Source organism: Mycobacterium sp. NGS51, assembly GCF_059812525.1.
In genome coordinates this window covers 55456-99707 of the sequence record NZ_JCALCV010000021.1, presented here as the reverse complement: position 1 = coordinate 99707, position 44252 = coordinate 55456, and the positions used below count along the sequence as shown (strand labels likewise).

45 protein-coding genes, 1 pseudogene and 1 riboswitch (1 of these 47 running past the window's edge) are annotated in these 44252 nt (G+C 67.4%); of the genes and pseudogenes, 19 read left to right on the top strand and 27 right to left on the bottom strand.

Annotated elements, in window-relative coordinates:
• The 3 genes and pseudogenes from esxG to AC5Y5W_RS21795 all read right to left on the bottom strand — a co-directional run.
• A pseudogene (gene esxG / locus AC5Y5W_RS21805) lies at nt 1-161 on the bottom strand (type VII secretion system protein EsxG); the annotation flags it as partial.
• An 18-nt stretch (nt 162-179) separates the two neighbouring features.
• Nucleotides 180-1799, bottom strand: coding sequence for a PPE family protein (locus AC5Y5W_RS21800; protein ID WP_500012591.1), 1620 nt, complete (start codon nt 1797-1799; stop codon nt 180-182).
• Nucleotides 1796-2107, bottom strand: a complete 312-nt coding sequence (locus AC5Y5W_RS21795) for a PE family protein (RefSeq protein WP_499884700.1) — start codon at nt 2105-2107, stop codon at nt 1796-1798. Before AC5Y5W_RS21795 ends, AC5Y5W_RS21800 begins: the two co-directional genes overlap by 4 nt.
• A 99-nt stretch (nt 2108-2206) precedes the next feature.
• Between AC5Y5W_RS21795 and AC5Y5W_RS21790 the strand changes: the two genes are divergently transcribed.
• Both AC5Y5W_RS21790 and sigC read left to right on the top strand, forming a co-directional pair.
• Complete coding sequence (locus AC5Y5W_RS21790; protein ID WP_500012590.1) at nt 2207-2965, top strand: DUF2275 domain-containing protein; 759 nt, start codon at nt 2207-2209, stop codon at nt 2963-2965.
• A gap of 63 nt (nt 2966-3028) precedes the next feature.
• Nucleotides 3029-3583, top strand: a complete 555-nt coding sequence (gene sigC, locus AC5Y5W_RS21785) for an RNA polymerase sigma factor SigC (RefSeq protein WP_500012588.1) — start codon at nt 3029-3031, stop codon at nt 3581-3583.
• 17 nt (nt 3584-3600) lie between these two features.
• Here the strand turns inward: sigC and ahcY are convergent, their stop codons facing one another.
• The 6 genes from ahcY to AC5Y5W_RS21755 form a co-directional block, all read right to left on the bottom strand.
• Nucleotides 3601-5073 carry an adenosylhomocysteinase gene (gene ahcY, locus AC5Y5W_RS21780; RefSeq protein WP_500012586.1) on the bottom strand — a complete coding sequence of 491 codons (1473 nt, stop codon included), beginning with the start codon at nt 5071-5073 and terminating at the stop codon, nt 3601-3603.
• A 135-nt stretch (nt 5074-5208) separates the two neighbouring features.
• On the bottom strand, nt 5209-5832 hold the full coding sequence (gene alkX / locus AC5Y5W_RS21775) for a TetR family transcriptional regulator AlkX (RefSeq protein ID WP_500012584.1): 624 nt from the start codon (nt 5830-5832) through the stop codon (nt 5209-5211).
• Nucleotides 5829-6011 carry a rubredoxin gene (locus tag AC5Y5W_RS21770; RefSeq protein WP_499884695.1) on the bottom strand — a complete coding sequence of 61 codons (183 nt, stop codon included), beginning with the start codon at nt 6009-6011 and terminating at the stop codon, nt 5829-5831. Before AC5Y5W_RS21770 ends, alkX begins: the two co-directional genes overlap by 4 nt.
• Nucleotides 6008-6178 carry a rubredoxin gene (locus tag AC5Y5W_RS21765; protein ID WP_500012582.1) on the bottom strand — a complete coding sequence of 57 codons (171 nt, stop codon included), beginning with the start codon at nt 6176-6178 and terminating at the stop codon, nt 6008-6010. The genes AC5Y5W_RS21770 and AC5Y5W_RS21765 overlap by 4 nt, the downstream gene beginning before the upstream one ends.
• Complete coding sequence (locus AC5Y5W_RS21760; protein WP_500012580.1) at nt 6178-7389, bottom strand: alkane 1-monooxygenase; 1212 nt, start codon at nt 7387-7389, stop codon at nt 6178-6180. Before AC5Y5W_RS21760 ends, AC5Y5W_RS21765 begins: the two co-directional genes overlap by 1 nt.
• A gap of 101 nt (nt 7390-7490) precedes the next feature.
• Nucleotides 7491-8996 carry an amino acid permease gene (locus AC5Y5W_RS21755; protein ID WP_500012578.1) on the bottom strand — a complete coding sequence of 502 codons (1506 nt, stop codon included), beginning with the start codon at nt 8994-8996 and terminating at the stop codon, nt 7491-7493.
• Nucleotides 8997-9050: 54 nt separating this feature from the next.
• Here AC5Y5W_RS21755 and AC5Y5W_RS21750 point away from each other — a divergent pair, with 54 nt between their 5' ends.
• Nucleotides 9051-10454, top strand: coding sequence for an FAD-dependent oxidoreductase (locus AC5Y5W_RS21750; protein WP_500012576.1), 1404 nt, complete (start codon nt 9051-9053; stop codon nt 10452-10454).
• Here the strand turns inward: AC5Y5W_RS21750 and AC5Y5W_RS21745 are convergent.
• The 5 genes from AC5Y5W_RS21745 to AC5Y5W_RS21725 form a co-directional block, all read right to left on the bottom strand.
• Nucleotides 10415-11335, bottom strand: a complete 921-nt coding sequence (locus tag AC5Y5W_RS21745) for a cation diffusion facilitator family transporter (protein WP_500012574.1) — start codon at nt 11333-11335, stop codon at nt 10415-10417. The two genes, AC5Y5W_RS21750 and AC5Y5W_RS21745, sit on opposite strands and share 40 nt — an antisense overlap.
• Nucleotides 11332-12558, bottom strand: a complete 1227-nt coding sequence (gene manA / locus AC5Y5W_RS21740; RefSeq protein WP_500012572.1) for a mannose-6-phosphate isomerase, class I — start codon at nt 12556-12558, stop codon at nt 11332-11334. Before manA ends, AC5Y5W_RS21745 begins: the two co-directional genes overlap by 4 nt.
• A gap of 9 nt (nt 12559-12567) precedes the next feature.
• Entirely contained in the window at nt 12568-13671 is a 1104-nt protein-coding gene (locus AC5Y5W_RS21735) for a TobH protein (RefSeq protein WP_500012571.1), read from the bottom strand.
• On the bottom strand, nt 13668-15068 hold the full coding sequence (locus tag AC5Y5W_RS21730) for a phosphomannomutase/phosphoglucomutase (protein ID WP_500012570.1): 1401 nt from the start codon (nt 15066-15068) through the stop codon (nt 13668-13670). The genes AC5Y5W_RS21735 and AC5Y5W_RS21730 overlap by 4 nt, the downstream gene beginning before the upstream one ends.
• A 96-nt stretch (nt 15069-15164) precedes the next feature.
• Nucleotides 15165-15596, bottom strand: coding sequence for a DUF3499 domain-containing protein (locus AC5Y5W_RS21725; protein ID WP_499884686.1), 432 nt, complete (start codon nt 15594-15596; stop codon nt 15165-15167).
• Between the two features lie 152 nt (nt 15597-15748).
• Here AC5Y5W_RS21725 and AC5Y5W_RS21720 point away from each other — a divergent pair, with 152 nt between their 5' ends.
• Entirely contained in the window at nt 15749-16171 is a 423-nt protein-coding gene (locus tag AC5Y5W_RS21720; protein ID WP_499886231.1) for a metallopeptidase family protein, read from the top strand.
• A gap of 10 nt (nt 16172-16181) precedes the next feature.
• Here AC5Y5W_RS21720 and AC5Y5W_RS21715 read toward each other — a convergent pair whose 3' ends face one another.
• Entirely contained in the window at nt 16182-16514 is a 333-nt protein-coding gene (locus AC5Y5W_RS21715) for a WhiB family transcriptional regulator (RefSeq protein ID WP_500012609.1), read from the bottom strand.
• Nucleotides 16515-16892: 378 nt separating this feature from the next.
• Here AC5Y5W_RS21715 and cofD point away from each other — a divergent pair, with 378 nt between their 5' ends.
• The 3 genes from cofD to AC5Y5W_RS21700 are packed head-to-tail and all read left to right on the top strand — an operon-like array spanning nt 16893 to nt 19842.
• Nucleotides 16893-17882, top strand: a complete 990-nt coding sequence (cofD, locus tag AC5Y5W_RS21710) for a 2-phospho-L-lactate transferase (RefSeq protein ID WP_500012568.1) — start codon at nt 16893-16895, stop codon at nt 17880-17882.
• The gene (locus tag AC5Y5W_RS21705; RefSeq protein ID WP_500012567.1) at nt 17879-19252 is read left to right on the top strand and encodes a coenzyme F420-0:L-glutamate ligase; all 1374 of its coding nucleotides are present in this window, start codon (nt 17879-17881) and stop codon (nt 19250-19252) included. Before cofD ends, AC5Y5W_RS21705 begins: the two co-directional genes overlap by 4 nt.
• Complete coding sequence (locus tag AC5Y5W_RS21700) at nt 19249-19842, top strand: NUDIX hydrolase (protein ID WP_500012565.1); 594 nt, start codon at nt 19249-19251, stop codon at nt 19840-19842. Before AC5Y5W_RS21705 ends, AC5Y5W_RS21700 begins: the two co-directional genes overlap by 4 nt.
• Here the strand turns inward: AC5Y5W_RS21700 and AC5Y5W_RS21695 are convergent.
• From AC5Y5W_RS21695 to rfbD, 4 genes are all read right to left on the bottom strand, one after another.
• Nucleotides 19791-21302 carry an HNH endonuclease signature motif containing protein gene (locus AC5Y5W_RS21695; RefSeq protein ID WP_500012563.1) on the bottom strand — a complete coding sequence of 504 codons (1512 nt, stop codon included), beginning with the start codon at nt 21300-21302 and terminating at the stop codon, nt 19791-19793. The genes AC5Y5W_RS21700 and AC5Y5W_RS21695 overlap by 52 nt on opposite strands.
• 166 nt (nt 21303-21468) lie before the next feature.
• On the bottom strand, nt 21469-22542 hold the full coding sequence (gene manB / locus AC5Y5W_RS21690; protein ID WP_500012607.1) for a mannose-1-phosphate guanylyltransferase: 1074 nt from the start codon (nt 22540-22542) through the stop codon (nt 21469-21471).
• A gap of 2 nt (nt 22543-22544) precedes the next feature.
• Entirely contained in the window at nt 22545-23405 is an 861-nt protein-coding gene (locus tag AC5Y5W_RS21685) for a glycosyltransferase family 2 protein (RefSeq protein ID WP_500012606.1), read from the bottom strand.
• A gap of 35 nt (nt 23406-23440) precedes the next feature.
• Nucleotides 23441-24310 carry a dTDP-4-dehydrorhamnose reductase gene (gene rfbD / locus AC5Y5W_RS21680; RefSeq protein ID WP_500012561.1) on the bottom strand — a complete coding sequence of 290 codons (870 nt, stop codon included), beginning with the start codon at nt 24308-24310 and terminating at the stop codon, nt 23441-23443.
• A 77-nt stretch (nt 24311-24387) separates the two neighbouring features.
• On the opposite strand from rfbD, the gene AC5Y5W_RS21675 reads away from it, so the two are divergent.
• From AC5Y5W_RS21675 to AC5Y5W_RS21640, 8 genes are all read left to right on the top strand, one after another.
• Entirely contained in the window at nt 24388-25851 is a 1464-nt protein-coding gene (locus AC5Y5W_RS21675; RefSeq protein WP_500012559.1) for an LCP family protein, read from the top strand.
• Between the two features lie 34 nt (nt 25852-25885).
• A complete protein-coding gene (locus AC5Y5W_RS21670) occupies nt 25886-26563 on the top strand; it encodes a TIGR03089 family protein (RefSeq protein ID WP_500012604.1) in 678 nt (225 codons plus the stop codon).
• A gap of 82 nt (nt 26564-26645) precedes the next feature.
• Nucleotides 26646-26927, top strand: a complete 282-nt coding sequence (locus AC5Y5W_RS21665) for a DUF1490 family protein (RefSeq protein ID WP_499899636.1) — start codon at nt 26646-26648, stop codon at nt 26925-26927.
• A 9-nt stretch (nt 26928-26936) separates the two neighbouring features.
• Nucleotides 26937-29072, top strand: coding sequence for a manganese-exporting P-type ATPase CtpC (ctpC, locus tag AC5Y5W_RS21660; protein WP_500012557.1), 2136 nt, complete (start codon nt 26937-26939; stop codon nt 29070-29072).
• Between the two features lie 61 nt (nt 29073-29133).
• Nucleotides 29134-29301: riboswitch (cobalamin riboswitch) on the top strand.
• A gap of 32 nt (nt 29302-29333) precedes the next feature.
• Nucleotides 29334-30536: an ABC transporter substrate-binding protein gene (locus AC5Y5W_RS21655; protein WP_500012556.1), complete on the top strand. Its 1203-nt coding sequence runs from the start codon at nt 29334-29336 to the stop codon at nt 30534-30536.
• Nucleotides 30533-31570 carry a FecCD family ABC transporter permease gene (locus AC5Y5W_RS21650; RefSeq protein WP_500012554.1) on the top strand — a complete coding sequence of 346 codons (1038 nt, stop codon included), beginning with the start codon at nt 30533-30535 and terminating at the stop codon, nt 31568-31570. The genes AC5Y5W_RS21655 and AC5Y5W_RS21650 overlap by 4 nt, the downstream gene beginning before the upstream one ends.
• Complete coding sequence (locus tag AC5Y5W_RS21645) at nt 31567-33264, top strand: ATP-binding cassette domain-containing protein (protein ID WP_500012552.1); 1698 nt, start codon at nt 31567-31569, stop codon at nt 33262-33264. Before AC5Y5W_RS21650 ends, AC5Y5W_RS21645 begins: the two co-directional genes overlap by 4 nt.
• Nucleotides 33264-33815, top strand: a complete 552-nt coding sequence (locus tag AC5Y5W_RS21640) for a DUF7676 family protein (protein WP_500012551.1) — start codon at nt 33264-33266, stop codon at nt 33813-33815. Before AC5Y5W_RS21645 ends, AC5Y5W_RS21640 begins: the two co-directional genes overlap by 1 nt.
• 7 nt (nt 33816-33822) lie before the next feature.
• Here the strand turns inward: AC5Y5W_RS21640 and AC5Y5W_RS21635 are convergent, their stop codons facing one another.
• Nucleotides 33823-34374 carry a cation efflux transmembrane domain-containing protein gene (locus AC5Y5W_RS21635; protein WP_500012603.1) on the bottom strand — a complete coding sequence of 184 codons (552 nt, stop codon included), beginning with the start codon at nt 34372-34374 and terminating at the stop codon, nt 33823-33825.
• A gap of 147 nt (nt 34375-34521) precedes the next feature.
• On the opposite strand from AC5Y5W_RS21635, the gene AC5Y5W_RS21630 reads away from it, so the two are divergent.
• Nucleotides 34522-35430 carry a class I SAM-dependent methyltransferase gene (locus tag AC5Y5W_RS21630; protein WP_500012550.1) on the top strand — a complete coding sequence of 303 codons (909 nt, stop codon included), beginning with the start codon at nt 34522-34524 and terminating at the stop codon, nt 35428-35430.
• Nucleotides 35417-36595 (top strand): CoA transferase, encoded by a 1179-nt coding sequence (locus tag AC5Y5W_RS21625; protein ID WP_500012548.1) that lies wholly within the window; start codon nt 35417-35419, stop codon nt 36593-36595. Before AC5Y5W_RS21630 ends, AC5Y5W_RS21625 begins: the two co-directional genes overlap by 14 nt.
• Nucleotides 36596-36604: 9 nt before the next feature.
• On the opposite strand, the gene AC5Y5W_RS21620 is transcribed toward AC5Y5W_RS21625, so the two are convergent.
• Both AC5Y5W_RS21620 and AC5Y5W_RS21615 read right to left on the bottom strand, forming a co-directional pair.
• Complete coding sequence (locus tag AC5Y5W_RS21620; protein WP_500012601.1) at nt 36605-37783, bottom strand: PPE family protein; 1179 nt, start codon at nt 37781-37783, stop codon at nt 36605-36607.
• A 14-nt stretch (nt 37784-37797) separates the two neighbouring features.
• Nucleotides 37798-38097 carry a PE family protein gene (locus AC5Y5W_RS21615; RefSeq protein ID WP_500012546.1) on the bottom strand — a complete coding sequence of 100 codons (300 nt, stop codon included), beginning with the start codon at nt 38095-38097 and terminating at the stop codon, nt 37798-37800.
• A 301-nt stretch (nt 38098-38398) separates the two neighbouring features.
• On the opposite strand from AC5Y5W_RS21615, the gene AC5Y5W_RS21610 reads away from it, so the two are divergent.
• Nucleotides 38399-39601, top strand: coding sequence for a PPE family protein (locus AC5Y5W_RS21610; RefSeq protein ID WP_500012544.1), 1203 nt, complete (start codon nt 38399-38401; stop codon nt 39599-39601).
• A gap of 13 nt (nt 39602-39614) precedes the next feature.
• On the opposite strand, the gene AC5Y5W_RS21605 is transcribed toward AC5Y5W_RS21610, so the two are convergent.
• From AC5Y5W_RS21605 to AC5Y5W_RS21585, 5 genes are all read right to left on the bottom strand, one after another.
• Nucleotides 39615-40331, bottom strand: a complete 717-nt coding sequence (locus tag AC5Y5W_RS21605) for a hypothetical protein (protein ID WP_500012542.1) — start codon at nt 40329-40331, stop codon at nt 39615-39617.
• Between the two features lie 23 nt (nt 40332-40354).
• Nucleotides 40355-40663, bottom strand: coding sequence for a hypothetical protein (locus AC5Y5W_RS21600; RefSeq protein ID WP_065013529.1), 309 nt, complete (start codon nt 40661-40663; stop codon nt 40355-40357).
• An 81-nt stretch (nt 40664-40744) separates the two neighbouring features.
• A complete protein-coding gene (locus tag AC5Y5W_RS21595) occupies nt 40745-41914 on the bottom strand; it encodes an acyl-CoA dehydrogenase (protein ID WP_500012540.1) in 1170 nt (389 codons plus the stop codon).
• A gap of 71 nt (nt 41915-41985) precedes the next feature.
• The gene (gene purE, locus AC5Y5W_RS21590; RefSeq protein WP_500012538.1) at nt 41986-42501 is read right to left on the bottom strand and encodes a 5-(carboxyamino)imidazole ribonucleotide mutase; all 516 of its coding nucleotides are present in this window, start codon (nt 42499-42501) and stop codon (nt 41986-41988) included.
• On the bottom strand, nt 42494-43705 hold the full coding sequence (locus AC5Y5W_RS21585) for a 5-(carboxyamino)imidazole ribonucleotide synthase (protein WP_500012536.1): 1212 nt from the start codon (nt 43703-43705) through the stop codon (nt 42494-42496). Before AC5Y5W_RS21585 ends, purE begins: the two co-directional genes overlap by 8 nt.
• Before the next feature lie 86 nt (nt 43706-43791).
• Between AC5Y5W_RS21585 and AC5Y5W_RS21580 the strand changes: the two genes are divergently transcribed.
• A protein-coding gene (locus AC5Y5W_RS21580; RefSeq protein WP_499891216.1) for a GtrA family protein crosses the window boundary here: on the top strand, nt 43792-44252 show its 5' portion. Its footprint extends 202 nt past the window's final position; the window shows 461 of its 663 coding nt (coding positions 1-461); the start codon lies at nt 43792-43794; its stop codon lies beyond the right edge, outside the window.

The window sequence follows — 44252 nt, the reverse complement described above, 5'->3', positions numbered from 1 at the left end:
GAAGCCTGAAACGCCGCCGAAGACTCCCCGACATGAAACGCCTGCGCCGAGAGCGCCTCCTGCTCAGCCTGCCCAATCGTGGAGCGCATCAACCCCGCCTTCGCCGCAAACGCCGACTGCGACGCCACCAACTGCGGAATATGGGCATCCAACAAACTCATCCTGTTCCCTTTCCCTTTTTAACTACGGTCCGTAGCGCTGCCGGGCGTCCAACTGCCCGGCACCATCGGCATTGCCGGTCCACCGCCGAACTCGTCACCGGCCAGCGTGGTCAACCCCGCTGCCTCGGCCGTCGAGCCTTGCCGTCCCGTCCCGGCGAAACCCAGCGGTCCAGCACCCCGATCCGAGACGCTCACCGCGTCAATTGCGTCGTCGTCGTTCCCGGGCTCCAGATCCATGTACTCGTAACCGCGGCCCAGCTCTTTGACTTTCGCGCGCCGGCGGGCCCGCGCTTGCTCGCGGGTGGCCGGCGCCTTTGCTGCGGCCGCCGCGGGATTGTCCACCGGCGATTCCTGCTCCTGATCGCGTGAGCGACGGCTTGCGGCGCTGCTCCGGGCCGACAGTCCCGTGGCGCCCACCGCGTATGACACGTCGGTCATCGACGCGTTGGCTCCCAGGGTGTCGGTGGCGGTCGGACCGAAGCCGACTCCGGGACCGCCGCCGGCCGGTCCGCCGCCCATCGCGGAGGCCGTGCTGGGGGTTGCGGCGGTGGATGTGCTCGGGGCGTTCGTCACCGTTGTTGCGGTACCGCCCGCCGTCAGTGGCGCCGGCGCTGAGCCCAAGGGCGCCGGGATCGCCGCCGCGGCCGGCATGTCCGCAACCGGAGGAATCGAGACGCTGGCCGCGGCTGCGGCGATCCCGGCCGCTACTCCCGCCACGCCGCCGATTGCGACGGCCCCCACCATTGGAACAACAGCCATCAACAATGTCGGGGCCATCTGCACGAAAGGCCACACCAGCATCAACGAATGGAAGATGAACCAGCCCATAGCGGTTGCCAGCGCTGGTGACATTCCGGGGATCTGCATCAGGATTGAGGTGATCCCATTGACGAATGGAACCGCCGGAATCGGCCATCCATCGGGGTAGATCTCCTTGCCGAGGGGCCAAAGGATGTTCTGGGTGATGTCCGAGAGGCGGGCCGCCAGGCGGTCTTGCCACGACGAACTCGCATCCGCGGCGTTGAGATGGGCGCCGGCGTCAGCCGCCGGGGCCGCGGCGGCCGATTGGGTTGTCGCAGCCGCGGTGCTGGCCTCACCCCCCGGCACCATGATCGGTGGGGCAGGCACCGTCGCGGGCACCGCGGCCAGAGCCGATCCAGCAACCACCTGATAGGTGGTCATCGTCTCGGCGGCCAGCACCCACATGCGCAGGTAGTCGGCTTCGTTGAGTGCGATCGGGATGGTGTTGATCCCGAAGAAGTTGGTGGCCACCAACGTCGCGTGGATGGCGTGGTTTGCGGCGAGTTCCGGCAGCGTGGGCATGACGGCCAGCGCGGACACGTAGGCGCCGGCAGCGGTCTCGTGCAGAGCCGCCGCGACTGTGCTCTTCTCGGCGCTCTCAGATAGCCAGCTCAGATATGGCCCGTGCGCGGCCACATATCGCGCCGCGCTGGGGCCTTCCCACACCGCCTGCGCACCGGCTAACACCGCGCTGAGTTCGCCTGCCGCCGAACCGTACTCGGCGCTCAACGACGACCACGCCGCTGCGGCCGCCAGCAACGACCCGGGGCCCGGGCCGCTGCTGAGCATTGCCGAATGCACCTCCGGCGGCAAGGCCATCCAGATTGGCGCCGTCATAGGCCGCCGGCGATCAAATACGACGACGCCGCGGAGGCATCGCCGGTGGCGTAACTGGCAGCGGATTCACCAGTGCCGACCCCCGCCCGGCCGAGCTCGGCCACGCCTTGGGCGCCGACCACGGAATGCTCGGCGCCATGCGCGCTGAATCCGACCGCCGTCTGCAGCGAGACCGGATCAGCGGCGGGCGGCAGCACCGCCGAAATCAACGGCGATGCACCGGCCTCCGCGGCCGCAAGCCGCGCGGTCAATGCCTCGACGGCAGCGCTGGTCGCGCTGAGGCCCTCGGGAACAACTCGCAGGGACACAAGCACCCCTTCCGGAATCTCGCGTTGGGTACCTACAGTGGTCGGCACGCGGCGCAGTTTGGTTCCCGCCGAAGAAGCCTTTGTGCAAAAGACACAGAAATGAGCGACGATACAAAGATGCGGTGTGAGGTTGCGCGTGAAGCGCTATCGGCGCGGCTGGACGGCGAGCCGCCGCAGGTGCCGGCCCAGCGGGTCGATGCCCATCTGGGATCGTGTCCGGATTGCCGTGCCTGGTTGATCGGCGTGGCGGTACAGACCCGACAACTGGCCTCGCTCGAAGCGGGCCACGGACCGGACATGGTCGAGCAGATCATGGCGGCTGTCGGCGTGGCGCCCGTTGCGCTGCATCGGCGTTGGTGGCGAGGGCTGGCCTCGGACTACCGGCGGTGGGCGCTGATTTTGGCGGGGCTGATCCAGGTCGCGCTGGCGTCGGCGCAGATCGCCGGCATCGATTTCGGCATGGTGTCCACTCACATGCACGGCGCGGCAACCGGCGCGCACCTGCTGCACGAGTCCACTGCATGGTTACTGGCGCTCGGAGCCGCGATGATCGCCGCGGGCATCTGGACCACCGCCGCGGTAGGCGTTGCGGCGATCGCCGGCGCGTATGCGGTTGCATTGCTGGGTTATGTGGCCGTCGACAGCTACAGCGGGCAGGTGACGGCTTCTCGGGTCGCCAGCCACCTACCGCTGCTGATTGGTTTGCTGTTCGCGTTGCTGGTGGCGCGAAACCGCGCCGGATCAAGTCAGCCCAGCGCGCCCGGCGAGGAGGCGACGAGCGAACTCGTGTTGACCGCGGCGGTGACCAGTGCTCGACGGCGCGGACATCTGCGGCCGGTCAACCGTTCGGCGGCCTGAACGTGATGGTCTACGACGGCCCGTCGTAGACGGGTGGATCGGTCGAGTTTAAGGTGAGTGGTCATGACCGCGCGTAGCGACGACGAGGCCGTTACCGCACTCGCTTTGGCCGCCGCGCGCGGCGACGCCCGAGCCCTCGAGGCGTTCATCAAAGCCACCCAACAAGACGTGTGGCGTTTTGTCGCGTACCTCTCGGACGGCACCAGCGCCGACGACCTGGCCCAGGAAACCTTTCTGCGGGCGATCGGCGCCATTCAGCGCTTCTCCGGGCGTTCCAGCGCGCGAACCTGGCTGCTGGCCATTGCGCGACGCGTCGTCGCCGACCACATCCGTCATGCACAGTCCCGGCCTCGCACCGCTCACGGCGCCGATCCTGAGCAGCTACTCAACCGCGACCGCCCTACCCGGGGATTCGAGGACCTCGTCGAGGTGACCACGATGATTGCCGGTCTGTCCACCGAGCAGCGAGAGGCGCTGCTGCTCACGCAGTTCCTCGGCCTGTCCTATGCCGACGCCGCCGCGGTGTGCGGCTGCCCGGTGGGCACCATTCGATCCCGCGTCGCCCGCGCCCGTGACGCGCTGCTGGCCGGACTAGACCGCGACGAGGCGACCGGCTAGCGCGTCTAGACCTGCGCTTAGTAGCGGTAGTGGTCGGGCTTGTACGGGCCCTCGACGTCGACACCGATGTACTCGGCCTGCTCCTTGGTCAGCTTCGTGAGTTCACCGCCGAGCGCGGTGACGTGGATGCGGGCCACCTTCTCGTCGAGGTGCTTAGGCAGCCGGTAGACCTCGTTGTCGTACTCGTCGTTCTTGGTCCACAACTCGATCTGGGCGATCACCTGGTTGGAGAAGCTGTTGCTCATCACGAACGACGGGTGACCGGTGGCGTTGCCGAGGTTGAGCAGCCGGCCCTCGGACAGCACGATGATCGAGCGGCCGGTGTCGCCGAACGTCCACACGTCGACCTGCGGCTTGATGTTGTCGCGGGTGGCGCCGGATTTTTCTAGCGCGGCCATCTGGATCTCGTTGTCGAAGTGGCCGATGTTGCCCAGGATCGCCTGGTCCTTCATCGCCTTCATGTGCTCCAGAGTGATGATGTCCTTGTTGCCGGTGGTGGTGACGACGATGTCGGCCTCGCCGATGGCCTGCTCGACGGTCTTGACGTCGTAGCCCTCCATCAGCGCCTGCAGCGCGTTGATCGGGTCGATCTCGGTGACGGTGACCCGGGCCCCCTGGCCGGCCAGCGACTCCGCACAGCCCTTGCCGACGTCGCCGTAGCCGCAGACCAACGCCTTCTTTCCACCGATCAGCACGTCGGTGCCGCGGTTGATGCCGTCGATCAGCGAGTGCCGGCAGCCGTATTTGTTGTCGAACTTGGACTTGGTCACCGAGTCGTTGACGTTGATCGCCGGGAACTCCAGATCGCCGGCGGCGGCGAACTGGTAGAGCCGCAACACCCCGGTGGTGGTCTCCTCGGTGACGCCCTTGATCGACTCGGCGATCTTCGTCCACTTACCCTTGTCGGTCTCGAAACGCCTGCGCAGCAAGTCGAGGAAGATCCGGTACTCGGCCGAGTCGTCCTCCTCGGCGGGCGGCACCACACCGGCCTTCTCGAATTGCGCGCCGCGCAACACCAGCATGGTGGCGTCGCCGCCGTCGTCGAGGATCATGTTGGCCGGCTCGCCCGGCCAGGTCAGCATCTGCTCGGCGGCCCACCAGTATTCCTCCAGCGTCTCGCCTTTCCAGGCGAACACCGACACGCCCTTCGGCTCCTCGGGGGTGCCGTGCGGGCCGACGACCACGGCGGCCGCCGCATGGTCTTGAGTGGAGAAGATGTTGCAGGATGCCCAGCGCACCTCGGCGCCCAGCGACACCAGCGTTTCGATCAGCACCGCGGTCTGCACGGTCATGTGCAGCGAACCCGAGATCCGGGCACCCTTGAGCGGCGCCACCTCGGCGTACTCGCGGCGCAGTGACATCAGGCCCGGCATCTCGTGCTCGGCCAGCCGAATCTCCTTGCGGCCGAAGTCGGCCAACGACAGGTCAGCGACCTTGTATTCGATGCCGTTGCGCACGTCGGCGCTCAGCGCGTTTTCGGTGGTCGTCATGTAGGCCCAATCCTCGTCTGTTCAACTAGTTAGCTTGCATACATATTAGTCCGATGCGGCCGGCGCGCGAATGCCGGGTTCAGTCGGTCCCGACTAAACCCTATTGCTCCACTGGGCCGTGCGCCCACCTGCCCGCTAACCGAGCTCCCCGTAGCGTTCAGCGGCCGGAGTGAAGAGCCGGGCCAGATCGGCGGCCACGTCGTGATCGGCCTCCGGCGGCATGGACACATAGCTGATGGCCAGCCGCACGACGGCGCGTGCCAGGATGCCGGAATCTTCCTCGCTGGCTTTGACCCAGCTGTGCTGGAACGTGGCCGTCAACCGCTGCGAGCACCGGGTGATGATCGGGCCGCTGTCGATGGTGATGATCTGCAGCAGATCGGGCTTGGCAACGCCGGTGAGCAGCGAGATGACCAGCGGGTCGGCGGCTGACTCGGTGAAGAAGTTGCGGAAGCCCTCCAGGAACGCGGCGTAGACGTCGCCGACGTTGGAGCAGATCGCGTCGTCGACGGCATCGACCAACCGATCGGCCAGTCGTAGTGCGTAACCCTGCGCCAGGCCTTGGCGCGACCCGAACTCGTTGTAGATGGTCTGCCGGCTGATGCCCGCAGCGCCGGCCACGTCGGCAAGCGTGATGGCCGACCAGTCGCGGGTGCCCAGCAGTTCGCGCATCGCGTCGAGCACCGAATCGCGCAACAGGACCCGCGACGCCTCGGCGTACGGGACCCGTTGCTTCACATGCGTGAGGGTAGTTGTCACGAGCGCGCGATCTCCACCATGTCGAAGTCGGACTTGGCCGCACCGCAGTCCGGGCAACTCCAGTCGTCGGGGATGTCGTCCCAGCGGGTGCCGGGGGCGATGCCGTCTTCGGGCCAGCCCTTGGCCTCGTCGTATTCGAAGCCGCACTGGACGCAGACGAACAGCTTGTAGTCGCTCATTGGGTTACCTCCATCTCGAAATCGAGCTTTTCGCGTACTGCGCAGTCGGGGCAGCACCAGTCATCGGGAATTTGATCCCATCTTGTACCCGCCGGAAAGCCTTCCCGGGCAGCGCCTTTGGCTTCGTCGTACAGGTAGCCGCAGCCCGGGCACCGGTACGACGCCATCACGCCACCGCCCCATGCCGAGCCAGCATCTTCTCCCGCAGCCGCGGCTGCACGTTGACGCGGGTGATGTCGCCGCCGTAGTGCTCCAGCACCCGGTGGTCCATCAGCCGTCGCCACAGCGGCGGGACGTAGGTCAGCCCGATCAGTGATGCGTAGCCGCTGGGCAGATTCGGCGCCTCGGCCATGCTGCGCAGGGTCTGGTAGCGCCGGGTCGGGTTGGCGTGGTGATCACTGTGCCGCTGCAGGTGATACAGGAACAGGTTGGTCACGATGTGGTCGGAGTTCCAGCTGTGTTCGGGCGTGCAGCGCTCGTAGCGGCCATTCGGAAGTTGTTGTCGCAGCAGACCGTAATGCTCGAGGTAGTTGACCGACTCCAGCAACGAGAATCCGTAGATCGCCTGGATGATCATGAACGGAATCAGCGCCGGCCCGAAGATCGCGAGCATCACCGCCCAGAACACCACTGACATCAGCCAGGCGTTGAGCACGTCGTTGGACAGGTGCCAGGGACTTTTTTCGAGCCGACGCATCCGTTGTGCTTCCAGCCGCCAGGCCGAACGCAGGCTGCCGATGACGCTGCGGGGGAAGAACTCCCAGAACGTCTCGCCGAACCGGGCCGACGCGGGGTCTTCCGGGGTGGCCACCCGCACATGGTGGCCGCGGTTGTGCTCGATGTAGAAGTGTCCGTACCAGGTCTGCGCCAGGGTGATCTTGGATAGCCAGCGTTCCAGCGAGTCCTTCTTGTGTCCCATCTCATGGGCGGTGTTGATGCCGATGCCGCCCAGCGCACCCACCGACAGCGCCAAACCGATCTTGGCCGGCCAGTTGAGCGCCCCCTCGAACCCCAACCAGCTCAGGTTCGACGCGGTGAACAGATAGGCGCCGACGATGACGGAAAGGTACTGGAACGGGATGTAGATGTAGGTGCAGTAGCGGTAGTACTTGTCGTTCTCCAGCCGCTCCATCACCTCGTCGGGGGCGTTTTGTCCGTCGGGCCCGTAGCGCAGGTCGAGCAGTGGCAGCACCACATAGACCAGGATCGGCCCGATCCAGAACAGCACCGTCGAGGCGGTCTGCCAGCCGGCCTGGTTCATCGCCCACACGATGGGCAGGATCACCAACAACGCGGTCGGAGCGATCAGTCCGAGCAGCCAGAGGTAGCGCTTCTTGTCCTGCCACACCATCGTGTCCAGGCCGGGTCCGGCGGTCATATCGTCAATCCCTCCTTGTGAGTCACAGCACGTTGCGATTGACAGTATCCGCTTCTGTGTCTCCTGTCTAGACATTCGACCCTATTTTGTAAAATCAGTAGTTAGGGCGGGGCGGTGCCCGCGGCGACCTGGACGTCGGCGGCCTCGGCCTCGCGGATTGCCACCACGGAATGCCGACGCCCGTAACCGACATAGATGACGATGCCAACGGCCATCCACACGCCGAACCGGATCCAGGTCACCCCGGTCAGGTTGAGCATCAGCCACAGGCATGCACACACCGACGTGATCGGCAGCAACGGCACCCAGGGGGCGCGGAAGCCGCGCGGCAGGTCCGGGCGGGTCCGGCGCAGCACGATCACGCCGGCCGACACCAGCACGAAGGCGAACAGTGTCCCGACGTTGACCATCTCTTCGAGCTTGGTCATCGGAAACGCCGAGGCGGCCAACGCCACCAACAGCGCCACCACCACGGTGATGCGCACCGGGGTGCCGCGCGGGCCGGTCCTGGCCAATTGTCGGGGCAGCAACCCGTCGCGCGACATCGCAAACAGCACCCGGCACTGGCCGAGCATCAGCACCATCACCACGGTGGTCAGTCCGGCCAGTGCCCCGACGGAGATGATGTTGGAGGCCCAATGCACGCCGTTGGCGGTGAACGCAGTGGCGAGGTTGGCGTGCCGGCCATCAGGGCGGTCCCGAAGCACGGTGTAGGGCACCATGCCGGACAGCACGATCGACACGGCGACATAGAGCACGGTGACGATTCCCAGCGAGGCCAGGATGCCGCGCGGGACGTCGCGTTGCGGGTGCTTGGTCTCCTCGGCCATCGTGGCCACGATGTCGAACCCGATGAACGCGAAGAACACGATTGACGCCCCCGCCAACACGCCGTACCAGCCGTAGTGGCTGGTCTGTGCACCGGTCAGCAGCGACAACACCGACTGGTCGACACCGGTTCCGGCGTGGTCGGCTTCCGGCGGCGGGATGAACGGTGAATAGTTGGCGCGCTTGATGTAGAACGCCCCGACGATCACGACCAACACCACCACGCCGACCTTGATCGCGGTGACGACAGCGGAGAAATGCGACGAGAGCTTGGTGCCCAACGCAAGCAACGTGGCCACCAGCGCGACGATGAGCAACGCACCCCAGTCCAGCATGACCGAATCGAAAATGACTATGCCCGCTTGGAATCCGAGAAGCATGCCCAGGTAACTCGACCAGCCCTTCGCCACTACAGCGGCGCCGATCGCCAACTCCAGCACCAGGTTCCAGCCGATCACCCAGGCCAGGAACTCACCGAAGGTGGCGTAAGAGAAGGTATAGGCGCTGCCCGCCACCGGAAGCGTCGAGGAAAACTCCGCGTAGCACAGCGCCGCCAATCCGCAGGTGGATGCAGCGATCAAAAACGACACCCAGATGGCCGGACCGGTGATGTTGCCCGCTGTCGAGGCGGTGACGGTGAAGATCCCCGCGCCGATCACCACCGAAACCCCGAAGACGGTCAGATGCCACCAGGACAGATCCCTGCGCAACCGAGTGCTCGGCTCGTCGGTGTCGGCGATCGATTGTTCGACTGATTTGGTGCGCCATCGACCGGCCATGCCCCCATCCTTTCCCCACGATCTGACGGCACAGTACCGAGTACGCTGCGGTTAATGGGTGGGGACAGCACACGGGGGCATGCAGCCGTCATCGGCGCCAGCATCGCCGGGCTCTGCGCCGCGCGGGTGCTCTCGGATTTCTATGACCGGGTGACGGTGTTCGAGCGCGACGAGATGCCCAGCGAACCCGCCAACCGCTCGGCGGTCCCCCAGGGCCGGCATGTGCACCTGCTGATGGCGCGCGGCGCGGTGGAATTCGAGGCGTTGTTCCCGGGTCTGCTCGACGACATGGTGGCCGTCGGGGTGCCGATTCTGGAAAACCGGCCGGACTGCATTTACTTCGGCGCCGCCGGCCATGTGCTGGGAACCGGGCGAACCCTGCGCGACGAGTTCACCGCCTATGTACCCAGTCGGCCGCAACTGGAATGGCAGATCCGGCGCCGGGTGCGCGAAATCGGCAACGTCGAGATCCAGCGAGGCGCGGTCAGCGAACCACGGTTCGATGCTGCCGCGCACCGGGTGACCGGCGTCTTGGTCGAGGGCGACGATGGCCCGACCGAAGTCGCCGCCGACCTCGTCGTCGACGCGGCGGGCCGGGGCACCCGGCTACCGGTATGGCTGGAGCAGTGGGGATATCGGCGGCCGCGTGAGGACGTTGTCGACGTCGGCATCGGCTATGCCTCACACCAGTTCCGTCTACCTGATGCAGTCATCCGGGAGCGGGTGGTCGTTGCCGGCGCATCGCGCCAGCAGCCACTCGGCCTGGGGATGCTGGGTTACGAGGACGGGACTTGGATGCTGACTACCTTCGGGGTGGCCAAAGTCGAACCACCGCATGACTTTTCCGAAATGCTGACGCTTGCCAAAAAACTGCTGCCCGCCGAATTCACCGCCGCGCTCGACCAGGCCGAACCGATCGGCGAGATGGCCTTCCACCGCTTCCCGACCAGCAGATGGCGCCGTTATGACAAACTCGACCGCTTCCCGGCTGGGATCGTGCCGCTCGGGGATGCGGTAGCCAGCTTCGACCCGACCTACGGGCAGGGGATGACGATGACGTCGCTGCAGGCCGGTCACCTTCGCCGAGCGCTGCAGCAATCAGACGGCGATGTGGCGAGCGAACTGAACCGGACCACCGCCAAGACCACCTTCCCGGTGTGGATGATGAACGCTATCGGCGACTTTTCGTTTCATCACGCCGGCGGCTCGATGCCGCGGTGGTATCGCCCGGTCGGTAACTTGTTCGACCAGTTCCTCGGTGCCGCCGAGACCGATCCCGTTCTGGCCGAATGGTTTTTGCGCCGATTCTCCTTGCTCGACAGCCTTTACATGGTGCCCTCGGCGCGTCTCGTCGGCCGCGCGATCCGACACAACATGCGACTTTGGCTGACCGAGCGCCGGCAAGCCCGAGGCCGGGGCTACCCCGAAAGCGCGCGATCCAGATCGGGTTCGAGGTAAATCACCCGCGCAGCCGGCACCGCCGCCCGGATGTTGGCCTCGGCCGCGTCGATGGTGGCCGCGACTGTGGCCAACTCGACGTGCGGACCCACCGCAATCTTGGCCGCCACCAGCAGCTCGTCGGGGCCCAGGTACTGGGTACGGAGGTGGATCAGCCGGTCGACGTGCTCGGTTGATTCCAGCGCGGCGCGGATTGCTTGTGTCTGGGCAATGGTGGCACCTTCGCCGATCAACAGGCTGTGCATCTCGACCATCAGGATGATCGCGATCAGGCCCAGCAGCAGCCCGATGCCGATGGTGCCGATCCCGTCCCACACCGGGTCACCGGTGGCGACGCTCAAGCCGACACCGGCCAGCGCGAACACCAACCCGATGAGCGCACCGGTGTCCTCCAGCAACACCACCGGCAGTTCGGGATTGCGTGAGTTGCGAATGAATCGCCACCAGCTCGCGTCGCCCTTCAGCGGCCGCGATTCTTTCATGGCGGTGCGAAAGCTGAACGCCTCCAACATGATTGCCACAAGCAAGATTATCAGCGCCACCACCGGGGAATTGAGCTCGGTGGGGTGAGCGATCTTGTGGTAGCCCTCGTAGAGCGCGAATACCGCACCGAGGGTGAACAACACCAACGCCACGACAAACGACCAGAAGTAGCGACTGCGGCCATATCCGAACGGGTGCAGGGCGTCGGCTTGTTTACGCGCTTCTCGCTGTCCCAGCAGCAGCAGTGCTTGATTGGACGTATCGGCCACCGAATGCACCGCCTCAGCGAGCATCGAGGAACTGCCGGTGATCAAAAACCCGATGAATTTGGCGACGGCAATGCCGGCGTTGGCGGCCAGCGCGGCCAGAATCGCGCGGGTGCTACCGGCCTCGCTCACAGGCCGACGGTCGCCCGGAACAACTTGCTGGGCTGGTCAGCGACTAGTCGGATCGGCCCGTCGTCGGCGCCCACCCAAGCAGCCGCGCCGCGTTCGAGCGTCAACGCCCCGGTTTTCCCGTGCACAGTGGTGCGGCCCTCGGTGCACAGCAGGATCTGCGGACCGTCGTGGCGCGACGGCGCATCGACCTCGTGACCGAGGTGGTCGTGATCGAGGGTCAGCACCGACACCGCGAACTCGTCGGTCGGGGTGTCGTAAACCTGCGACAGCCCGTCGCGGTGCGTCGCCGGCCGCAGCTGCGCTTCGGTGGTGGGTGTGAAGTCCAGCACCCGCAGCAATTCGGGCACATCGACGTGTTTGGGGGTCAAACCGCCCCGTAACACGTTGTCGGAGTTGGCCATAACCTCCACGGCGATGCCACGCAGATAGGTGTGCAGGTTGCCGGCCGACAAAAAGATCGCCTCGCCGGGCGCCAGGCTGATGCGGTTGAGCAGCAACGCGGCCAGCACACCGGCGTCGCCGGGATAACGCTCACCCAGCTCCAGCACGGTCTTGGCTTCGGCGGCGAATTGCGTTGCGCCGGAACTGACGTAGTTGATAGCGCCGTCGAGCACCGCGGGCACCAGCACATCGATGTCGGGCTGCGGGGCGGTGATCCAGGTGGTGAACAGCGCGCGCAAACCATCGGCGTCGGACTGGTCGTTCAGCAGTTCGATGAACGGGTCGAGGTCGGAGACCGCCAACGCCCGCAGAAGTTCGATGGTGTGCGCCGCCGGACGGAACCCGGCCAGCGCCTCGAACGGCTGCAGCGCCACCAGCAACTCCGGTTTGTGACTGGAATCGCGATAGTTGCGCACCGGGGACGACACCGGAATGCCCAGCCGCTCCTCGCGCAGGTACCCCTCGGCGGCCTGCTCGGCGCTGGGATGGGCCTGCAGCGACAGCGGCTCGTCAGCCGCGAGGACCTTGACCAAAAATGGCAGCACATCGCCGAACCGCGCCCGGGCCACCGAGCCGAGTTGGCCATCGGGGTCGGCGACCAACGTTTGCAACAACGAGGTTTCGCCGCCCGCTGTCTCCAGCCAGGCCGGGTCGGCCGGATGGGCACCCAACCACAGCTCGGCTTCCGGATGGGCAGCCGGGACCGGTCGTCCGGTGAATTCGGCGATGGCCGTACGCGAGCCCCAGGCGTACGTCCGTATCGCTCCCCGTAGTAGTTCCACTTCTGTCGTCTATTCCCCCAGCAGGCGCAGGTAAACCGCGGCCATCTCCAACCGAACAGCCAATACTGCCAGCTGATGCTCGGGCCGCTGCGAACCGAGCGGGCTCGACGGCCCGCCGGTCACCTCGGTGGTATCAGGCGCGTCGGGCACATCCTCCGCGCCCACGACGTCGACGTCCTCGAGGCGGCCGACTCTGGCCGCGACCACCGTCCGCTCGGCGGCCAGCGTCAGAGCCAGCACCCGCAGCCGCTCGGGCAACGGCCCGTCGATCTGGTCGTCGTGAAACAGCGCGTCGGCCGGATCCCGCAATCCGGGCGGCAACCCGGTGCGCAGCGCGATCAGCGCATCCCCCAGGCCGGTCGCGGCGACCACCTGGTGGCCGGTCCGCAGTAGCGCCGAAGACCCGTGCCGGGCCAGCGCCAGTGTTGCCGCACGGTCGCCGGCCAGCGCGACCCGGCGTCCCGACATCCGCGCGGCCAGCGCCTTGGCCGGATTGGTGAACAATTCGCGCCCGGCGCTGTTGCGCAACACCTCGGCGTCCAGCTCGTCGGCCAGCGCAGCCAAGTCGGTGCGCAGGCCGGCGTCGACGCTGTGCAACGCGGCCAGGCCGGCGGCCAGGTACCGGGGCAGGCCGAACTCCTCGGGAACCGGCAACCGTGGCTCGAGCACCGCCACCCGTCCGGCAGTAATGTCGCGTAGCGGGCCTTCGTAGGGTGCGGCGACCACGACCCGCGCGCCGCGGCGAACGCCGGTGGCGGCGGCGCCCACCAGCGCCGGATCGCCGGGGTCGTCGCCGGCCACGACCAGCACGTCGAGCGCGCCGACCCAGGGCGGGGCCTCGGCGGCGAGCACGATCGGCTCGGCGGCCGACCGGCCCAGCGTCGCGGCCAGCAGGCTGCCCGCGGTCTCGGCGGTACCGCGGCCGGCCACCCAGATCACCGTGCGGGAACGATCTTCGCCGCGCACCGGATCCAGGGCGCCCTCGTCGATTGCCGCGGCCGTCGCGCGCACCTGCGCTCCCGCCATCGACACGGCCCGCAGCAACCCGTCATGGTCGGCGGCGATCAGGGCGTCGGCGTCGTCGAGGTCGATGGTGGCGTGAGTGGCGTTCACGTGACGGCCTGGGTCTGCCCGGCGATGTCGGCAGTGATCTGAGCGCTGACCTGTTGCACCACCGCGTCGACGTCCTCGGCGCAGCGGCCCTCCACATTGAGCCGCAACAGCGGCTCGGTGTTGGAGCTGCGCAGGTTGAACCAGCTGCCGTCGCCCAGGTCCACCGTCACCCCGTCCAGGTGGTCGATGGAGTGGATATGGGTGCCGAAAGACTTCAGGACCGCCTCGATGGCCGACGCGGCGTCGGCGACGGTGAAGTTGATCTCGCCGGAGGATTCGTACCGCTGGTAGTCGGCGGTCAGTTCCGACAGCGGCCGCTGCTGCTCGCCGAGCGCCGCCAGCACATACAGTGCAGCCAGCATCCCCGAATCAGCGCCCCAAAAGTCGCGGAAGTAATAGTGCGCGGAGTGCTCGCCGCCGAAGATCGCACCGGTGTCGGCCATCAGCGCCTTGATGTAGGAGTGCCCGACCCGGGAGCGCACCGGCGTGCCGCCGCGCTCCACCACCAATTCGGGCACCGCACGGGAAGTGATCAAGTTGTGTATGACGGTCGCGCCGATTTCTCGGGTGAGCTCGCGAGCGGCGACCAGTGCGGTCACCGTCGACGGCGACACCGGCCGGCCGCGCTCGTCGACCACGAAACACCGGTCGGCGTCGCCGTCGAAGGCCAGGCCGATATCGGCTTCGCTGGTCTGCACATGCTTTTGCAGGTCCACCAGATTGGCCGGGTCCAGCGGGTTGGCCTCGTGGTTGGGGAAGGTGCCGTCGAGCTCGAAGTACAACGGCAACAGGGTGATCGACTCGATGGCCCCCAGCACCGCCGGCGCGGTGTGGCCGGCCATGCCGTTGCCGGCGTCGACGGCCACCCGCAATGGACGCAGCCCGGAGGTGTCTACCAACGAGCGCAGGAAGGCGCCGTAGTCGGCCAGCACGTCCTGCTCGGTGATACTGCCCGGCGCGCCGTCGTAATGCGGGACGCCGGCGACGAGATCGTCGCGGATGGCGGTCAACCCGGTGTCGGCACCGACCGGCTTGGCCCCGGCCCGGCACATCTTGATGCCGTTGTAGGCGGCCGGGTTATGGCTGGCGGTGAACATCGCCCCGGGGCAGTCCAACGTGCCGGAGGCGAAGTAGAGCTGATCGGTGGATGCCAGGCCGATGCGGACGACGTCGAGACCCTGCTCGGCGACCCCTGTTGCGAACGCATCCGCCAACGACGGTGAGCTGTCCCGCATGTCGTAGCCGATGACGACCCGCCCGGCCTCGTCGTCGCGTACCAGCCTGGCGAAGGCTGCGCCGACGTCGGCGGCAAACGATTCGTCGATCTCGTCGTCGACCAAGCCCCGCACGTCATAAGCCTTGATCACACGGTTGACAGCCGCGGCGGGCCGAGACATGAAAAGGCTCCTGACTATGGGGACTCTTGGCCGTCAGCTTAGCCCGGCGAGGATGCAGGCCGGGTCGGCCCGCAAGCGTGCGGGCGATCGACCGGATTAATCGGCGGGGTCGGGGAGCACCCGCAGGTGACCGCGGCGACGCCCGGTGCCGGCGGGCCGTTGCGCGGTCGACGCCAGCACGCCGCCATCGGGCAGCGCGGGCGACACACCGCCGTTGTGAGCCTCGGAAAACCCGTTGACCGGTGGTCCGCTCGCCACCACCTCGCGGCCCTCACGCACCGCCTCGGCCAACGCGATCAAGTCGTCGTCGTCGGAATAGAGGGGCAGCGGGCCGGCATGCCGGACCAGCTCCCACCCACGCGGCGCCGTGATGCGGCTGGCGTGGCTGACGCACAAGTCCCAGGAGTGTGGCTCACGCGCGGTCGCGAGCGGGCCAACCACCGCCGTCGAGTCCGAGTAGACGAACGTCAGCGTCGCCACCGCGTAGTGCGGGCACCCCGGCCGACAGCAGCGACGCGGAAGATTCACGTTCGGAAGGCTATCGCGCCCAAAGGCCCCCACAGCGGCGGACACGCGCATTGCGGTCGGTCGCGATTCCCAACCGTTACCATCGGCGCGTGAGCGATTCGCGCAGCTCCGGCCGGTCGATACGCAGACCGGTTTCCCGCCGCGGTCGCGATATGCGCGGTCCCCTGCTGCCGCCGACGGTGCCGGGATGGCGCACGCGCGGCGAGCGGTTCGATATGGCGGTGCTCGAGGCCTACGAGCCCATCGAGCGCCGCTGGCAGGAGCGGTTGTCGGGGCTGGACGTGGCGGTCGACGAGATCCCGCGGATCTCGGCCAAGGATCCCGCCAGCGTGCAGTGGCCGCCCGAGGTGGTCGCCGACGGGCCCATCGCGCTGGCCAGGTTGATCCCCGCCGGTGTCGACGTGCGGGGCAGCGCCACCCGGGCGCGGATCGTATTGTTCCGCAAGCCGATCGAGCGACGAGCCAAAGACACTGTCGAGCTGGCCGACTTGCTGCACGAGATTCTGGTGGCGCAGGTGGCCACTTATCTGGACGTCGAACCCTCGGTCATCGACCCGACGATCGACGACGAGTAGCCCCGCGCGGCTAGATGATGCCGCGCTTGAGGCGGCGGCGTTCCCGTTCGGAAAGGCCACCCCAGATGCCGAAGCGCTCGTCGTGCGCCAAGGCGTATTCCAGGCACTCGGTGCGCACCTCGCAGCCCAGGCAGATCTTCTTGGCTTCGCGAGTGGAGCCGCCCTTTTCGGGAAAGAACGCCTCGGGGTCGGTTTGCGCGCACAAGGCGCGGTCTTGCCATTGGTCGGGTGTAAGCGGCGCCGGCTCAAAGACTTCCGGCGCTTCGGGCACCAAACTCAAATGGGGTCGTGCGGTGGCCCCCATCATCGCCGAGCCGGCAGTGGTGTGCGGTGTGCTTCCCATTAGGCCCCGAAGGTGTTCATAGGACATGCTCCGCCTCCTCACCTGGTTTCGTTGATCGTGAATGTCGCCACTGTTTTGATGTGCGGCCATCTCAATTCGAACAAACGATCGAATCTCGGTCTGCGACACCGAATCCGGCCGGCTAACCGGGAAATGACACTCATGAGATTACACACGTGTTAGCACCGCAGGTCAAGCGATTGGACGGAATTCCATATCATCTCGTGACCATTTTTTGATGGCACTGCCCCGGTTGACCCTCCGCGTGTCGGGCCCGGAGTGGTCGTCGACGCCTCTGCGCGGACCCGACCACCTCGCCGTCGCGTGCCTCACGCCGCCGTGCGGCGAGCATCCTCGTCGGGCGTACTGTCGTGCGATGTGAAGGTCACGGTTCTCGTTGGCGGGGTCGGCGGCGCCCGCTTCCTCATCGGTGTGCAACGGCTGCTGGGCCTGGGCCAATTTGCCTCCGGGCGGGCAGGCGACCAGCACGAACTGACCGCGATCGTCAACATCGGCGACGACGCCTGGATGCACGGCGTACGTATCTGCCCGGACCTGGACACCTGCATGTACACCCTGGGCGGCGGCGTCGACCCACAGCGCGGCTGGGGTCATCGCGACGAAACCTGGCACGCCAAGGAGGAACTGGTGCGCTACGGCGTCCAGCCGGACTGGTTCGAGCTTGGTGACCGCGATTTGGCGACCCATTTGGTGCGTACCCAGATGCTGCGGGCCGGCTATCCGCTGTCACAGATCACCGCGGCACTGTGCGATCGGTGGCAACCGGGCGCAACGCTGTTGCCGGTCAGCGATGACCGCTGCGAAACCCATGTGGTCATCACCGATCCCACCGACGGCGACCAACGCGCGATCCACTTCCAGGAATGGTGGGTGCGCTATCGCGCCCAGGTGCCCACCCATAGCTTCGCCTTTGTTGGCGCCGAAAAGGCAGAGGCGACAACCGAAGTCGTGGATGCGATCGTCGATGCCGATATCGTCCTGCTGGCGCCGTCCAACCCGGTGGTGAGCATCGGCGCCCTCCTGGCCATTCCCGGGGTCCGCGGTGCGTTGCGATCGACCAGTGCTCCCGTCGTCGGCTACTCCCCCATTGTCAGTGGAAAACCATTGCGCGGCATGGCCCATGAGTGCCTGACCGTCATCGGCGTGCCATCCACCGCCGAAGCGGTGGGTCGGCACTACGGCTCGCGTGCCGGCACCGGCATCCTGGATTGCTGGCTGATCCACGATGGTGACCATGCCGACATCGACGGTGTGGCGGTGCGCTCGATACCACTGCTGATGGCCGATCCCGATGCGACGGCGCAGATGGTCAGCGCCGGTTTGGAACTCGCAGGCGTGGCGGCGTGACCCCCGACGCCAAGCCAGAGCAGCGCAGCGCTCGCGAGCACGGCAGCGCGTCGGCGGTCGAAATCTTGCCCGTCACCGGCCTTCCTGAATTCCGCCCGGGCGACGATTTGAGCGCCGGGATCGCCGCGGCCGCACCCTGGCTGCGCGACGGCGACGTGGTCGTCGTCACCAGCAAGGTGGTGTCGAAGTGCGAGGGCCGACTGGTCCCAGCGCCCGACGACCCGGATGCGCGGGACACGTTGCGGCGCAAGCTCGTCGACAGCGAGGCGGTGCGAGTACTGGCCCGCAAGGGTCGCACACTGATCACCGAGAACCGACAGGGGCTGGTGCAGGCCGCTGCAGGCGTGGACGGCTCGAACGTCGGCGCCGCGGAGCTGGCGCTGTTGCCCGTCGACCCCGATTCCAGCGCCGCGGCGTTGCGCGCCCAGCTGCACGAGCGGCTGGGGATCACCGTCGCCGTGGTGATCACTGACACCATGGGTCGTGCTTGGCGCAACGGGCAGATCGACGCCACCGTCGGTTCGGCGGGTTTGGCGGTGCTGCACAACTATGCCGGTGCCGTCGACCCGCACGGCAACGAGCTGGTCGTCACTGAGGTCGCCGTGGCCGACGAGATCGCGGCGGCCGCCGATCTGGTCAAGGGCAAACTGACCGCGATCCCAGTGGCCGTGGTGCGCGGCCTGCCCATACTCGACGATGGCTCGACGGCGCGGCAATTGGTTCGGCCGGGCACCGAAGACCTGTTTTGGCTCGGCACCGCCGAAGCACTGGACCTGGGCCGCCGGCAAGCTCAGCTACTGCGCCGCTCGGTACGCCAATTCGCCGACGAACCGGTACCGCCGCACCTGGTCGAGGCAGCTGTCGCCGAGGCGCTCACCGCACCCGCTCCCCACCACACCCGGCCGGTGCGGTTCGTGTGGCTGCAGACCCCCTCGACCCGCACCCGCCTGCTGGACCGCATGCGCGACAAGTGGCGCACCGACCTGGCCGGTGACGGCAAGCCCGCCGATGCCATCGAGCGACGAGTGGCGCGCGGTCAGATCCTCTACGACACACCGGAAGTCATCGTCCCGATGCTGGTCCCCGACGGTGCGCACAGCTACCCCGATGCCGCGCGCACCGACGCCGAGCGCACCATGTTCACCGTCGCCGTAGGCGCGGCGGTGCAAGGGCTGCTGGTCGCCTTGGCGGTACGCGGGCTGGGCAGCTGCTGGATCGGCTCGACGATCTTTGCCGCCGACCTGGTTCGCGACGAGCTGGCACTTCCGGGCGATTGGGAGCCGTTGGGCGCCATCGCGATCGGCTACCCGGCGCAGCCGCAGGAGCCCAAAGATCCGGTACCGGTCTCGGATCTGCTGGTGCGCAAGTGAGCGTGCGGGACTCCGCGATCGCGCTGCTATCCGATTGGCAGGCGCCAGATCCGGCGCAGGACGCACTGCGGCATGCCGTGCTGGCCTTCCTGTATGCCCGCGAGGATGCCTGCCGCCGCGAGTCCGTCCCCGGGCACATCACCGCCTCCGCGCTGGTGCTCGACCACTCCGGCGCCCAGGTGCTGCTCACCCTGCATCCGCGGCTGGGCCGCTGGGTTCAGCTGGGCGGGCACTGCGAAGACAGCGACGACGACATCCTCGCTGCGGCGCTGCGGGAGGCTACCGAGGAATCCGGTGTCGCGGGCCTGCGGCTTGCACCCGATCTCGTTGCCGTGCATGTACATCCGGTCACCTGCTCGCTGGGGGTGCCTACCCGCCACCTCGATCTGCAGTTCGTCGCACACGCGCCGCCGGACGCGCAGATCGTCCTCAGCGACGAATCAGAGGACCTGCGGTGGTGGCCGGCCGACGCATTGCCCGCCGGCAGCGACACCGCGCTGGCGTATTTGGTCACCCGAGCCTCAAGCGTGGGCTCAACTCAGAACGGTGGCGGTTCGTCGTCTGGATCGGGTGGGGGCAGTCCGAAGTAGCTCATGCGCTCGCCCCGCCGTGCTGTGCGTGCGTCGTGGTTCGCTCGGCGTTCGGCGGCGATGCGGTGGGCGCGGTTTTGGGCGCGGGTGCGGCGGCGTTTGGGCATCATCGCCGTCCGCTCGCCGCAATAGTCATCCGGAAGATCGGCCTCGATGGCCGGGATGCCGCCGGTGGAGTGGCACAAGCTGGGAAACAGCAGCGCACTGCCCGGAGTGGTGACATAGGTCTGACCCGCTGGCGACGTCAAAATCAGCGTGCCGTCGGGCAACTGCTGCTCGCGCCAGCCCCAGAAAGTCTTCACCAAATGATGTGTGCGGCAATAACATTTGAGATTCGACGCATGCGTCGGCCCGCCATCGGCGTACGGGATCGTATGATCCAGGTCGCAGTCGACTGCCGGCCGGTCACAGCCCGGCCAGCGACACGTCAAATCCCGGCACCGCACAAAATCCGCCAGCGCCTTCGAAGCCACATACCCCGGCTCGGGCGGAGCATCGCCCGGGTGAACCAGCGACACCAGCGTGGCCGTTTTGGCCAGCTCCGCCACCAGTTCAGCCGGGATCAGCCCATCGGCACCGACCTGCGAAGCCACCGCCGAGCCGCTGCCGTCGAGCGTGGCCTGCTCGGCGATCACGTGGATCACGACAGGCGTTGCAGCAGACCGCTTTCCAGCGACACAATCGGAACGCCCGCAGCGGCAGCCCAGTCGATCAGCGTGCGCGGCGAGTGCACCCAACGCGTCAGCGCGGCGCTGATCGCGGGTACGCGGATCGTGCTCACAGACCGTGGCAGCAAGTGCATCCAGTTGTTTGTCGAGAGCCCGCGCGTCCGGGGTCAGTAGCTTGCCATAGATCTCCGAGATACCTCCGGCGCCGTCGCCGATCGAAATCTCTCGACCACCCTGGCGTTCTTTGCGCCGCCGGACAGCATCCGCGTCGGCACGGCCCACAATCTTGTCGATCTGCCCGGCGAGTCGCCCCTGCGTCATCGACGGCCAGCGCGGCACGTTGACGGCAAGTTGCCCATCCACCGTCGCCAACACGTCGCGATCGGTGATCAAATCGGTGCGAAACACGATCGTCTGAAACGCCCGATAGTCGATATCACCGGCCTTAAAGACCGCTGCCAGCTTCGGCAGCCGCTCGCGCATGGCCCGCGCATACCGCAACCGGCTTCCCGCCAACCCCTGACTGATGCGCAGCGCCGCGGCCACCTCGGCGGTCACCGCCTCTTCGGTATCGATGGCCCAATCTTCGGTGTTAGAACACCGCGATAACCGATAGCCAAACAGCTCCCCAATTGCGGCCAGCTGCGCAGCGGCCGCCTGATTCTCCGCCCGCGCCGACGCGCAGATCCGGTCCACCAGGGCCGTCGACTCCGGTGTGGTCGAGGGATGGCGCCGCTCAAACAGCTCATCAAACCGCGCGATCACCTCCAACCGCGCCGCCTCATCGAACATACGTTCGAGTATAGCAGACTCCACTCGTACTGACTCATACTTTTTGGGCAGGGTCGCAAGTTGTGGATACCTGCGGCCGCGGAAGCCGGCGGGGGTTCTCCAGCAACAAGGTCACTGTCATGCTGGATGTCAAAGCGCGGCCGAAAACCTGATTAAAAGCCAACACCTAGACGTCGGTCGAGTAGCGGATTCCGCCGTCGGGAATCGAGACACCGGGCCACACCCGGGCGCCGCGCAGCAACTCGCAGCGGGCGCCGATGTCGGCGCCGTCGCCGATCACGCCATCGCGGATCAGCGCCCGCGGGCCGATCCGCGCGCCGAAGCCGATGATCGAGCGCTCGATCACGCTGCCGGCCTCGATCCGCGCTCCGTCGAAGATCACCGCGCCGTCCAATCGGGCGCCGGAGCCGATCTCGGCGCCCCGCCCGACGACCGTGCCGCCGATCAACAGCGCGCCGGGCGACACCGCCGCGCCGTCGTGCACCAATTGTTCGCCGCGATGCCCGCACAGTGCCGGCGACGGGGCGATGCCTCGCACCAGATCCGCCGAGCCGCGCACGAAATCCTCTGGCGTGCCCATATCCCGCCAGTAGCTCGTGTCGACGTAGCCGCACACCTTCACCCCGTCGGAAAGCAGCGCCGGGAACACCTCGCGTTCCACCGAGACTTCCCGGCCGCGCGGAATCCGGTCGATGGTCTTGCGAGAGAACACGTAGCAGCCGGCGTTGATCTGGTCGGTCGGCGGGTCCTGTGTCTTCTCCAAAAACGCGGTGACCCGGCTGTTTTCGGTGGTGACGCAACCGAACGCCCGCGGGTCGGAGACCCGCACCAAATGCAGAGTCAGGTCAGCCTCGTTGGTGCGGTGGAAATCCAGCAGCTGCCCCAGGTCGGCGCCGGAGAGCACATCACCGTTGAACACCATCACGGTGTCGTGGCGCAGCCGCGGCGCAACGTTGGCGATACCGCCGCCGGTGCCCAGCGGATGCTCTTCGGTGACGTATTCGATCTGCAAACCGAGTTTGGAGCCGTCGCCGAACTCCGCCTCGAACACCGCCGGCTGATAGGACGTGCCCAGGATGACGTGCTCGATACCGGCCGCGGCGATCCGCGACAGCAGGTGGGTGACGAACGGCAGCCCGGCGGTCGGCAGCATCGGCTTGGGCGCCGACAGGGTCAGCGGCCGCAGTCGGGTGCCCTTGCCACCGACGAGCACAACCGCGTCGACTTGGGGGTTCGCCAGTGTCATCGGCGCCGCTCCTCTTCCAGGCTGCGCCGCGAGCTGCGCACCTGCAGCCGCGCACGCACCTTCAACGCGGTCCGCATGGCCCCGCGCAGCGGGGCGCGCCACCAGCCAGAATGCCGATCGGCGAGGAATCTATAGGTGCTTTCGTGGTGGGCAACCAGGTTGCGGGCCGCATCGCGCCCAGCGGCGTGGCCCTTGTGATGCAGCACTTCGGCCGACGGGACGTAGACGTTCAGCCAGCCGGACCTGCCGAGCCGGTCGCCCAAATCGACGTCCTCCATGTACATGAAGTAGCGCTCGTCGAAACCGCCGATCTGATCGAAGGCCGCGCGGCGCACCAAAAGACACGCCCCCGACAGCCAGCCCACCGTCCGCTCGGTGGGCTCCAGCCGCTGCTGGCGGTACGCCGTCGACCACGGGTTGTCGCGCCACAGCGGGCCGACGACGGCGTGCATGCCGCCCCGGACCAGGCTCGGCAGATGCCGCGCCGACGGGTACACCGACCCGTCGGGTTCGCGGATCAGCGGGCCCAGCGTGCCCGCGTGCGGCCACCGGGCGGCGGCGTCCAGCAACGCGTCGATGCTGCCGGGACCCCACTGCACGTCCGGGTTGGCCACGATCAGCCATTCCTCACCGTCGCCCAATTGGGCGACCGCGCGGTTCACTGCGGTGCCGTAGCCGAGGTTGGCGCCCGTCGAGAACATCCGCGCGTTCGGGTACCGCTCGACCGCCGCCTGCGGCGCTCCGTCGGTCGAGCCGTTGTCGGCCATCAGCACGTTCACCGGCCGCTCGGTGGCCAGCGACAGCGAAGCCAAAAAGCGGTCCAGGTGCGGGCCCGGCGAATAGGTCACCGTCACCACAGACAGGACGTCACTCACGGCAAGAAGGGTAACCGTCAGGCGTCCACGGGCACGGACAGCGCTTGGCTCAACGCCTCCCGCCACGGCCGCAGCGGCGCGAGGCCGGCCAGCTCAGAGGCCCGACTGGACAGCACGGTGTAGGGCGGTCGGGGCGCCGGCCGCGGCACTCGGTCGCTGCTGACCGGGCGTACGCGTTCGGGATCGGCGCCCACACCTTCGAACACCGCGCGGGCTTGCTCGAACCGGGAGACGGCGCCCTGGTTGGCGGCGTGCACCAGCGGGGCGGCGACCCGGCCGTCGACCACCTGCAGCAACGCACCCACCAGATCGCCGGCGTAGGTCGGTGAGCCGATCTGATCGTCGACCACCTCCAGGGTGCGGTCGCCGCCGGCCAGCCGGCGCATGGTGGCGACGAAGTCCTTGCCGGCGGCGCCGGTGTAGACCCAGGCGGTGCGCACCACGGTGGCTTCCGGCAGCGCCGCCAGCACGGCCAGCTCACCGGACAGTTTGGTACGTCCGTACACGCTCAGCGGCGCGGTCTGATCGCCCGGCTCGTAGGGGCGCGGCGCCGAGCCACCGAAGTCGCCACTGAATACGTAGTCGGTGGAGATATGGACCAGTTGCGCGCCTACCCGCGCGCACGTTCGCGCCAGGTGCCCAGGCCCTTCCGCATTGACCGCATGCGCGGTCTCCTCGTCGCTTTCGGCCCCGTCGACATCGGTATAGGCCGCACAATTGACGACCACGTCGCCGCGTTCGATGAACTGGTCGGCAGCGGCCGGGTCGGTGATATCCCACTGCGACGACGTCAGCGCCAGCACGTCGCGTCCCTGCTGGCCGGCCTGTTCCGCCAGCAAGCTGCCGACCTGCCCACCGGCGCCAGTGATCACGATCCTGCTCCGCACGGCTACAAGTCTGGCACGGTCTGGGCACGCCGAAGCTTCGGCTACCCACGATACGGCTGTGGCGTAAGTAATCTATTGTGATGCCTGCGGAACGCGTGGTTCGTGTGGTTGCGACCGTGATGGCCGTCGTCGTCGTGCTCGGCACCGGGGTGGCGTGGAGCAGAATCCGGTCATTCGAGGACGGGATTTACCACGTCTTCGCTCCCTCATTGGGCCAGGGCGGCGACGACGGCGCGATCGACATCCTGCTGGTCGGCATGGACAGCCGCGCCGACGCCCACGGCAACCCGTTGAGTGCCGAGGAACTGGCGACGCTTCGGGCCGGCGACGAGGTCGCCACCAATACCGACACGATCATCTTGGTGCGGGTGCCCAACAACGGGAAGTCAGCCACCGCAATCTCGGTTCCGCGCGACACCTATGTGCAGGCGCCCGGGCTGGGCAAGACGAAAATCAACGGCGTCTACGGCCAAGTCAAGGAAGAAAAGCGGGTCACCCTCGTCGAATCGGGAATCGACGCAGCCGAGGCCGAGAGCCGCGGAACCGAAGCCGGGCGGGAGGCTTTGATCAAGACGGTTGCAGACCTCACCGGCGTCACGGTCGACCACTACGCCGAAATCGGGCTGTTGGGATTCGCGTTGATCACCGATGCACTCGGCGGAGTGAATGTCTGCCTCAAAGAGCCAGTCTACGAACCACTTTCAGGTGCCGACTTCCCGGCTGGCTGGCAGAAGCTCAACGGCCCGCAAGCGCTGAGCTTTGTCCGTCAGCGCCACGACCTACCGCGCGGGGACCTCGACCGGGTGGTGCGCCAGCAGGTGGTGATGGCGTCGTTGGCCCATCAGGTGATCTCCGGCAAGACGCTGTCCAGCCCGGCCACGCTGGACCGGCTCCAAGGCGCCATTCAGCGCTCGGTGGTGCTGTCTTCCGGTTGGGACATCATGGATTTCGTGAAGCAGCTGGAGAAGCTCGCCGGCGGGAACGTGGCCTTCGCCACCATTCCGGTGCTCGACGAGGCGGGCTGGAGTGACGACGGCATGCACAGCGTGGTGCGGGTGAATCCGCATCAGGTTCAGGACTGGGTCGCCGGCCTGCTGCACGACCAAGACGAGGGCAAGACCGAGGAGATCGCCTACACACCCGGCAAGACCACCGCCAACGTCCTCAACGACACCGACATCAACGGGCTGGCCGCAGCGGTCTCAGAAGTGTTGGCGTCCAAGGGTTTCAACAGTGGCAGCGTCGCCAACAACGACGCCGGACACGTGACGGGCAGTCAGGTACAGGCCGCCAAAGCCGACGACCTGGGCGCGCAGGCGGTCGCGAAAGATCTCGGCGGGCTGCCGGTCATCGCCAATGCGGCGGTGCCACCGGGGTCGGTGCGGGTGGTGCTGGCCAACGACTACACCGGTCCGGGCTCCGGGCTGGACGGCGGCGTGATGCCGATGGCGGCCTCGAACGCGGGCACAAGCGACAGTACCGCTCCCCCGCCGTCACCAATCCTGACCGCCGGGTCGGACAATCCGGAGTGTGTCAACTAAAGCGATCAACCTCAGCGAGGCGATTCTCGACCCGATGCTGCGTGCCGATCCGGTCGGCCCACGCATCACCTACTACGACGACGCCGCCGGCGAGCGCATCGAACTCTCCGCGGTGACACTGGCCAATTGGGCCGCCAAGACCGGCAACCTGCTGCGCGACGAATTGGGCGCTGGGCCAGGCAGCCGGGTGGCGGTGTTGCTGCCGGCCCACTGGCAGACCGCGGCGGTGTTGTTCGGCGTGTGGTGGATCGGCGCCGAAGCCCTGCTCGACGGGCCCGAGGCCGACATCGCGCTGTGCACCGCGGCCCGGCTGGACGAGGCCGACAGCACCGGCGCCGCCGAGGTGGCGGTGCTGTCGCTGGATCCGTTCGGCCGCCCAGCGCCCGACCTGCCGGTTGGCGTCACCGACTACGCGACTGCGGTGCGCGTCCACGGCGACCAGATCGTCGCCGAGCGCCAGCCGGGCCCCGCGCTGGCGGGCCGATCGGCCGGCGACATGCTCGCCGACTGTCACAGCTCCGCTGCAGCGCGGGGGTTGACGGGAGCAGACCGCGTGCTTGCGACCGCGCCGTGGGACCAGCCAGCTGAACTGGTCGACCGCTTGCTGGCGATCTTGGCGGTCGGCGGGTCGCTGGTGCAGGTCGCCAACCCGGATGCCGCGGCGCTGCCCCGCAAGGTGGAGACCGAGAAAGTCACCCGCGTCCTCGAGTAGGAGGCAACCTACATATATTGGTATCGCAATATTTCTATGTTAATGTCGGAAGCGGACAGCCCCGACAGGATGGAGTGTGGCGATGTTGGTGCACGGGCTACTCGGGAAAGCGGCCGGAACGGTGGTCACCGGGCTGGTCGGGGTAAGCGCCTACGAAGCGCTGCGCAAGGCGCTGGGCTCGGCGCCGGTGCACAACGCCGCAGTCACCGCGACCGAGTGGAGTCTGCGCGGGACGCGGCGCGCCGAGGAAGCAGCGGAGTCGGCCCGGCTCAAAGTGGCCGACGTCGTCGCCGAGGCCCGCGAGCGCATCGGTGAAGAGGCGCCGCCGCCGGCGATCGGCGATCACGGCGACCACGAACACTGACCCTTGGCCATGACTGACCTTGCCGTCATTTCCGACGCGGCCGGGCGGATGCGGGTACAGGTCCCGTGGGTGCGGTCGAACTCCCGGCGCGCCGTCGCGGTGGAAGAGGCGGTCGACAAGCAGAACGGGGTGCGGGCGGTGCACGCCTACCCGCACACCGGCTCGGTCGTCGTGTGGTATTCGCCGAAACGCTGCGACCGCTCGGCGGTGCTTGCCGCGATCGACTCGGCCGAACACGTTGCGGCCGAACTGATTCCCGCACGCACGCCGCGCTCGGCCGATGTCCGCAACACCGAGGTGCTGCGCATGGTGGTCGGCGGCGCGGCGCTGGCATTGCTCGGGGTGCGCCGCTACGTCTTCAATCGGCCGCCGCTGCTGGGTTCGAGCGGCCAGTTGGTTGCGACCGGCGCAACGGTGTTCATGGGCTATCCCTTCCTGCGCGGCGCGCTGCGATCGCTGCGGTCCGGCCGTGCCGGCACCGATGCGCTGGTGACCGCGGCGACCGTGGCCAGCCTGGTGCTGCGCGAGAACGTCGTCGCGCTCACGGTGCTGTGGCTGCTCAATATCGGTGAGTACCTCCAGGATTTGACGCTGCGACGGACCCGGCGGGCCATTTCGGATTTGCTGCGCGGCACCGCCGACACCGCCTGGATACGGCTGGACGACGGCAACGAGGTGCAGGTGCCGATCGACACCGTGCAGGTCGGCGACGACGTGGTGATTCACGATCACGTGGCGATACCGGTCGACGGCGAAGTGGTCGACGGCGAGGCGGTTGTCGACCAGTCTGCGATCACCGGCGAAACCCTGCCGGTCAGCATCGTCACCGGGTCTGACGTGCATGCCGGCTCGGTGGTGCTGCGCGGCCGTTTGGTCGTGCGCGCCCGCGCCGTCGGCAACGAAACAGCCATCGGCCGCATCGTCACCAGAGTCGAAGAGGCGCAACAAGATCGCGCGCCGATCCAAACCGTCGGCGAGAACTTCTCCCGCCGCTTCGTTCCGATTTCGTTCATCGTCTCGGCGATCACCCTGGCGATCACCGGAGATGTGCGACGCGCGATGACCATGCTGCTCATCGCGTGCCCGTGCGCCGTGGGGCTGGCGACACCGACGGCGATCAGCGCGGCGATCGGCAACGGTGCTCGTCGCGGCATCCTGATCAAGGGCGGCTCACACCTCGAGCAGGCCGGCCGGGTAGACGCCATCGTGTTCGACAAGACCGGGACGCTCACCGTCGGCCGCCCGGTCGTCACCAACATCATTGCCATCCACCGGGATTGGCAACCCGAGCAGGTCCTGGCCTACGCGGCCAGCTCGGAACTGCACTCGCGGCATCCGCTTGCCGAGGCGGTGATCAGATCCACCGAGGAACGCCGCATCATCATTCCGCCGCACGAGGAATGCGAGGTGCTGGTCGGCCTGGGGATGCGGACCTGGGCCGACGGCCGCACGCTGCTGCTGGGCAGCCCATCGCTGCTGCGCTCCGAAAACGTCGCGGTGACAACCGAAGCGGCCGACTGGGTGGACAAGTTGCGCCAGCAGGCCGAAACGCCGCTGCTGCTGGCGGTCGACGGCATCCTGGTGGGACTGATCAGCCTGCGCGACGAAGTGCGCTCCGAGGCCACCGATGTCTTACACCAGCTGCGGGCCAACGGGATTCGCCGCATCGTCATGCTCACCGGTGACCACCCGGAGATCGCCAAGGTGGTTGCCGCCGAGTTGGGCATCGACGAGTGGCGGGCCGAGGTGCTGCCGGAGGACAAACTCGAAGTGGTGCGCGAGCTGCAGGACGAAGGGCATGTCGTCGGGATGGTCGGCGACGGCATCAACGACGCTCCCGCGCTGGCGGCCGCCGACATCGGAATCGCCATGGGACTGGCCGGAACCGACGTCGCCGTCGAAACCGCCGACGTCGCATTGGCCAACGACGATTTGCGGCGCCTGCTCGATGTGGGCGATCTCGGGTCGCGTGCGGTCGAGGTGATCCGGCAGAACTACGGCATGTCCATCGCGGTCAACGCCGCCGGGCTGCTGATCGGCGCGGGCGGCGCGCTGTCGCCGGTGCTGGCCGCAATCCTGCACAACGCGTCGTCGGTGGCCGTCGTCGCCAACAGCTCGCGGTTGATCCGCTACCGCCTCGATTAGCCGCCGTGCAAGAATTCCGCCGGCGACGATGCAGAGCGGAAGCGATGAGGAGGAGCGGCGTATATATTGTCGCCGTTAAGGCGATGACGATGCAGGAAGCCGGTGTGAGTCCGGCGCGGTCCCGCCACTGTCATCGGGGAGCGACCCTCATCGGCCACGGCCAGCCGGCTGGAAGGCGAGGCGAGCAGCGATCCGAAAGCCAGGACACTGCCGTCATCGCGTCCTGCGAACCGGGGCGGTGTACCCCGAGAGAGCTGACCGATGTCACGTCCGCCGTGGATAGTTCTTGTCGTCATCACCACCCTGGCGCTCAGCGTGGGCGCCTGCGCCCCGTCGTCGGACAAGCCGTCCGACACCAGCACCTCCGATACGCCAGGCTGCATCAGCGCCTTCGACCCGAACGCCGATTACTTCCCGGACAAGTCGGCGGTCCACGACGCCACCAATTTCACGATCAGCTACCACAACAGCTATCAGGTCCTGACCGTCAAACAGCCCTACCCGAACGGATCACCCCAGTCGTATGTGCTGGTGCGCTGCGGGGCCCCGGCGCCAGCGCTGACCGGCGACCTGGCACACGCGCCGCAGATCACGGTGCCCGTCACCAGCCTGTATTCCGCGTCGACCACCCATCTGGGCATGATCGACGAACTCGGCCAGACCGACGTGGTCACCGGTCTGGCCGATACCGCCAACGCCGTCAGCCCGCAGATCCGCCGGCGCATCGACGCCGGCAAGGTCGCCGACTACGCGCCGGGCCAGCAGATCAACGTCGAGTCGGTGATCGCGGGCCACCCCGATGTGCTGGTCACCGCGGGCACCGACGATCCGAGTTACGCCAAGCTGCGCGACGCCGGCATCGACGTGGTTGCCGACGCCGAATGGCTGGAGGCCACGCCGTTGGGCCGGGCGGAGTGGGTCAAGGTGTTCGCCGCGCTGACGGGCACCGAGAAGAAGGCCGACGGGATTTACGACGGGCTGCGCGAGGACTACCGCAACGTCGCAGCCAAGACGGCCGGCGTGCGGCCCGCCGAGGTGTTGCCGGGAACCATGTACCAAGGCACCTGGTCGGTGCCGGCCGGCGGCGACTACGCGGGACGGTTGATTGTCGACGCCGGCGGTGACTATCCGTGGTCGCGCGACCCGAACACCGGAAGCCTGCAGCTGAGCTTCGAATCCGTCTACGCCAAGGCCGGACATGCTCCGGTGTGGCTGGTGAGCACCAACTGGAGAACACTCGATGACGCGCTGGCCACCGACAACCGCTACAGCGAGCTGACGGCGGTCCGCGACGGGCAAGTCTGGTCGGCGACCAAGGCGATCGGCCCCGGCGGCGGCAACGACTACTGGGAGCGCGGCGTGGCCCGGCCCGACCTGGTGCTGGCAGATCTGGTGGCGATCCTGCATCCCGAGCTGGCACCCAACCACCGCTTCGAGTTCTATCGACAGGTCACCGGCGCGTGAGCAGGGCGGCGGCCGCGCTGACGGCGCTGGCCGCGGCGGTGGCGGTGCTGACGCTGCTGGGGATTGCGCTGGGCCCGGTGCGGGTGCCGCTGTTCGACACGGTCCGCGTCCTGGCCGGTGCCGACCCGTCGGACCCTCGCTGGCAGGTGATCGTGGCGAGCATGCGCGTGCCGCGGGTGCTGACCGCGGTCGCGGCCGGTGCCGGGCTGGGCGTGGCCGGCCTACAGATGCAGACCCTGTTCCGCAACGCGCTCGCCGACCCGTACGTGTTGGGCGTCAGCTCGGGCGCGAGCCTCGGGGTGGCCGTCGTGGTGATCGCCGGTGCCGGATCCACCGCCGGATTCACCGCGGGTTTGGCCGGCGGCGGTCGCGCCGGCGTGGTGCTCGCTGCGGCGCTGGGGGCCGCGGCCGTGCTAGCGATGGTGCTGGCGCTGGCCCGCTGGGTGCGGTCGGCTGCGACGCTGCTGTTGATCGGCGTGATGGTGGGCGCGGCCAGTACCGCGGTCGTCAGTGTGCTGCTGGTGTATGCGGATCCGCAGCGTGTCCAGCAATATCTGCTCTGGGGACTGGGCAGCTTCGCCGGCACCACCTGGGCCGACTTGCGCCTGCTGTTGCCGTGCGTCGCAGTGGGCGTGGCGGCCGCGGCGATGACGGTCCGTGCTCTCAACGCGCTGCTGCTCGGCGAGGGTTATGCCCGCACGATGGGGATCGACGTCGGGCGGGCCCGGACGATCGCGGTGGCGTCGGCGTCGCTGTTGGCCGGTGTGACGACGGCGTTCTGCGGCCCGATCGCTTTCCTCGGGCTGGCGGTACCGCACCTGTCCCGTATTGCGTTGGGTACCTCCGATCACCGCGTGCTGGTTCCCGGCGTGGTCCTGATGGGAGCGGCTGTCGCGCTGGGCTGTGCGATTGTCAGCCAGGTGCCCGGGAGCGACTCCGTGCTGCCGGTCAACGCGGTCACCGCGCTGATCGGGGCGCCGTTCGTCGTCGTCGTGCTGCTGCGCAGTCGCCGCGGGGTGGGCATCGAGCGATGATCGAGTTGCGTGACTTGGCAATCGGCTACCGCAGCCGGCGTCGGACCAGCACCGTGGCCGCCGGGCTGCAGGCGGTGGCCCGCCGCGGCGAGCTGACGGTTGTGTTGGGGCCCAACGGATGCGGCAAGTCCACGCTGATCCGAACCCTGTGCGGATTGCAACCCGCTCTCGGCGGGCAGGTGCTGCTGGACGGGTGCGACATAGCTGCGGTGCCGCCCGACGAACTGGCCCGGCGGGTGGCGGTGGTGCTCACCGACCGCATCGACCCGGGCCTGCTCTCCGCGCGTGAACTCGTTGGCCTGGGCCGCATCCCGTACCTGAGCCGCAGCGCCCGGCTCACCACTGACGACAACGCCGTCATCGACTGGGCCTTGGCCGCAGTCGACGCAAGCAACCTGGCCTCGCGCCCGGCCGCCGAACTCTCCGACGGCGAACGGCAGCGGGTGCTCACGGCCCGGGCTCTGGCCCAGCAGCCTTCGGTGCTGGTGCTCGACGAGCCGACGGCCTTTCTGGACGTGCCGTCGCGGGCCGGCCTGGTCGAGATGTTGCGCGGCCTGGCCCGCGACCACGGCCTGGCGATCGTGATGTCAACTCATGACCTGGAACTCGCGTTACGGGTCGCTGACCGGGTGTGGCTGCTCGGCCCGGACGGTGCGCTGCTCGACGCGATCCCCGAGGAACTCATGCTCGCCGGACACATCGGCGAGCTGTTCGACTGCGGCACATTGCGTTTCGATGCGGCCGACGGGGTGTTCGTGGTGCGGGGCACAACCGGGAGAAACGCGCGCGTCGAGGCATCCCATCCGCTGGCCGACGCGGTCGAACGAGTGCTCGCCAGGGAGGGTTGGCGCACCCGCGAACCCGCCGAGATCGTGGTCACCGCCGCCGATCCGGAGGCGATCACGCTGCGGGCCGGCGGCCGTCCGGCGGTGTCGACGACGCTAGGCGGGCTGCCGGCGTTGTTGCGCGATCATCCACCCGGCGGTCGTGACTGCGCTTCCGCGGAGATGACGGTGGCGATGCACGCCGAATTGTCGAAAGTCAGCCCGTATTTCGCGGTGGGCACCGGACCGCTCGCTGAAAGCGGTTGGCGGCCCGTGCATCTACTTTATACCGATACCGATCTGCTCGACGGCGTCGTCGGCCGTGTGCAGACCCGCATCGGCGCCGCGGAGCGTCGGGTTGCGGTGTCCACGTTTCAGCTCGGCTTCGCCGCACGGCTGTGGTCGATCGGGCTCGGCGCGGTGGCCGGCCATCGTCTGCTGCCCGACCTGTGTTCCGAGCATCTGCTGTTTCGCGAGACCGACGGTCAGCTGCACCTGCACATCGAGCACCCCGTCGGGTGGCGGGGCGACGATCTGGAGCCGATGCTGGCTGACATGGTCCTCGAGTCACACCTGGCGCCGCTGTCCGCGGCGGTGCGTCGACTCGGGCCGATCTCGGCAAAGGTGTTGTGGGGCAATGCGGCTTCTGCGCTGCTCGGGGCTGCCCGCGTGTTCGACGACAAGTGTGCATCCGACGCGGGGTGGCAGTTGGCCCGCAGATTGTGCGACGACGAAAGACTCACCGGTGCAATCCATTTCAGCAACGGCAGCTATCGTCGTACCAGCTGCTGCCTTTACTACCGCACGCCGGTGGGCGGGTTCTGCGGCGAGTGTGTGCTGGCGGCCAAGCGGGAAAAGGAGCGGCGCTGATGACTGAACCCGACATCGTCGCGACCGAGGACGGCAGCCGCGAGCAGCGCTGGCCGTTACCGACCGACGAAGCGCGGCTGCTCGATTTGATCCACCTGTGCTTCGACGAGTACTGGGACGATATCTGGTTCGGCATCATCGTCGAAGGCGCGGCCTGGGAAGTGGCGGCGCCCAACGCGCCCAGGCGCATCTCGATGTACGACGGATACGCCACAGTCGACTTCGGCCGCTGGCACTTCCACCTGTGCATCGGGGAACACACGGCAAGCGGTCCCGACCTCGGCCGGATCCGAAGATGCGCGCGCGCCGAAATGTATCGCCGGATCGCCGACGACGGCTACCCCACCTCGTGGGGGGTGCGCCTCTACAACGGACGCGACGAACAGCTGATGACGCTAATGCTGCCGAATCCGTTTCTGACCAACGATCAGCAGATCCGCCACGAGCCCGCCTGGGGGCAGCTGGAACTGTGGGACCGGCTGCGCGCCGAGTATCTGGGGCTGGGTCCCGACCCGTTGGACCGCGCCGGCGAGGGCTTTCGGCACGGGTGACGCCGGGTCAGCAGCTGCAGTTCTCGCCGCGCCAGGATCGAATGCCCTGCCAGATCGCCGCGGCGGCGATACCCAGGCCGATCGCGGGGTCGAGCCACCAACCGCCGGGCCAGGCGGCGGTAATCGCAAGTCCGGCCAGCACCGCCGCTGCCTGGGCTCCGCACAGGTAGTTCTGGGTGCCTTCGCCCGCGGTGGCCGCTGAGTGCAACCGCGCCGCCAGTCGATGTTTGGCGCGGCCGAGGGTCGGCATCAGCACCAGGGCGACAGCGGTCAACGCGATACCGATCACCGATGTCTCGGCGTGGTGCTCTTCGAGCAGGTGGCGCAGCGATTCCGCGGCGATGTACGGAGCGGTGAGCCAGAAGGACACCGCGACACCGATTTGGGCGCGCCGCTCGGCGGTGGTTGAGAGTGTGCGTGAGCCGCTGAACCGCCACACCACCATGGCACTCGCCAGGCCTTCGGGGGCACTGCCCAAGGCCCAGCCGGTCAGCGCGATCGAGCCGACCGCCAGACCCTGCCACAAACCCAGCGCACCTTCAGCGAGCATCGCGAGCATGCTGACCCAGGCCAGCCGTCGCGCCCACCGAGCCCGCCGAAGCCATCCCGCATCCCGCTCGTGACAGGCGTCGCCAGCGAGGGCGGCGGGATTGTGCGGGTGGGAGACGGTCACCAGACGATCTTAAGGGTCGTTACGCTGCTCAGCATGGCGCGCACCGATAACGACACCTGGGACCTGGCCAGCAGCGTGGGGGCCACTGCCACGATGGTGGCCGCCGGCAGGGCGCGCGCCACCGCAGCCGGGCTCATCGACGACCGGTTCGCCGACCCGTTGGTGCGCGCGGTCGGCATCGATTTTTTCACTCGGTGGGCCACCGGCGAACTCGACCCCACCGAGGTCGACATTCCCGACCTGCCCTGGGGCATGCAGCCGATGACCGACCTACTGGCAGTACGCACCCGCTTCATCGACACGTTCTTCGCCGAGGCGGGCGCAGCCGGCATCCGCCAGGCGGTCATTTTGGCTTCCGGCCTCGACGCGCGCGGCTATCGGCTGTCCTGGCCGGCGGGGACGGCGGTGTTCGAGATCGACCAACCGCAGGTGCTGGAATTCAAGGCCGCCACCCTGGCCACGCTCGACGCCCAACCGATCACCGATCTGCGGACGGTGCCGATCGATCTGCGCCACGACTGGCCGGCCGCGCTGCAGCAAGCGGGGTTCGATCCCGCAAAGCCGACCGCCTGGATCGCCGAGGGGCTGGTCGCATTTCTGCCGCCGGAAGCCCAGGACCGCTTGCTGGACAACATCACTGGGCTCAGCGCCGATGGCAGCCGAGTTATTGTCGAGATTTTCTTGAACTCCCCGGAATCCGTGCAAGCACAGCAAGCCGCAACCCGCAAATGGTACGAGAACGGCCTGGACGTGCACATCGACAACTTGGGCTATCCCGCCGAACGCAATGACGTGGCGACCTACCTGGGCGAGCGAGGCTGGCAGACGGATCGCACGCTGGCCAACCAGTTGTTGGCCGACAGCGGATTACCGATGCTCAGCGCCGACAGCCACAACTACTACTGCACCGCGGTGTTGGGCCGGGATCGTGAGCAGCGCTAGCCCCAAACCTCTCGACGGGTATCGGGTACTGGATTTCACCCAGAATGTCGCGGGCCCGCTGGCGGGCCAGGTGATGGTCGACCTGGGCGCCGAGGTCATCAAGGTCGAGGCGCCCGCCGGGGAAGCCGGCCGGCACATCACCTCGGTGCTGCCCGGACGTCCACCGCTGGCAACGTATTTCCTGCCCAACAACCGGGGCAAGAAATCGGTGTGCATGGATTTGAGCACCACCGAAGGCAAGCAGCAGATACTGCGACTGGCCGACACAGCCGATGTCGTCCTGGAAGGATTCCGTCCCGGGGTGATGGAGAAACTCGGCCTGGGGCCCGACGAATTGCGGTCGCGCAATCCGAAATTGATCTATGCCCGGCTGTCGGCATATGGCGGCAACGGCCCGCACGGCAACCGGCCGGGCGTCGACTTGATGGTCGCCGCCGAGGCCGGGATGACGTCGGGAATGCGCACCGCGGACGGCAAACCGCAGATCATCCCGTTTCAACTCGTCGACAACGCCAGCGGCCACGTCCTGGCCCAAGCCGTGCTGGCCGCACTACTCAACCGCGAGCGGCACGGCGTCGCTGACATCGTCCGCGTCGCAATGTATGACGTCGCGGTGAGCCTGCAGGCCAACCAGCTGATGGTGCACCTCAACCGGCCCAGCGATCTGCCGGTGCAGAAACCCAAGCGGCGCAAAGGCGTTGGCTTTGCCACCCAGCCGTCCGACGCGTTCCGCACCGCTGACGGGTACATCGTCGTCAGCGCCTACGTGCCCAAACACTGGGAGCTGCTATGCCATACGATCGGCCGCCAAGACCTTCTCGACGACGAGCGGTTCGCCGACCAGCGTTCACGGTCGATCAACTACGGCGAGTTGACCGATGAGTTAGAGGCCGCGCTGAGCAACCGACCGGCAACCGAGTGGGTCGAATTACTTTGTGACAACGGCATCATGGCCTGCCTCCCGTACACCTGGAAGCAGGTTGTCGGCACGCCCCTGTTCGCCGAAAACGAGCTCGCATTGGAGGTCGGCGGCGACGACACCGTTACGGTGATTCGCACACCGGCGCGCTACTCCTCCTTCAGCTCGGCGGTGACAGATCCACCGCCGGCGTTGGGCGCCCACAACGACGAGTTTCTGGGCGCTGCGCGGGGAACGCCTCACTGAGGTTGGCAGTTATCCGGCGAATGGCGGGCGCAGCATGACGGTGGGCCGGAACCCGTATCGCGGTCCGGCACCATTCGCGCCGGCGCCCGCACCCGCCAGTGGCATCCCGCCCATCAGGTTTCCGCCCGCCGCCGTCTCCGGGGTGGCGGTGACGGCGCTGACCGGGAGCGGCGCAGCGCCAGGGACCGTCGCCGGCGCTGCCGCCGCGCCCCAGGCGGGCGGCACGGAAAGGCCACCAACCGGACTGGCAGCGCCCAGGCCCGCCGCGACCGGCGCACCGCCCCCCAGCCCGCCCAGGAGTCCGCCTAAACCGGGTAGCCCCGCCGCGGCCTTGGCCCCGTCGCTGGCCGCCTTGGCGGCCGGCGCCAGCGCCTTTTGCAGTGAGAGAAAGTGGGTCGACATGCCGGTGGCGCGATACATCATCGCCAGGGTGTTTTGAATAGGGCTGGCATATTCCGCCCACAGGCCCACCAAGGGAATCTCCTTCAACGCGTCCGGGAGCGACGTAGCGGATGCCGTCGCGCTCGATGACGCCGGGCTGGCAAGGGTCTGCAACGCCGGCGGCACCGACGACAGCAACTGCGACTCCGTCGCCTGGGCACTCGTCCCGGCCGATGTGGCAGCGGCCTGGGTGACCGCGGCGGCCTGCATGCCCTGCCCGGCGGGATTGGTGGTTTGCGCCGGACCGGTGAACGGTGTCACCTTTGTGGTGGGCGCGACCTGTCCGGCATACCCGTACATGGTCGCGGCGTCTTGGGCCCACATCTCGCCATATTGCGCTTCCAGCTGCGCGATGACCGGCATGTTTTGACCGAGAACGTTGGTCGCCACCGCCTGGGTCAGCTGGAGGCGGTTGGCCTCGATCAGCGGCGGGGGCACCGTCGCCGCGAACGCGGCCTCGTAAGCGGCCGCCGCGGCGCTGGCCTGAGCGGCGGACTGCTCGGCTTGCGCGGCGGTAGTGCTCATCCACGCGACATAGGGTGCAGCCGCACTGGCCATCTGCGCCGACGCCGGACCGAGCCACTCACTGGTCAGTTGGGTGATCACTCGGTCGTAGTCGATGGCGGCGGACTCCAACTCGGCGGCCAGCCACCGCCAGGATGCCGCGGCGTTCATCATCGGCGCCGACCCTGAGCCGGTGTACATGCGAGCGGAGTTGACTTCTGGCGGTAGCGCCCCGAAATCCAGCACTAACGTCTCCTCTAGCTGGCCGCGGCGGCATTGGCGGCTTCGGTGACCGCGTACGACCCGGCGCTGGTGCCCAGCATGTTGACGAACATGTCGTGAATCGCCGTCGCTTGAACGCTGGCCGCTTGATACATCCGGGCATGCGTGGCGAACTGGGCCGCCATCAGCGCCGAGACCTCATCGGCTGCCGGGGGAACCACTCCCGTCGTTGGTCCGGCCGCAGCAGCGTTCTGCGCGGCCACTGACGCGCCGATAGCGGCCAAGTTGCGGGCCGCGACGGATAACACTTCCGGCTGGGTTTCTACGAAGGCCACGTTGGTTTCTCTCCTCAGTGATCGGTCTCAGCGGCCTTCACGAGCCGCTCGCTAGCGACGTTAGATGGCCGGGAGCCGACTGTGCACTACCAATGACGAGTGTTCACCTGAAGATAGAAAGAGTTCATCAATACGTACTGATGATGCCTATAGAAGCCTTATATCTTCGTAAGTGCACTTAGGTCTCAGATAGTGGATCGCAGGTGCGGACAGCGGCGAGGAAAGGCATCGCATTCGTGACTACACGGTCGAGTAGATCGGCAGGGGGCGGCGACCGGCGGCGAGGCCAGGGCGTCAAGTAGTGGATTACGGAGCGTTACCGCCGGAAGTCAACTCTGCCCGGATGTACGCCGGCGCCGGCGCGGGACCGATGTTGGCGGCAGCCGCAGCCTGGGACGTGTTGGCCGCCGACCTGTACACGACCGCATCCTGCTACGGCTCGGCGATCTCCGAAATCAGCGGCCTGTGGTCGGGCCCGGCGTCGATTTCGATGGCCGCGGCCGCGGCGCCCTATGTGGCGTGGTTGTCCACCACCGCTGCACGGGCCGAGCAGGCGGCGGTCCAGGCCAAGGCCGCCGCGATTGCCTATGAGGCCGCCTTTGCGATGACGGTGCCGCCGCCGGTGATCGCGGCTAACCGGGTCCAACTGATGACGTTGATCGCGACGAACTTCTTCGGGCAGAACTTTCCGGCTATCGCGGCGACCGAGGTTCATTACTCGGAGATGTGGGCCCAGGATGCCGTGGCGATGTATGGCTACGCCGGCGCCTCAGCGGCCGCGTCGACGTTGACCACGTTCGACCAGCCGCCGCCCACCACCAATCCGCTGGGGCATGCCGGTCAGGCCGCGGCGGTTGCTCACGCCGCCGAGACGGCCGCCGGCACGAGTGCGCAGCCCCTGCCGTCGGTTCCCTCCACGCTGCAGGCCCTCGCACTGCCCCCATCGTCGTCCAGCACACCCACCGTCGGCCTCTGGAACCTCAGGTCAATCTTGAACGGCCTGCTGGGTGAATCCCCTGGGTCACCGGGCTCGCCCTCACCCCCGCTCGGGCAAGTGTTGACGCCTTCTATGTACTCCGCGCTCCTCGGCTCGGTCTATTACCAAATGGGCGACTATGACCACTTTATGAAGATCTGGGAGGGCTTAATCCCCGCCGCGGCCGCGAGCAAAGCAACTGGAGCAGCGGCGAGCCTGCCCGGTCTCGGTGGAATGCTGGGCGGCGGCGGGCCGGTGCCGGTGGGTGCATCGGCGGGTATGGGAAATGCGGGCACGGTCGGCAACCTGTCGGTGCCGCAGAGTTGGGCCGCCGCGGCTCCGGCGACAAACGTTGCAAACACGGCGTCGCCGGTCGGTGGCGCCAGTGCAGTCCCCGCAGGTAGGGCGGACGGCCTGCTGCGCGGAATACCGCTTTTTCCGGGTTCGGGCCGGCAGTCCGGCGGAGACATCGGCCAACGGTACGGGTTTCGCCACAGCGTGATCGCGCGCCCGCTACCGGCCGGATAGGCCACCGGGTGCGCTACGTGCTGGGCTTGAACCAGGCAACCTTGGCCTGCCACGATCGGGCGGAGGCGTAGGCGAAGCCGATCGCGCCCAGACAGGCGCACAACCAGACCGGCAAGGCGACATCGATGTGCGCCCAAGCTGTGCCTATCTGGATCACGTGAGCCACCACCCCGAACCCGGCCGAGATCAGGTAGAGGTCGACTGTCGACGTGGAGCGGGGGTCGCTCCGCAGGATCACCAGCACCTGAACGGCGTAGCCGAGCAGGTAGATCAGCAACCCGCCCAGCACCAGCCAGTAGACCCCTAGCCAGACGTCGGTGACATGGGCGGCGAACATGTCCGGGTGGTGGCCCTCGTCGGCGATGATGAACACCGCCACCAGCAGCGGAACACCCAGCCACACCGGGCGCGCCACGAATTTGCGCAGCAGTCCGCGGACGTGGGTTTCGTTGGCGAGCCGGGCCAGACCATGCTGAATTATCGCCGTCACCGCAAAGATCCAGCAGATGTGCCCGAGGAGATGCTGCACGTTCCACAGCCCGAAGATGCGGTGCAGGGGCGGGCCGAGGACGGCAGCGGCCCAGTGCGACATCAGCAACACCGCGCAACCCTGCAACGCGACATTCAGGGTCGCGCCGGCCTCCCAACTGGATTGCCAGGTATGGCGGCGGACCCACAGGCTGTACGCGATCGCAGCCAGTGTGGCGGTGATGAGGGTGGTTTTTATCATCAGGTGATTCCCAGCAGCGCCGCTTAGACCGGCGGCCTGTTGGGATCAGGATATAGTTCGCGCATTCTGGGCAGGCGGCGCTCTGACTCGACGAACTCGGCAACCGATTCCGGCTCGATCAACCCGTAGCGAACCTGCAGTTCAACCGGGTTCAACCCGAAGTACTTAGCCGCCTTGATCAGGTTGTCGGCGGTGACCAGCCGGCCCTCGCGAGCCGCCTTGTAGTAGGCGGACTTGCGGTAGCCGAACGCTTCGTAGACCTCGGTAGCGGCCAGCGGCCTGCCGACCAGGTAAGGCAGAACGATCGCCGGGTCTTTGGCGCTGTCGTCCACAATTATGGACGATAGCCCCTCGTGACGGACCCGGCAAAGCGGCGCGGAGTGTCCGCTATCGGTGGCCGAGCGCATGGCGCGTCAACGCAGCAGCGCGCGGGACATGACCACCCGCTGAATCTGATTGGTGCCCTCATAGATCTGGGTGATCTTGGCGTCGCGCATGAACCGCTCGACCGGGAAGTCGGTGGTGTAGCCGGCGCCGCCGAACAGTTGCACCGCCGATTCCGTCACGTCCATGGCGGTGTCGGAGGCGAAGCACTTTGCGGCCGCGGAGATGAATCCGAGATTCGGTTCGCCGCGTTCGGCGCGCGCAGCCGCTGTGTAGACCATCAACCGGGCGGCTTCGACTTTCATCGCCATATCGGCCAGCTCGAACTGCACACCCTGGAACTCCGAGATCGACTTGCCGAACTGCTTGCGATCCTTGGTATAAGCGACCGTGGCGTCCACCGCGCCCTGCGCGATACCCACGGCCTGCGCACCAACGGTGACACGGGTGTGGTCGAGAGTCTGCAGCGCGGTCTTGAACCCGGTGCCGGGCTCACCGATGATCCGATCGCCCGGGATGCGGCAATTCTCGAAATACAGCTCAGTCGTTGGCGAGCCCTTGATTCCGAGCTTCTTTTCCTTCGGGCCGACGCTGAATCCCTCGTCGTCCTTGTGCACCATGAACGCCGAAATACCGTTGGCACCCTTGTCCGGATCGGTCACCGCCATCACGGTGTACCAGGTCGACCTGCCGCCGTTGGTGATCCAGCACTTGGCGCCGTTGAGAATCCAGTCATCGCCGTCGGCCTTGGCCCGGGTTTTCATCGACGCCGCGTCACTGCCGGCCTCGCGCTCGCTCAATGCGTACGACGCCATCGCCCCGTCGGTGGCCAAACTCGGCAACACCTGTTTCTTCAGCTCCTCCGAACCCTGCAGGATGAGCCCCATGGTGCCCAGCTTGTTCACCGCCGGAATCAGCGACGAGGATGCACAGACCCGGGCCACCTCCTCGATCACGATGCAGGCGGCCACCGAGTCCGCGCCCTGACCGCCGTACTCTTCGGGAATGTGGACGGCGTTGAAGCCCGAGGCAGTCAGCGCCGCCAGCGCCTCCTCGGGAAACCGCGACTCCTCATCGACTTCGGCGGCATAGGGCGCGATTTCTTTTTCCACCAAAGCACGAACCGATGCCCGCAGCTCGTCGTGTTCCTCGGGCAACTTGAACAGATCAAACGATGGATCTCCGGCCCATCCAGCCATACCGACCTCCTTGCACAGTCTTCGGTTGCCCGGCTCCACCGCGGGCCGCCCCGGCCCACATCGTCGCCGGGCTACTGGCCGGTAACTTTACTCCGCAGCTTTTCGTCCTTGATTCGCACCGTCTCCGCCAGCTGCTGCTGGAACGCGACGACCCGGCTGCGTAGCGCCGGATCGGCCGCCCCGAGAATGCGCACCGCCAGCAGGCCCGCATTACGGGCGCCGCCGATGGAGACGGTGGCCACCGGCACCCCGGCGGGCATCTGCACGATCGACAGCAGCGAGTCCAGGCCGTCGAGCCTGGCCAGCGGCACCGGAACGCCGATCACCGGCAACGGGGTTGCCGACGCCACCATGCCCGGCAAGTGGGCGGCGCCGCCGGCACCGGCGATGATCACCTCGAGGCCACGGTCGGCCGCGTCCCGGGCGTAGTCGAACATCCGCTCGGGTGTGCGGTGCGCCGAGACCACCCCGACCTCGTAGGACACCTCGAATTCGGCCAGCGCGTCGGCGGCATCGTGCATCACCGACCAGTCGCTGTCGCTGCCCATGATCACGCCGACTCGGGCCTGTTGAGCCTGGTTAACCATGTGGGTCCCATCCGTCCGTCCACTGCCCGTGTGATAACCAGTGTGCCGCCCGCGTGGCCCGTTCACGCAGCGTCGCCAGCTCGGCCATGTCAGAGCCCAGGAAGTTGACATGGCCGATCTTGCGGCCCGGCCGTTCCCCTTTCCCGTAGAGGTGGACCCGGGCTTCGGGCATCCGCGCGAACAAATGGTGCAGACGTTCGTCGATGCTCATCGTCGGCGTTTGCGGCGCTCCCAACACATTGGCCATCACCGTCACCGGGACCGTGGCGTCGGTGTCGCCCAGCGGATAGTCCAGCACCGCGCGCAGATGCTGTTCGAACTGGCTGGTCCGGGCGCCATCCATGGTCCAGTGCCCGGAGTTGTGCGGCCGCATCGCCAGCTCGTTGACCAGCAGAGCGCCGTCGACGGTCTCGAACAGCTCGACGGCCAGCACACCGACGACTCCGAGCTCTGCCGCCAAGCGCAGCGCCAACTCCTGCGCCTCGATGCCCACGTCGGCAGACAACTGCGGCGCCGGCGCGATCACCTCCACGCAGATGCCATCGCGCTGAACGGTTTCCACCACCGGCCACGCCGCACCCTGGCCGAACGGCGAGCGCGCCACCAGCGCCGACAGTTCGCGCCGCATCGCGACCCGCTCCTCGACCAGCACCGGCACGCCGGAGTCCACAATCTCGCGGGCGATCTCCCGGGCCTGGCTCAGGTCGGCGGCCATCCGCACCCCGCGCCCGTCGTAGCCGCCGCGGGCCGCCTTGACCACCAGCGGGCCGTCGACGCGGGCGGCGAACGCGTCCAGATCGTCGAGCTCGTCGACCGCGGCGTAGCGCGGCACCGGTGCGCCCAATTCCTCCAGCCGGCGCCGCATCACGAGCTTGTCTTGCGCATGCACCAGTGCCTGCGGCGGCGGCGCCACGTTGACGCCCTCGCCGACCAGCTTGTCCAGCAGCTCGGTGGGGACATGCTCATGGTCGAAGGTCAACGCGTTGGCCCCGGCCGCCACGCGGCGCAGGTCGTCGAGATCGGTATGCGAACCGATCACTACGTCGGGACTGACTTGGGCCGCAGGGTCGTCGGCGTCGGCGGCCAGCACCCGCAGCGTCTGGCCCAGCGCGATCGCGGCCTGATGGGTCATCCGGGCCAACTGGCCGCCGCCGACCATCGCGACCACCGGCGGAGTAGAGGGTGTACTTGGCACGGCCATCATGGTGTCACGGCGGCTGACCGCGGTATTTGACGGTGGCGACACAGTCGTGACGCACCAGTAACCGACAAAACGTACACTGCGACACTGTGTCCTTTGCCGATGCCACGATCGAGCGGTTGCCGCGGCTGATCCGACCGTATGCGGAACGCCATCACGAACTCATCAAGTTCGCCATTGTCGGGGCTACCACATTCATCATCGACTCGGCGATCTTCTACACCCTCAAGTTGACGATTCTGGAGCCCAAGCCGGTGACCGCCAAGGTCATCGCCGGCATCGTCGCAGTCATCGCGTCCTACATCCTGAACAGGGAATGGAGCTTCCGGCAGCGCGGCGGTCGGGAACGCCACCACGAGGCGCTGTTGTTCTTCGTGTTCAGCGGTGTCGGCGTGCTGCTGTCCATGGCGCCGCTGTGGTTCTCCAGCTACATCCTGGAACTGCGGGTGCCGCACGTCTCGCTGACGGTGGAGAACATCGCCGACTTCATCTCGGCGTACATCATCGGCAATCTGCTTCAGATGGGATTCCGGTTCTGGGCGTTCCGGCG

What these genes read in the sequence shown, in the direction of transcription:
- AC5Y5W_RS21720 (WP_499886231.1), top strand. Translation starts at nt 15,749, where the DNA reads ATGCGCGGTCCCCTGCTGCCGCCGACGGTGCCGGGATGGCGCACGCGC.
- AC5Y5W_RS21665 (WP_499899636.1), top strand. Translation starts at nt 26,646, where the DNA reads ATGTTGGTGCACGGGCTACTCGGGAAAGCGGCCGGAACGGTGGTCACC.
- AC5Y5W_RS21645 (WP_500012552.1), top strand. Translation starts at nt 31,567, where the DNA reads ATGATCGAGTTGCGTGACTTGGCAATCGGCTACCGCAGCCGGCGTCGG.
- AC5Y5W_RS21630 (WP_500012550.1), top strand. Translation starts at nt 34,522, where the DNA reads ATGGCGCGCACCGATAACGACACCTGGGACCTGGCCAGCAGCGTGGGG.
- AC5Y5W_RS21800 (WP_500012591.1), bottom strand. Translation starts at nt 1,799, where the DNA reads ATGACGGCGCCAATCTGGATGGCCTTGCCGCCGGAGGTGCATTCGGCA.
- AC5Y5W_RS21750 (WP_500012576.1), top strand. Translation starts at nt 9,051, where the DNA reads ATGGGTGGGGACAGCACACGGGGGCATGCAGCCGTCATCGGCGCCAGC.
- AC5Y5W_RS21655 (WP_500012556.1), top strand. Translation starts at nt 29,334, where the DNA reads ATGTCACGTCCGCCGTGGATAGTTCTTGTCGTCATCACCACCCTGGCG.
- ctpC (WP_500012557.1), top strand. Translation starts at nt 26,937, where the DNA reads ATGACTGACCTTGCCGTCATTTCCGACGCGGCCGGGCGGATGCGGGTA.
- AC5Y5W_RS21695 (WP_500012563.1), bottom strand. Translation starts at nt 21,302, where the DNA reads ATGTTCGATGAGGCGGCGCGGTTGGAGGTGATCGCGCGGTTTGATGAG.
- AC5Y5W_RS21760 (WP_500012580.1), bottom strand. Translation starts at nt 7,389, where the DNA reads ATGACCGCCGGACCCGGCCTGGACACGATGGTGTGGCAGGACAAGAAG.
- AC5Y5W_RS21605 (WP_500012542.1), bottom strand. Translation starts at nt 40,331, where the DNA reads ATGATAAAAACCACCCTCATCACCGCCACACTGGCTGCGATCGCGTAC.
- sigC (WP_500012588.1), top strand. Translation starts at nt 3,029, where the DNA reads ATGACCGCGCGTAGCGACGACGAGGCCGTTACCGCACTCGCTTTGGCC.
- AC5Y5W_RS21790 (WP_500012590.1), top strand. Translation starts at nt 2,207, where the DNA reads ATGAGCGACGATACAAAGATGCGGTGTGAGGTTGCGCGTGAAGCGCTA.
- AC5Y5W_RS21770 (WP_499884695.1), bottom strand. Translation starts at nt 6,011, where the DNA reads ATGAGCGACTACAAGCTGTTCGTCTGCGTCCAGTGCGGCTTCGAATAC.
- AC5Y5W_RS21670 (WP_500012604.1), top strand. Translation starts at nt 25,886, where the DNA reads ATGCTGCGTGCCGATCCGGTCGGCCCACGCATCACCTACTACGACGAC.
- AC5Y5W_RS21585 (WP_500012536.1), bottom strand. Translation starts at nt 43,705, where the DNA reads ATGATGGCCGTGCCAAGTACACCCTCTACTCCGCCGGTGGTCGCGATG.
- AC5Y5W_RS21755 (WP_500012578.1), bottom strand. Translation starts at nt 8,996, where the DNA reads ATGGCCGGTCGATGGCGCACCAAATCAGTCGAACAATCGATCGCCGAC.
- AC5Y5W_RS21640 (WP_500012551.1), top strand. Translation starts at nt 33,264, where the DNA reads ATGACTGAACCCGACATCGTCGCGACCGAGGACGGCAGCCGCGAGCAG.
- ahcY (WP_500012586.1), bottom strand. Translation starts at nt 5,073, where the DNA reads ATGACGACCACCGAAAACGCGCTGAGCGCCGACGTGCGCAACGGCATC.
- AC5Y5W_RS21730 (WP_500012570.1), bottom strand. Translation starts at nt 15,068, where the DNA reads ATGTCTCGGCCCGCCGCGGCTGTCAACCGTGTGATCAAGGCTTATGAC.
- AC5Y5W_RS21715 (WP_500012609.1), bottom strand. Translation starts at nt 16,514, where the DNA reads ATGGGAAGCACACCGCACACCACTGCCGGCTCGGCGATGATGGGGGCC.
- AC5Y5W_RS21635 (WP_500012603.1), bottom strand. Translation starts at nt 34,374, where the DNA reads ATGCTCGCGATGCTCGCTGAAGGTGCGCTGGGTTTGTGGCAGGGTCTG.
- purE (WP_500012538.1), bottom strand. Translation starts at nt 42,501, where the DNA reads ATGGTTAACCAGGCTCAACAGGCCCGAGTCGGCGTGATCATGGGCAGC.
- AC5Y5W_RS21765 (WP_500012582.1), bottom strand. Translation starts at nt 6,178, where the DNA reads ATGGCGTCGTACCGGTGCCCGGGCTGCGGCTACCTGTACGACGAAGCC.
- AC5Y5W_RS21595 (WP_500012540.1), bottom strand. Translation starts at nt 41,914, where the DNA reads ATGGCTGGATGGGCCGGAGATCCATCGTTTGATCTGTTCAAGTTGCCC.